General features: G+C 65.6%; 49 protein-coding genes and 2 pseudogenes (2 of these 51 cut by a window edge). 36 read left to right on the forward strand and 15 right to left on the reverse strand.

Annotated features, from left to right (window positions below):
* The 4 genes from U9R80_RS10275 to U9R80_RS10290 form a co-directional block, all read right to left on the reverse strand.
* On the reverse strand, positions 1–2294 hold the 5' portion of the coding sequence (locus U9R80_RS10275; RefSeq protein WP_301840659.1) for a TonB-dependent siderophore receptor. It extends 148 nt beyond the left edge of the window; only the first 2294 of its 2442 coding nucleotides appear in the window; the start codon lies at positions 2292–2294; its stop codon lies beyond the left edge, outside the window.
* 94 nt (positions 2295–2388) lie between these two features.
* Positions 2389–3366: a FecR domain-containing protein gene (locus U9R80_RS10280; RefSeq protein WP_301840661.1), complete on the reverse strand. Its 978-nt coding sequence runs from the start codon at positions 3364–3366 to the stop codon at positions 2389–2391.
* Positions 3363–3869, reverse strand: coding sequence for a sigma-70 family RNA polymerase sigma factor (locus tag U9R80_RS10285; protein WP_301840663.1), 507 nt, complete (start codon positions 3867–3869; stop codon positions 3363–3365). Before U9R80_RS10285 ends, U9R80_RS10280 begins: the two co-directional genes overlap by 4 nt.
* Before the next feature lie 122 nt (positions 3870–3991).
* The gene (locus U9R80_RS10290; protein WP_301840666.1) at positions 3992–5194 is read right to left on the reverse strand and encodes an NAD(P)/FAD-dependent oxidoreductase; all 1203 of its coding nucleotides are present in this window, start codon (positions 5192–5194) and stop codon (positions 3992–3994) included.
* 298 nt (positions 5195–5492) lie between these two features.
* On the opposite strand from U9R80_RS10290, the gene U9R80_RS10295 reads away from it, so the two are divergent.
* A complete protein-coding gene (locus U9R80_RS10295; protein WP_301840668.1) occupies positions 5493–6035 on the forward strand; it encodes an RrF2 family transcriptional regulator in 543 nt (180 codons plus the stop codon).
* Between the two features lie 59 nt (positions 6036–6094).
* Here U9R80_RS10295 and U9R80_RS10300 read toward each other — a convergent pair whose 3' ends face one another.
* Positions 6095–6709 (reverse strand): cell wall hydrolase, encoded by a 615-nt coding sequence (locus U9R80_RS10300; RefSeq protein ID WP_301840671.1) that lies wholly within the window; start codon positions 6707–6709, stop codon positions 6095–6097.
* A gap of 136 nt (positions 6710–6845) precedes the next feature.
* On the opposite strand from U9R80_RS10300, the gene U9R80_RS10305 reads away from it, so the two are divergent.
* Entirely contained in the window at positions 6846–7697 is an 852-nt protein-coding gene (locus tag U9R80_RS10305; RefSeq protein WP_301840673.1) for a CAP domain-containing protein, read from the forward strand.
* 5 nt (positions 7698–7702) lie between these two features.
* Here the strand turns inward: U9R80_RS10305 and U9R80_RS10310 are convergent, their stop codons facing one another.
* Positions 7703–9148: a SulP family inorganic anion transporter gene (locus tag U9R80_RS10310; protein ID WP_301840674.1), complete on the reverse strand. Its 1446-nt coding sequence runs from the start codon at positions 9146–9148 to the stop codon at positions 7703–7705.
* A gap of 103 nt (positions 9149–9251) precedes the next feature.
* Here U9R80_RS10310 and U9R80_RS10315 point away from each other — a divergent pair, with 103 nt between their 5' ends.
* Complete coding sequence (locus tag U9R80_RS10315; RefSeq protein WP_301840676.1) at positions 9252–9599, forward strand: SH3 domain-containing protein; 348 nt, start codon at positions 9252–9254, stop codon at positions 9597–9599.
* 319 nt (positions 9600–9918) lie between these two features.
* Here U9R80_RS10315 and argC read toward each other — a convergent pair whose 3' ends face one another.
* Positions 9919–10845, reverse strand: coding sequence for an N-acetyl-gamma-glutamyl-phosphate reductase (gene argC / locus U9R80_RS10320; RefSeq protein WP_301840678.1), 927 nt, complete (start codon positions 10843–10845; stop codon positions 9919–9921).
* A gap of 112 nt (positions 10846–10957) precedes the next feature.
* Between argC and U9R80_RS10325 the strand changes: the two genes are divergently transcribed.
* Positions 10958–11845: a LysR family transcriptional regulator gene (locus tag U9R80_RS10325; RefSeq protein ID WP_301840680.1), complete on the forward strand. Its 888-nt coding sequence runs from the start codon at positions 10958–10960 to the stop codon at positions 11843–11845.
* Here U9R80_RS10325 and U9R80_RS10330 read toward each other — a convergent pair.
* On the reverse strand, positions 11842–12561 hold the full coding sequence (locus U9R80_RS10330) for a GNAT family N-acetyltransferase (protein WP_301840683.1): 720 nt from the start codon (positions 12559–12561) through the stop codon (positions 11842–11844). The genes U9R80_RS10325 and U9R80_RS10330 overlap by 4 nt on opposite strands.
* A 182-nt stretch (positions 12562–12743) precedes the next feature.
* On the opposite strand from U9R80_RS10330, the gene U9R80_RS10335 reads away from it, so the two are divergent.
* Genes U9R80_RS10335 through U9R80_RS10350 form a run of 4 tightly spaced genes read left to right on the forward strand, consistent with a single transcriptional unit; the run spans position 12744 to position 16367 of the window.
* Complete coding sequence (locus U9R80_RS10335) at positions 12744–12941, forward strand: hypothetical protein (protein WP_301840684.1); 198 nt, start codon at positions 12744–12746, stop codon at positions 12939–12941.
* Positions 12942–12956: 15 nt separating this feature from the next.
* Positions 12957–14303 carry an iron-containing redox enzyme family protein gene (locus U9R80_RS10340; RefSeq protein ID WP_442964947.1) on the forward strand — a complete coding sequence of 449 codons (1347 nt, stop codon included), beginning with the start codon at positions 12957–12959 and terminating at the stop codon, positions 14301–14303.
* Positions 14304–14313: 10 nt separating this feature from the next.
* Positions 14314–15264: a class I SAM-dependent methyltransferase gene (locus U9R80_RS10345; RefSeq protein ID WP_301840686.1), complete on the forward strand. Its 951-nt coding sequence runs from the start codon at positions 14314–14316 to the stop codon at positions 15262–15264.
* A complete protein-coding gene (locus tag U9R80_RS10350; protein ID WP_301840688.1) occupies positions 15261–16367 on the forward strand; it encodes a carboxylate-amine ligase in 1107 nt (368 codons plus the stop codon). The genes U9R80_RS10345 and U9R80_RS10350 overlap by 4 nt, the downstream gene beginning before the upstream one ends.
* Positions 16368–16405: 38 nt before the next feature.
* Here U9R80_RS10350 and U9R80_RS10355 read toward each other — a convergent pair whose 3' ends face one another.
* Positions 16406–16588: a DUF1289 domain-containing protein gene (locus U9R80_RS10355; RefSeq protein WP_301840690.1), complete on the reverse strand. Its 183-nt coding sequence runs from the start codon at positions 16586–16588 to the stop codon at positions 16406–16408.
* A 3-nt stretch (positions 16589–16591) separates the two neighbouring features.
* Complete coding sequence (locus U9R80_RS10360) at positions 16592–16963, reverse strand: hypothetical protein (RefSeq protein WP_301840691.1); 372 nt, start codon at positions 16961–16963, stop codon at positions 16592–16594.
* A 132-nt stretch (positions 16964–17095) separates the two neighbouring features.
* Between U9R80_RS10360 and yghX the strand changes: the two genes are divergently transcribed.
* The 4 genes and pseudogenes from yghX to U9R80_RS10380 form a co-directional block, all read left to right on the forward strand.
* On the forward strand, positions 17096–17983 hold the full coding sequence (gene yghX / locus U9R80_RS10365) for a YghX family hydrolase (RefSeq protein WP_301840692.1): 888 nt from the start codon (positions 17096–17098) through the stop codon (positions 17981–17983).
* A 101-nt stretch (positions 17984–18084) separates the two neighbouring features.
* On the forward strand, positions 18085–18804 hold the full coding sequence (locus tag U9R80_RS10370; RefSeq protein ID WP_301840694.1) for an SDR family oxidoreductase: 720 nt from the start codon (positions 18085–18087) through the stop codon (positions 18802–18804).
* Positions 18805–18968: 164 nt separating this feature from the next.
* A pseudogene (locus tag U9R80_RS10375) lies at positions 18969–19220 on the forward strand (SDR family NAD(P)-dependent oxidoreductase); the annotation flags it as partial.
* A 164-nt stretch (positions 19221–19384) separates the two neighbouring features.
* Positions 19385–19636: pseudogene (locus tag U9R80_RS10380) on the forward strand (SDR family NAD(P)-dependent oxidoreductase); the annotation flags it as partial.
* A gap of 120 nt (positions 19637–19756) precedes the next feature.
* Here U9R80_RS10380 and U9R80_RS10385 read toward each other — a convergent pair.
* Together U9R80_RS10385 and U9R80_RS10390 are read right to left on the reverse strand one after the other, a co-directional pair.
* Entirely contained in the window at positions 19757–21061 is a 1305-nt protein-coding gene (locus tag U9R80_RS10385) for a spinster family MFS transporter (protein ID WP_301840696.1), read from the reverse strand.
* A 17-nt stretch (positions 21062–21078) separates the two neighbouring features.
* Positions 21079–22062, reverse strand: a complete 984-nt coding sequence (locus U9R80_RS10390; RefSeq protein WP_301840699.1) for a flavin reductase family protein — start codon at positions 22060–22062, stop codon at positions 21079–21081.
* Between the two features lie 176 nt (positions 22063–22238).
* Here U9R80_RS10390 and U9R80_RS10395 point away from each other — a divergent pair, with 176 nt between their 5' ends.
* The 5 genes from U9R80_RS10395 (at position 22239) to U9R80_RS10415 (ending at position 29655) form a co-directional block, all read left to right on the forward strand.
* Positions 22239–23675, forward strand: coding sequence for a coniferyl aldehyde dehydrogenase (locus tag U9R80_RS10395; RefSeq protein WP_301840700.1), 1437 nt, complete (start codon positions 22239–22241; stop codon positions 23673–23675).
* Between the two features lie 46 nt (positions 23676–23721).
* Entirely contained in the window at positions 23722–25305 is a 1584-nt protein-coding gene (locus U9R80_RS10400; RefSeq protein WP_301840702.1) for an amidase, read from the forward strand.
* A 149-nt stretch (positions 25306–25454) separates the two neighbouring features.
* Entirely contained in the window at positions 25455–27164 is a 1710-nt protein-coding gene (locus U9R80_RS10405) for an FAD-binding protein (RefSeq protein ID WP_301840704.1), read from the forward strand.
* Between the two features lie 8 nt (positions 27165–27172).
* Positions 27173–28900, forward strand: a complete 1728-nt coding sequence (locus tag U9R80_RS10410) for an FAD-binding protein (RefSeq protein ID WP_301840706.1) — start codon at positions 27173–27175, stop codon at positions 28898–28900.
* A complete protein-coding gene (locus U9R80_RS10415; protein WP_301840707.1) occupies positions 28897–29655 on the forward strand; it encodes an SDR family oxidoreductase in 759 nt (252 codons plus the stop codon). The genes U9R80_RS10410 and U9R80_RS10415 overlap by 4 nt, the downstream gene beginning before the upstream one ends.
* Before the next feature lie 459 nt (positions 29656–30114).
* On the opposite strand, the gene U9R80_RS10420 is transcribed toward U9R80_RS10415, so the two are convergent.
* Positions 30115–30900 (reverse strand): enoyl-CoA hydratase, encoded by a 786-nt coding sequence (locus U9R80_RS10420; protein ID WP_301839752.1) that lies wholly within the window; start codon positions 30898–30900, stop codon positions 30115–30117.
* A 133-nt stretch (positions 30901–31033) separates the two neighbouring features.
* Between U9R80_RS10420 and U9R80_RS10425 the strand changes: the two genes are divergently transcribed.
* The 11 genes from U9R80_RS10425 (at position 31034) to U9R80_RS10475 (ending at position 43714) form a co-directional block, all read left to right on the forward strand.
* Positions 31034–31819: an SDR family oxidoreductase gene (locus U9R80_RS10425; protein WP_301839751.1), complete on the forward strand. Its 786-nt coding sequence runs from the start codon at positions 31034–31036 to the stop codon at positions 31817–31819.
* Positions 31820–31875: 56 nt separating this feature from the next.
* Positions 31876–32862: a bifunctional MaoC family dehydratase N-terminal/OB-fold nucleic acid binding domain-containing protein gene (locus U9R80_RS10430; protein WP_301839749.1), complete on the forward strand. Its 987-nt coding sequence runs from the start codon at positions 31876–31878 to the stop codon at positions 32860–32862.
* Positions 32859–33992 (forward strand): acyl-CoA dehydrogenase family protein, encoded by a 1134-nt coding sequence (locus tag U9R80_RS10435; protein WP_301839748.1) that lies wholly within the window; start codon positions 32859–32861, stop codon positions 33990–33992. Before U9R80_RS10430 ends, U9R80_RS10435 begins: the two co-directional genes overlap by 4 nt.
* Positions 33964–34383, forward strand: a complete 420-nt coding sequence (locus U9R80_RS10440; protein WP_301839747.1) for a MaoC family dehydratase — start codon at positions 33964–33966, stop codon at positions 34381–34383. Before U9R80_RS10435 ends, U9R80_RS10440 begins: the two co-directional genes overlap by 29 nt.
* Positions 34384–34400: 17 nt before the next feature.
* Complete coding sequence (locus U9R80_RS10445) at positions 34401–35579, forward strand: lipid-transfer protein (RefSeq protein WP_301839746.1); 1179 nt, start codon at positions 34401–34403, stop codon at positions 35577–35579.
* 10 nt (positions 35580–35589) lie between these two features.
* Positions 35590–36759: an acyl-CoA dehydrogenase family protein gene (locus U9R80_RS10450; RefSeq protein WP_301839745.1), complete on the forward strand. Its 1170-nt coding sequence runs from the start codon at positions 35590–35592 to the stop codon at positions 36757–36759.
* Between the two features lie 102 nt (positions 36760–36861).
* Complete coding sequence (locus U9R80_RS10455) at positions 36862–38067, forward strand: acyl-CoA dehydrogenase family protein (protein ID WP_301839744.1); 1206 nt, start codon at positions 36862–36864, stop codon at positions 38065–38067.
* The gene (locus U9R80_RS10460; protein ID WP_301839743.1) at positions 38064–39218 is read left to right on the forward strand and encodes an acyl-CoA dehydrogenase family protein; all 1155 of its coding nucleotides are present in this window, start codon (positions 38064–38066) and stop codon (positions 39216–39218) included. Before U9R80_RS10455 ends, U9R80_RS10460 begins: the two co-directional genes overlap by 4 nt.
* 12 nt (positions 39219–39230) lie before the next feature.
* A complete protein-coding gene (locus tag U9R80_RS10465; protein ID WP_301839742.1) occupies positions 39231–40919 on the forward strand; it encodes a class I adenylate-forming enzyme family protein in 1689 nt (562 codons plus the stop codon).
* An 80-nt stretch (positions 40920–40999) separates the two neighbouring features.
* On the forward strand, positions 41000–42382 hold the full coding sequence (locus U9R80_RS10470; protein ID WP_301839741.1) for a DUF1329 domain-containing protein: 1383 nt from the start codon (positions 41000–41002) through the stop codon (positions 42380–42382).
* Positions 42383–43000: 618 nt separating this feature from the next.
* Positions 43001–43714 carry a TraX family protein gene (locus tag U9R80_RS10475; protein ID WP_301839740.1) on the forward strand — a complete coding sequence of 238 codons (714 nt, stop codon included), beginning with the start codon at positions 43001–43003 and terminating at the stop codon, positions 43712–43714.
* 760 nt (positions 43715–44474) lie between these two features.
* Here the strand turns inward: U9R80_RS10475 and U9R80_RS10480 are convergent.
* On the reverse strand, positions 44475–45803 hold the full coding sequence (locus U9R80_RS10480) for a spinster family MFS transporter (protein WP_301839739.1): 1329 nt from the start codon (positions 45801–45803) through the stop codon (positions 44475–44477).
* Positions 45804–46045: 242 nt separating this feature from the next.
* On the opposite strand from U9R80_RS10480, the gene U9R80_RS10485 reads away from it, so the two are divergent.
* The 6 genes from U9R80_RS10485 to U9R80_RS10510 all read left to right on the forward strand — a co-directional run bounded on the left by U9R80_RS10485 (position 46046) and on the right by U9R80_RS10510 (position 54049).
* Positions 46046–47131 carry an alkene reductase gene (locus tag U9R80_RS10485; RefSeq protein ID WP_301839738.1) on the forward strand — a complete coding sequence of 362 codons (1086 nt, stop codon included), beginning with the start codon at positions 46046–46048 and terminating at the stop codon, positions 47129–47131.
* Complete coding sequence (locus U9R80_RS10490) at positions 47128–48981, forward strand: long-chain-acyl-CoA synthetase (RefSeq protein ID WP_301839737.1); 1854 nt, start codon at positions 47128–47130, stop codon at positions 48979–48981. The genes U9R80_RS10485 and U9R80_RS10490 overlap by 4 nt, the downstream gene beginning before the upstream one ends.
* The gene (locus U9R80_RS10495) at positions 48974–50059 is read left to right on the forward strand and encodes an MBL fold metallo-hydrolase (RefSeq protein ID WP_301839736.1); all 1086 of its coding nucleotides are present in this window, start codon (positions 48974–48976) and stop codon (positions 50057–50059) included. The genes U9R80_RS10490 and U9R80_RS10495 overlap by 8 nt, the downstream gene beginning before the upstream one ends.
* Before the next feature lie 68 nt (positions 50060–50127).
* The gene (locus U9R80_RS10500; protein ID WP_301839735.1) at positions 50128–51795 is read left to right on the forward strand and encodes a DUF1302 domain-containing protein; all 1668 of its coding nucleotides are present in this window, start codon (positions 50128–50130) and stop codon (positions 51793–51795) included.
* Between the two features lie 95 nt (positions 51796–51890).
* Positions 51891–53102 (forward strand): thiolase family protein, encoded by a 1212-nt coding sequence (locus tag U9R80_RS10505; RefSeq protein WP_301839733.1) that lies wholly within the window; start codon positions 51891–51893, stop codon positions 53100–53102.
* Positions 53103–53107: 5 nt separating this feature from the next.
* Positions 53108–54049 carry a bifunctional OB-fold nucleic acid binding domain-containing protein/MaoC family dehydratase gene (locus U9R80_RS10510; RefSeq protein WP_301839732.1) on the forward strand — a complete coding sequence of 314 codons (942 nt, stop codon included), beginning with the start codon at positions 53108–53110 and terminating at the stop codon, positions 54047–54049.
* A 6-nt stretch (positions 54050–54055) separates the two neighbouring features.
* Here U9R80_RS10510 and U9R80_RS10515 read toward each other — a convergent pair whose 3' ends face one another.
* Positions 54056–54511 (reverse strand): REP-associated tyrosine transposase, encoded by a 456-nt coding sequence (locus U9R80_RS10515; protein ID WP_301839731.1) that lies wholly within the window; start codon positions 54509–54511, stop codon positions 54056–54058.
* Positions 54512–55423: 912 nt separating this feature from the next.
* Between U9R80_RS10515 and U9R80_RS10520 the strand changes: the two genes are divergently transcribed.
* Both U9R80_RS10520 and U9R80_RS10525 read left to right on the forward strand, forming a co-directional pair.
* Complete coding sequence (locus U9R80_RS10520; protein WP_301839729.1) at positions 55424–56395, forward strand: WD40/YVTN/BNR-like repeat-containing protein; 972 nt, start codon at positions 55424–55426, stop codon at positions 56393–56395.
* Positions 56396–56405: 10 nt separating this feature from the next.
* Positions 56406–57075 carry the start of an efflux RND transporter permease subunit gene (locus U9R80_RS10525; protein ID WP_301839727.1) on the forward strand. The gene runs 1748 nt beyond the window's last position, so 670 of the gene's 2418 nt are visible here — the first part of the coding sequence; it begins with the start codon at positions 56406–56408; the stop codon falls past the right edge of the window.

Consider the following 57075-nt stretch of genomic DNA (forward strand, 5'->3'; position numbering starts at 1 on the left):
AGCTGATACGCCACACGCGCATCCCACACGGCATAACCGGCTACATCGTAGGTGTGCTCGTAGCCCAGAGTGTGGGACTGCGCGCTGAAGCCCAGGCCAGCACTGACCTTGCTCCAGTCACCCGGCAGCTGGTAATCGCTCCACACCCGCAGCATGTGCTTGGGCGTCCAAGTGCTGAAGACCTTGCCTTCGCTCTCCGGGTCATCCAGGTACTTGGTGGTGTTGTAGGTGTAGCCGGCGAACAGTTGCAGGCCGGTGAGGACTTCGCCGCTGATCTCGGCCTCGATGCCCTGGCTGCGCACCTTGCCGGACGCGGTGGAGCAGTACCAGTCGTCGCAGGCAAAGCCTGACGCCAGGTCCTGGGTCGCACGGTTTTCCTGGTCAAGGCGGAACACCGCCAGCGAGGTATTGACCCGCCCATCGAACAGTTCGCCCTTGATGCCCATCTCGTAGTTGCTGCCGATGATCGGCTTGAGCACCGAGCCGCTGATGTTGCGTTCGGACTGCGGCACGAAGACGTCGGTGTAGCTGGCATACACGGCCCACTCGCGGCTCAGGTCATAGACGATGCCGACGTAAGGAGTGACCTCGCCGCTTTCGGTCATCTTGCTCTGTGGGTTGACCGAGGCGGCATGGGTGAAGGGAGCGTAGTTGGTGGAATCGTAGGTCTGGTCGAACCAGCTCACGCGCGAGCCCAGCACCAGGGTCAACGGCTCGGCCAGCTTGACCCGCCAGCTGCCATACAGGCCTTTCTGGCGAACGTCATAGGCACTGCCGGTGCCACGACCACCGGGTTTGGCCAGCAGGCTGTCGTAGTCGATGTCTGGGCGGTGGTGATCGATATCGAAGATGCTGTCGTCGCTTGCATTGAAGGTGCGCGCCATCAGGTCATCGGTGGTCAGCTTGGAGTAGTTGCCGCCCAAGGTGACTTCCTGCTCAAGGCCGAAACCTTCAAAGCGACCGACCACGTTCATGTCCACACCGACCTTGGTGGAGTCAAAGTCAGTTACCCAGTCGGCATAGGTGAGGCCGGTGCCGTCGAGCTCCAGGCCATCGCCGGTGGATTGCACGCGCTGGTGGGCCGAGGTGTTGGTCTCGCTCATGCGGACGGCGGCAACGCGAAACTTCCAGTCGTCGTTGAAGCGATGCTCCAGGTCGGCGTACAGGGTGGTGACGTCGATTTCCGAATGGTTCCAGCGCGACCCGGTGAAGGTCGAGCGCGATACATCCAGGGGGCTGCCGTCGGTGTAGCGGGGCAGGCCGCGCAGCATCGGCCGCGATTCTGCGTCGGAGCGGCTGACCGCCAGGCCCAGGGTGGTGTCTTCACGCAGGTCGAAGTCCAGGGCGCCGTAGAGCGAGTGGGTCTTGCTCCATTCGTAGTCGATGAACGAATCGCTCTGGTCCTCATCGGCCACAAAACGCCCGCGCACGGTGCCCGCGTCGTTCAGCGGGCCGCCGGCATCCAGTTGCAGGCCGTAGTGGTCCCAGCTGCCGGCCTTGCCGGTGAGGGTCACGGTCGGCGCGTGCTGGCCGCGCTTGCGTACCAGGTTGATCGCGCCGCCCGGGCTGCCGGTTCCTTGCAGCAGGCCCGAGGCGCCGCGCAGCACTTCCATGCGGTCGAAGAAGATCAGGTCTTGCGTGGCCCAGTTACCCAGCGAGTAGGTGTTGCGCGGAATCGGCACGCCGTCGTACTGCCAGTCATCGATCTGGAAGCCGCGCGAGTAGATGATCAAACCCGGGCCCACGCCTTGCAAGCCGACTAGGCCGGTGGTCTTGTTGACGGCGTCCTTGAGGTCGACGATGTCCTGGTCGTCCATCTGCTTGCGGGTCATGACCGAGACCGACTGGGGGATTTCCTTGAGGCTGTGGCTGCCCTTGCCGATGGTGGTCGCCCGTGCCGCGTAGGAGCCCGAGCCCTCGGTGGTGGCGTCCATGCCGCTGTCGTTGATGCTGGTGGCACCCAGCTCCAGGGCATCGCCGGCATCGATGGCCGGAAACACGCTGAAGTTGCCCTGGTCGGTCACCAGCAACTGCAGGCCGCTGCCGGCCAGGGCCGTCTGCATGGCCTGGGTGGCACTCATGCGGCCGCTGACGGCAGGCGCCCGCTTGCCCTGCACCAGCGCCGGGTCGAGCGACACGATGCGCCCGCTCTGGCTGGCGATGGCGTTGAGGGTGCTGGCCAGCGAAGCGACGGGCAGGTTGAAGCTCAGGGTCTGTTCCTGGGCGTGGGCAGCGCTGGCCAGCGTGGCCAGGGCCATGGCGACAGGCAGGGCATGGGACCAAGGGTTGAGCACGGATTTCTCCCGATTGGATTGGCGTTGTCAGGAGATAGGTGCGACGAGAAATGAAAACCGGACACAAATACGAGTGATTTTCATAAATATTTCTTCAAGACGGGTCTTTCGCTCGAATCAACGTCAGCCACGGACTGTAGTGCTCGATTCGCACCGGCAAGGTTTCGGCCAGGGCGGCGAAGGCGCGTTGTGGCTCGTCCAGCGGGAACACGCCTTGCACCCGTAGCCCGCGCACCTCGGGTTCGACCCGGACAAAGCCCCGGTAGTAGGGGCGCAGCGCCTCGACCACCGCGTCGAGCGAGTCATCGAGCACATTCAGGCGCCCGTTGAGCCAGTCGGCACGATGCACCTCGTCGTTGCCCAATGCTTCAATTCGCTGGGGCAGCAGCAGGGCGGCCTGGCCTTCCTGCACGTCTTGCCCGGTGCCATCGAACAGGCTGGCGCGTACGCTGTGTTCAAGCACCACCAGCCGGGTCGCGCCGTCTTCCTGGCTGACCAGAAAGCGCGTGCCCAGGGCCCGCACGTCACCCTGGGCGGTGCGTACGCGCAATGGCCGCCGAGGGTCGCTGGCCACCTGGATCACCAGTTCGCCCTGGCGCAGGATCAGCAGCCGCTGCTGGACATCGAATTGCAGGTCGACGGCGCTGCCGGCATTGAGGCTCAGGCGGCTGCCATCGGCCAGGTTGAAGCTGCGTCGCTCGCCGCGCCCGGTGCGCAGGTCGGCCAGCAGCGCTTCGCCCATCTGGCTGCGTGCGCCCAGCCACAATCCGCCGCCCAGCACGCCGATGGCGGCAACGCTGCGCAGCAGGTCACGGCGGGTCGTGGTGGGTTGCAGTAACACCCGGCGTGCTTCTCCGGCCTGGCCCGGGGCGCGGCGGTCGAGGCTGCGCACGGTCTGGCAGGCGCCGCCCAGGCGGTCTTGCAGGCGCTTCCAGGCCTGGGCGTGGCTGGGGTCGCTGGCCAGCCATTGATCGAACTGTGCTTGCAGCGTGGCATCGGTGTTGCCGGCGCTCAAACGCACCATCCAGTCGATGGCGCCTTCGGCCGCCGGGTCCAGACGCGGCTGGTTCATGGTGCCAGCTCGCTCAGGTAGCACTGCTGCAAGGCCTGCTTCATGTAGCGGCTCACCGTGCGCTCGGAGAGTTCGAGCTTGCGCGCGATGTCCACATAGCTCAGGCCGTCGAGCTGGCTGTAGAGGAAGGTGGCCTTGACGATGGTCGGCAAGCCGTCGAGCACCTGGTCGATGGTCACCAGCGCTTCGATCAGCAGCAGTTGCTCTTCCGGGGAAGGTGACAGCGGCTCCGGCAGTGCCGACAAGCGCTCAAGGTAGGCCAGCTCCAGTTGCCGGCGACGGTGGCGGTCGAAGATCAGGCGCCGGGCGATGGTCGAGAGGTAGGCACGCGGCTGCTGGATGCTCTCCGGGTCGACCCGGGCAGCGAGCATCTGGCAAAAGGTTTCGGCGGCGGTGTCTTCGGCGTCGGCGCGATTGCGCAGGCGTTTATGGATGTGCTGCAGGAGCCACCGGTGATGGTCGCTGAAGAAAAAGCCCAGCTTGCGGGTCGACGGGGTATGCACCGGTTGGTTGTCCAGACGTTAGTGTGAATCGTTCTCAATGCTACCTGTCTCTGGTCTGACAGCGCAATTACTCGATTCTCACAAAGACGAAGGGCCGCATCAGCGGCCCCTCGGGATGTACATCAGGCAATCGGGATCAGCGGGTCGGCGGCAGCCAGGGCGGCGCTGCGGTCGGCGGCGGGCGGGTAGATCCAGGTGGTGTTGATCTGGGTCTTGAGTTCCTTGGCCTCTTTCTGCAGCAACTTGACCTGGCGGTCCCAGCCTTCGGTGTACACCGCGCCCCAGGCGCCCAGGTCCAGGCAGGTGACGTACTTGGGTTGGCGGTACGGGGTCGGGTCGACACCGATCAGGTCGGCGGCCACGTTATTGCCGCTGTGGCGGCCCAGGACAATGGCGTGCTGGCACGACATCACGGCGAAATTGCCCAGGTCGTCGGTGGCGGCGTACGCCACGTCACCGGTGGCATAGACATGCTCCTGGCCCTTGACCTTGAGGTTGCGGTCCACATGCAGGCGGCCCTGGGGGTCGCGTTCGGCCGGCACCTGTGCGGTCAGGGCGCTGGCGCGCACACCCACCGTCCAGATCACGGTGTTGGCGTCGATGCGCTGGCCGTCGGCGAGGGTGACGCCGTTGGCATCCACCGACGCCACCGAGGCATTGACCCGCCACTCTACGCCCAGGGCCTCACAGGCTTCGATGATCGCCGGGCTGATGCCTTCACCCAGTGCCGCGCCGATCTTCGCGCCACGGTCGACGATGATCACCCGCACAGCGGCGTCGGCGCCGAGGATGGCGCGCAGGCGGCCAGGCATCTCGGTGGCGGTTTCAATCCCGGTGAACCCGCCACCGGCGACCACCACCGTGTTGCGTGCCGGCGAGTCGGGCAGGCTGGCCAGGGACTTGAGGTGCTGCTCAAGGCGCGCCGCCGACTCGATCTGGTCGACGTCGAAGGCATGCTCGTGGATGCCATCAAGGTCAGGGCGGAACACACCGCTGCCCGCCGCCATCACCAGGCGGTCGTAACTGAGGGTGCTGCGCTGGCCGTTGGCGTCGGTGTAGCTGACGCGCTTGCCGGCCACGTCGATTTCATCGGCGGCGCCCTGGATGAAGTTGACCCCCACCGCGTTGAACAGGTCGGTCAGCGGGGCTTTCATCTGGTGCACACCCGGCTCGTAGAAGCGTGGGCGAATGCGCAGTTCCGCTTGCGGCGCCAGGACGCTGATGGCGACATCGCTGCGGCCATGTTGATCCAGCAGGCGGGCCGCGCTCAAGGCGCTCCAGACACCACCAAAACCTGCGCCGACAATCAGAATGTGCTGGTTCATTTGCTGCTCCACATAAAAGAGATTGTTGTTTGCGGCCTTGAAGGAAGGGTTCCATCAGCGCCGAACAACTACGACTGTATTGATCGTAGTTTGATTGTGCAAGGAATTTTTCCTGTCGATCCACCGAGTGATCCGGGTAACCTTGCCTGCGGACCGCTCTGTTTCTGGTATCTGGCGCAGAATGTAGCGCTTGTGGGCGGGGTGGGAAGCCGATGAACGGCCGTTCCGGCAGACAGCTGGAGCCCGTGAAGGCGCTAAACGCTGTTAGCATATGCGACAAAGTTAGTCGGAGATTGTCATGTCACTGTACAGCGCCGGGGTGGAGTACGGCATCCACTGCCTGGCCTTTTTGGTCGATGAACGCGGCGACAGCCGGGAAGCCAGCGTGCGTGACCTGGCCGAACTGCAAGGCGTACCCCAGGAGTACCTGGCCAAGGTCTTCACCAAACTGGCCAAGGCCGGGCTGGTGGCTGCCACCGAAGGGGTGCGTGGCGGCTTCAGGCTCGCCCGGCCTGCCGACGAAATCACCGTGCTGGACATCGTCACCGCCATCGACGGGCGCAAGATGATTTTCGAGTGCCGGGATGTGCGTGATCGTTGTGCGTTGTTCGAGGGTTCGCCACCGAGCTGGGCGCAGGAGGGGACCTGCTCCATTCATGCGGTGATGCTCACGGCGCAGAAACGGATGGAAGAGGCGCTTGCCCAGCAGACCATCCTCGACATCGCGCGGCGCGTAGGCCGCAAGGCGCCGGCGGCGTTTACCGAGCAACTGGCGAACTGGATGAGCGACCGGCGTGCAGGCAAGGCCGGGGATATTGCAGTCGTTGATATTTCCGATTGATCGCGGGGCAAGCCCGCTCCTACGGTAGGAGCGGGCTTGCCCCGCGATGAAACTGAACGCTACCGCGCCGTCCCGTTTCGCGGCTTGTAAAACAGAAACTCCCCCGTCTCGGTCGTCTTCACATACGCCCGCGCCCAATCCGGCTTGACGTTGCGGTCATGAAAATACAGCGCCCCGTGGGTGCGATCGTCCAACTGCCGGTTCAGCGCCTTGCGCGCAATTTCCTTGGCAATGGCGTAGCGCGCCTCCTCCTGGACCGCGTCGGAGCGCCCGTCACACCACCAGGAAAACTGGCAGTTGCCGGTTTCCTTACCCTGCTTGACCACCCCACAAACGGTGTCCGGGAACCCCTCATGGCCCAGGCGGTTCATCACCACACTGGCCACCGCTTCCATGTCCCGTGCCTGACCGCCCTTGGATTCCCAATAGATGCTGCGCGCCATGCAGGTGATCGCGTCGTCCAGTGCCGCCTGGCCTGCCGGGTCCACGGCCTGGACTTCGGTCTGGGTAATGGCCTTGCCCTTGGGCGCCGGCGCTGCATCGGGCTGGTCGGCCGCCTTGTGCTCCAGCACTTCGGCTTTTTCTTCGGCCACCTGGGCCTTGGGTTCGGCGGCGAGCGCCGAGGGCCCTGCGAGGGTCAGGAAAAGGCAGGTTACAATCGTTAGCAGGCGCATGGTCGGGCCCTTGGGTGGCGGGGACGGAGATGACTTCCCGTTACAAGGTCGACCGCACGGCGCTCAAAACATTCCAGCTGTTCGACGACGGGCGACATCGCGCATCATGGGCGCCGTCCGTTCAAGGGAGATTTGCATGCGCGTCCTGTCATCCGTTCTGCGTCTATCCAGCCTGACCCTGGCCCTGGCGATCGCCACGGCGGCCCAGGCCAGCGAGCCGTCGCAATTGATCGACTCGATCAACAGTTACCGCAGCCAGGCCCAGCGCTGCGGCGGCCAGGCCTCGCTGGAGTTGCCGCCGCTGGCCAGCGACCCGCGCCTGGTGCTGCCGGCCACCGGCACGGTGGATTTGCGCGAGGCGCTGGCCCAGGCCACGTACCCGATGGTCAACGTCCAGGCCATTACCCTCAACGGCCCCCGGGATGCCCAGGCGGCGATGAAGGCCGTGCAGGAAAGCTTCTGCCAGGTGGTGCTCGATCCGCAGTTCGTCGATATCGGCGTCAGCCAGCAAGACCGCGACTGGCGCATTGTCCTGGCGCGGCCGTTGCTGGCCGGGCGCTTGGGTGACTGGCAGGCCGAAGGCCAGGTGCTCCTGCAGATGATCAACGCCGCCCGCGGCCAACAGCGCCAGTGCGGCACCCAGGCGTTTGCCGCCACCGCGCCGCTGGCCTGGAACGCGACCCTGGCCGGTGCCGCCGAATCCCATACCCGGGCCATGGCCAACCAGAACTTCCTCGACCATATCGACCGTGATGGCCGCACCCCGGGCGACCGGGCCGAGCTGGCCGGCTACGCCGGGCAGCAGACCGGCGAAAACATCGCTGCCGGCCAGGACACCCCGCGCAAGGTGGTCGATGGTTGGCTGGCCAGCCCCGGCCACTGCGCCAACCTCATGAACCCGCAGTACAGCGAGCTGGGCGCCGCCTATGCGGTCGATCCCAAAAGCGATGCCGGGATCTACTGGACCGCGATGTTCGGCGCGCCGTAACGGCCTTAGCTGTAGTGCAGGTCGGTGCGCTTGAGCAGCTGCTTGCAGCGGTCAGACAGGTGCACCACGCGCAGGTGCTTGCCGTTGTTGCTGTAGCGCTCGCGCAATGTCTTGAGCGCTGCAATGGCTGAATAGTCGACAAAATTCAGGTGCTGGCAGTCCAGGGTGACCTGGGCCGGGTCGTTGGCCGGGTCGAACTGGTTGAGAAACGGCGTGGTCGAGGCAAAGAACAGCGTGCCGTGGACCCGGTACAGCTTGCTGCCGTCGCTCTCCAGGTGGCTGTCGGCGTACAGCTCGCGGGCTTGTTGCCAGGCAAAGTTGATCGCGGCGATGACAATGCCGATCAGCACCGCCGTGGCCAGGTCCGTGAACACCGTCACCACCGTCACCGCGATGATCGCCAGCATGTCGTGGGTCGGCACCTTGTGCAGCACCCGCAGCGAGGCCCAGGAGAAGGTCTGTTGCGACACCACGAACATCACCCCCACCAGTGCCGCCAGGGGAATGCGCTCGATCAGCGGCGAGAGGAACAGCACGAACAACAGAATCATCACACCCGCAACCACGCCCGAGAGCCGGCCACGTCCGCCGGAGCTGAGGTTGATGGCCGTCTGGCCGATCATCGCGCAACCGCCCATGCCACCGAACATGCCGGAGGTCATGTTGGCCACGCCCAGGGCCACGCACTCGCGGTTGGGGTAGCCGCGGGTCTCGGTGATTTCATCGGTGAGGTTGAGGGTCAGCAGGGTTTCCAGCAGCCCCACCAGGGCCATGAGCAGTGCGTAGGGGGCGATGATGCGTAGGGTGTCGAGGTTCCACGGGATGTCTGGCCAGCTCAGCTGCGGCAGGCCACCGGCGATATGGGCCAGGTCCCCCAGGGTGCGGGTGGGCAGGTCGAGCAGGTAGACCCCGGCGCCGACCGCCAGGATCGCCACCAGCGCGGGCGGCACACTGCGGGTCAGGCGCGGCAGCAGATAGACCACCGCCATGGTCAGTGCCACCAGGCCGGCCATCATGTACAACGGCGAGCCACTGAGCCAGGCGCCGTCGTGCTTGAAGTGCTCGAGCTGGGCCAGGGCAATGATGATCGCCAGGCCATTGACGAACCCCAGCATCACCGAATACGGCACCATGCGCACCAGCTTGCCCAGGCGCAGCACGCCGAAGGCGACCATGATCAGGCCGCCGAGCAACACCGTGGCCAGCAGGTACTGCACCCCGTGCTGCACCACCAGCGCGACGATGACCACCGCCATCGACCCCGCCGCCCCGGAAATCATCCCCGGCCGCCCGCCGAGCAAGGCGGTGAGGGTGCAGATGATGAACGCGCCATACAGCCCCATCAACGGATTGAGATGCGCCACCAGGGCAAAGGCGATGCACTCGGGCACCAGGGCGAACGAGGTGGTGAGACCTGCCAGGACATCGGCGTGTATGGGGCGTGTTTTCATGGGGTACCTGAAGAGCGGACCGGCAAGGGGCAGCCGGCGAAAAAAGGGTAGGATGCTACGTAAATTCACGGACGCAAACCAGCGCAAATGGAGGTGCAAACCGATGAAATACATCGTGGTCGAACCGCATCGCAGCGAATATCCCGAGCCCATCAGCTTTGCCAAAGGTGCTGCGTTGACCATTGGCGAGCGCTACGAGGGAGCGGAGGGGTGGGACAACTGGTACTTCTGCACGACACCGGGTCACGCGGGCGGCTGGGTGCCCGGGCAAGTGATAGAGCGGTTGCAGGGAGAGCGCGGCAGGGCGCTTGAAGATTATTGCGCCCGGGAGCTGGATGTCGACCCGGGCGAGCGGTTGGAGGGTGGGCGGCAATTGAACGGCTGGGTGTGGTGCAGCAAGGGTGATCAGGCGGGGTGGGTGCCGTTGGCGGTGGTGCGGTTGCAGGGATGACAGGATGGCGACTGCCTGCGATCGGCTCAAAAAGGGTAGGAGCGGGCTTGCCCCGCGAGAGGCCGGTGCAGCCAGCACAAAGGGTGTTGTCTGAACGATTGATCGCGGGGCAAGCCCGCGCCTACCGGTCCGATTGGCGGCAGCACCGAGCTCAAGCTGCTGCCCGGCGTGACAGGATGGCGACTGCTATGCAGTCGATCGCAGCCTCGTTCCTCGGCAGCGGCTACAACAAGGCTCTGTAGCCGCTGGCGACAGCCTGCGATCGGCCGCGCAGCGGTCGTATTTCACCTGCCAGGCACTTGCCGCGATCGCCCCCCGTTCAACCCATCGCCGCCAGCATCAACTCCAGATTCTGCACCGCCGCCCCCGAAGCCCCTTTGCCAAGGTTGTCGAACACGGCGGTCAACAGCACCTGCCCCTGGTTGGCGAACAGTGCCAGGCGCAGGTCGTTGCTGTCGTTGAGCGCTTGCGGATCAAGCTGGGTGGTACTGCCACCTTGCTCCAGCGCCGCCACCTGCACGTGACGGGCACCGTGGTAGTGCTGCTCAATGCACGCCTGCAGCTGTTCGGCTGTCACGCCGCCAGGCAGCACGCGCTCTTGCAGGGCGATGGTCAGGACGATGCCCTGGCGGTAGCTGCCATAGCTGGGCACGAATACCGGCCGCTGGGTCAAACCGGCATGCTGCTGAATCTCCGGCACATGCTTGTGATCAAGGTTGAGCCCATACACCAGCAGGCTGTGCGCCGCTTGCGCCCCGGCGGCTTCATGGCGGTCCACCGCTGCGCGCCCACCACCGGAGTAACCCGACACCGCGTTGATGGTCAGTGGGTAGTCGGCAGGCACCAGCCCCGCACGCACCAGGGGGTTCAGCAAGGCAATGGCGCCGGTGGGGTAGCAGCCCGGGTTGCTGACGCGCTTGGCCTGGGCAATGCGCTCGGCCTGTTCTTCGTTCAGCTCCGGCAGGCCGTACACCCAGCCCGCCGTGGTGCGGTGGGCGGAGCTTGCGTCGATCACCCGCACGTTCGGGTTGACGATGGCCGCGACCGCTTCGCGCGCCGCGTCGTCGGGCAGGCAGAGGATGGCCACGTCGGCACTGTTGATCGCCTCGGCGCGGCGCTGCGGGTCCTTGCGCTCGGCCGCCGGCAGGGTGAGCAGGCGCAAGTCGCTGCGATCCTTCAAGCGGGCATGAATCTGCAGGCCGGTGGTGCCTTGGTCGCCATCGATAAAAACAACAGGCTGGTGCATGGGGCTCTCAATGAATCAGGTCAGGGGAGTGCTTATCCTCGCGCCGATCTGGACGAAAGAAAATTTGAATATCATGATGCTGACATTCATCAATTCTGAATGAACAACCGCCATGCGTGAAATCAGCCTCGATCGCCTGCGGACCCTGGTAGTGATCGCCGACCTGGGCTCGTTTGCCCAGGCAGCCCGGGTCCTCAACCTGGCCCCGCCCACGGTAAGCCTGCACATTGCCGACCTTGAGGCACGCATCGGTGCGCCGCTGCTGTCGCGCAAGCGCGGGCAGATCCATCCAACGGCCATCGGCGAAACCTTGCTCGAACGTGCCCGGCGCTTGCTGGCCGACGCCGAGCAGGCGCTCGATGAGGTGCAGCGCCAGGTCCAGGGCCTGAGCGGTCGGGTGCGCCTGGGGGCATCGACCGGGGCCATTGCCCATTTGCTGCCGCAAGCGCTGGACATCGTCGGCGTGCGGCATCCGGGTATCGACGTGCAGGTGCAGGTACTGACCTCGCGTGAATCCCTGGCCCGCCTGCAGGATGGCACCCTCGACCTGGGCCTGGTGGCCTTGCCGCAAGCGGCGGCCAAAGGCGTGCAGATCCGGCCGTGGCGCCGCGATCCGATCATGGCGTTCATCCCCACGAGTTGGCAGCCGCCTGCGCGGATCACCCCGGCCTGGCTGGCCAGCCGCGCGCTGATTCTCAACGACAGCACCACCCAGCTGTCCCGGGTGACCGGCGAATGGTTCGCCACCGCCGGCCTGCAACCCCAGGCGCGTATCCAGCTCAATTACAACGATGCAATCAAGAGCCTGGTGGCGGCCGGTTACGGTGCTACCTTGCTGCCCCACGAAGCCAGCTCGCCCGAGCCCGACCCGCGCCTGTGCATGCGCCCGCTGCGGCCGGGGTTGTGGCGTCACCTGGGGATTGCCAGCCGTGAAGGCCAGGTGGAGCAAAGCACCCGCCATGTGCTGCAGGTGCTGGTGGAGCTGGCAGGGCAGGCCTAGACCAGGTGTACCCGGGTGCCCGGTTGCATGGCCGCCGGGGCAAGATGCTCCAGCACGAACGCCTCGGTTTTGCGCTGCAACTGGTCCAGGTGGCGATCCCGCTGTTTCTCGGCATCGACCATGGCCCGCTTGCCGTGTTGCTGCAGCAGGTAGGTATGAATCTGCCGCACCTCCAGGGTGCGATAGATCGGCGCCACATCCAGCATCGCCACCTGGCCGTCGCTGGCGTGATCGCGGGTGTTCATCAGCACCTGGGGCCCGCGCACGCCGATCACCTGAAAGCCCAGTGCCTCGAAACACGCCACCTTGCCCACCGCGCACGCCAGTTCGGCGTGGGGATAGCGTGCGGTCATCTGTTGCAGCATGGCTCGGGCGATGCCCTGGCGGCGGTAGTCCTGGTCCACGGCGAGATAAGCCAGGGTGCAGGCTTCGGGGTCACCTTGCACCGGCAGGTAGAGGGCAAAGCCGGTGACCGTCTGTGGGTCGTCCAGGTCGGTGGCGACGATCAGCTCGACCTTCAGTTCGCCGGCGTTCTTCATTGCCTCCAGGTACAGGTGAACCTCAAAGCCGATACCGTACTGGTACAGGTTGTACAGCGGGTTGCTCGCCGTGATGCCGATGGCGCTGATGTCGGTCAGGTTATCGACCACCAACTGCAAGACCTGGCTTTTGGTCGCTTCCTCGGGCGGGGCGACAACGTGGTGGGTGACAGGCATCGGGACACACTCCAAACAGTAAAAGGCCGGTGACTTGGCGCGGGGTGCAAGTCTACAGGTCTGCGCGGGCGCCTGCTTGTGACCTTCCATCCTGCGCCGGGGCAATTGCGCTGAACTTCAGCTCACCGCCGTCCTCATCTGCTTAACAGGGCACCTTCGCCCGGCAACCCGAGACGGCCGTCATGAAATCACGTTACCTGCCTGGGCTGCTGTGCAGCCTGTTCCTCCTCCACGGCTGCTTTGACCGCCCCGACCACGCGGCGGCCGATGCGGACCAGAGCAAGCCTTCGCTGCAAATGCAGAAATCCGACATACCGGCCCCGGACCCACAGCCCGGTCCCGAGCCAAAGCCAGCACCCAATCCCGAACAGGACAACTGACGGCAGGAGTTCGCCATGACCGCGTTGACTGCCTCGCCCGAGCACCCTTCGATCACCTTCACTGCCCGTTCGCCCATGGAAGCGCGTTACCACACCTTGCTCCACGGGCGCCCCGGCGAGGGGCTGGAGTGGCTGCAAGAGCAACTGCTGCTGGCCGACGCGCTGCCTGATGACCTGCCCGGCGATCCTGCCCAGTTGGGCCCGTGGTCCAGCTACCGTGCCGGCGAAGTGGCCCGTGCTTATGCCGCCTACCTGGCCGGGCGCAAGGCCGGCGCGTGCCGGCGCTACTTCAGCAACCGTGCCCATGCCCTGTATTTTCTTCAGCAGGTGGCGCCGACCAAGGCGGTGGACGGTGCCTGGTTGGCCGGAACCTTGCGCCACTGGCCCGACCCGCGCTTTCACGGCCTGATCCGCACCTACCTCGAAGAGCTCGGTGACGGCGACCCGGCGTGCAACCACGTACTGATCTTCCAGCGCCTGCTCAGCGAGCTGGGCTGTCACGAGCCACTGCCCCTGAGTCCCGACCGCTACCTGCAAGGCTGCGTGCAACTGGCCCTGGGCTTGAATACCGACGCGCTGTTGCCCGAGGTGATCGGCTACAACCTGGGCTACGAGCAACCGCCGCTGCACTTGCTGATCACCGCCTTCGAGCTCGATGAACTGGGAATCGACCCACAGTATTTTCGCCTGCATGTGACCATCGACAACGCCAGCAGCGGCCATGCCTGCAAAGCCCTGCACGCGCTGCAGCAGGTGTGGCCCGAGCACGGCAGCACACCGTTCTACCAGCGCGTATCGCGCGGTTACCGGCTCAACGACCTGGGGCCCGGGGCGCTGGCGATCATCGACAGTTTCGACCTTGAAACCGAACTGCTCGCGGCCCTTGAGCGCAAGCGCAGCTTTGGCCAGCACTTGCACTCGGACTACTGCCGTTTTGAAGGGCGCACCGTCAACCAATGGCTGGCTGAGCCCGATCTGTTGTCGGGTTTTCTCGCGGTGTTGCAGCGCAAAGGCTGGATCAAGCGCCATCAGGACCCGGCGCACAGCCGCTTCTGGCACCTGATTGACGGGCCGGCTGCGGCCATGTTCGGTGTGTTCAGTCCCTATGAGAAACAGCTGCTGCATGACTGGATTGCCGGTAACTGGACGCCGGCTACCGGCCAGCGCCAGGCGCCTGCGGCCAAGGCCGAGCCCGTGGGCGACGACGCGCAGGGCCAGGCGCTGGAGGCCGTGCTGCAGACCCTGCCGCCCGAGGCCCGCGTCGAGCTCCTGATCGAGGAAATGGCCGGCAATCGCCATGCCTTGCCCCGCGGCCTGTGGGCAACACGGCGATTCGCACGGATGACCGGCCTCAGCCGCTAAGGAGTACCGGATGCAATTGAGCCAAGCACAACGCCAGGCCGATCAGGCCTTGTTGCAACTGGGGCAGCGGTTGCACGCCGACGGGTATCGGTTCACCTGCGTCACGCCGCTGACCCAGGCGCGCAACAACGCCCGCGAGGGCGACGAACAGGCGCGCACCCTGCGCGATATCTTCGGCTGGAACCGCCCCTTCGATGCCTCGCTGTTGTCGCCTGACGAGCTGGAACAATTGCAGTTGGCCCGGTTAGTCGAGCGCCAGGGTGAACGGTTGCGCAGCCGGGTGCGCTGGTCGAGCCTGGACGATTTGCTCTTCGTGCATTCAGGCTTCCCCACCGACAGTGTCGATGCGGTGTTCTTCGGCCCGGACAGCTATCGCTTTGCCCGGCTGATTCAAGCGCACCTGCAAGACAGCACCGCGCCCATCAACCATGCCGTGGACATCGGTTGCGGTGCCGGTGTGGGGGCGGTGCTGATCGCCAGGGCACGCCGGCACGCACAGGTCAGTGCCGTGGACATCAATGATCGGGCCCTGCGCATGACGGCCATCAATGTCGCGCTGGCCGGGCTTGCCAATGTATCGGTGGAGCACAGTGATGTGCTCCAGGGCATCACCGGGCAGTTCGACCTGATCGTGGCCAATCCACCCTACATGCTCGATGCCGGCGAACGAACCTACCGTCATGGTGGCGGGGCGCTGGGCGAGCAGCTGTCGCTGCGGATTGTCGAAGAGGCGCTGCCACGCCTGGCGCCGGGCGGCACCTTGTTGCTGTACACCGGTGTGGCGATGGTCGAAGGCCGTGACCCGTTCCTGACGGCCCTGCACACGGCCCTCGCCGACAGCCGCTGGGCCTGGCGTTACCAGGAACTTGACCCGGATGTGTTCGGCGAGCAGCTATTGGAACCGCAATACCGCCAGGTCGAACGGATTGCCGCGGTGGCGTTGAGCGTCAGCCGCCGATGAACAGCACCTGCACGTTCGGCATCGAGGAGGAGTACCTGCTGGTCAGCCTGGACAGTGGTCAGGTGCTGGCCCGGCCCTCATCGGCCGTCATCGACCTGTGCCGCCAGGTACTCGGCGCCCACTTCGCCCAGGAAATGTTCCAGAGCCAGATAGAAGTCGCTTCGCCTGTGTTCAGCAGCCTGGCCCAGGCGGGTGAGTTCCTGCGTCAGAGTCGGCAGCGGTTGTCGCAGGTGCTGGCGGGAGAGGGGGTGGGGGTGATTGCGGTGGGCAGCCACCCGATGGGAGGCTGGCGCCAGCAGTTGCCGGCCGACGAGGCGCATTTTCGTCAATTGTTCGAGGACTACCAGCACGTGGCCCGGCGCAGTCTGCTGTGTGGCCTGCATGTGCATGTCGGGGTAGCGCCGGGGCACGACCGGATCAAACTGATCAACCAACTGCTGCCGTGGGTTGCGCTGCTGTTGATGTTGAGTGCCTCGTCACCCTTCTGGGAAGGCCAGCCCACCGGATACCAGAGCTACCGCCAGGTGGCGTGTGGTGAATGGCCGCACATGGGCCTGCCGCAACGGCTGGGTGACTGGCAGGCCTACGAGCGTTACCTGGCGCTGCTCAAACGCACCGGCTCGTTGCGCGAGGGCAACGATTGCTGGTGGGTGATCCGGCCATCGCGGCATTACCCGACCGTGGAGCTGCGCATCGCCGATGCCTGCCCGCGGCTGGAGGATGGCCTGTGCATTGCCGGACTGTTCCGCTGCATGGTCGAACATTGCCTGCGTCATCCGCAGAGCACACCGCTGACCCGGGAGCAGTACTGGATCGCCGAGCAGAATTACTGGCGGGCCATGCGCTATGGGCGCCATGGGCAGTACATCTGCCAGGGCCATCAGGGGCAGGGCAGCGCCCTGCAATGGCTGGCCCAGGCGCGGGACTTGTTCGAGGTTGCACCCTGTGACAGCGAACGCAGCTTTGCGCGGGCTGAAGTGATCTTGCGCGACGGCACCAGTGCGGATCGGCAACTGGCGGATTATGCGCGGCTGCGGCAGCAGCCGGAGCAGGCGTTGCTGGCGGTGGTGCAGGGGGTGTTGGGGGGGATGACCGGTTCGTGATGTCATCGCGGGGCAAGCCCGCTCCTACGGGGGCGGGGTCAGGGCTTTTTCTTTTGCAGGCTTTTCATGCGCAATCGGGCCCGTTGCACCGCCGCCATTTTTTCTGGGCGCTTCATGCGTTTCCACTGGCGGATGTCGTCTTTGCTGCGCCCGCAACTCAGGCACAGGTCGCCGCTTAGCTGGCACACGGCAATGCAGGGGTTTTCGATGTCCTTGGCCATGGCTCAACCTCGCCAGGCGTACACGCGCGCCAGGCGCTGGGGCCAATTGCCGGCGTTGGCGCGCTGGCACTGTTGCTCGGAATCAAAGTGCACCCGTGCGGCCACCGGCGCCAGGGTCAGGCCACAGGCCTGCAAGGCCGTGGCTGTCAGCTCGATCATGTAACGGTCCTGGCCGTCGGCCAGGGCGCGATCCTGGTCAGCCTGGGTGTCGAACACCCAGATCACCTTGAGGCTGGCGGGGAAGCGTGCATAGTCGACCACGTGCGTCAGCCAGGAAAACCCGATGACCTGTGCCTTGGCTGTCTCGCAGGCCTCGGTCAGGGTCGCTGCCAGGCATCGCTCAAGCTGTGCCTGTTCGCGTTTGCTCATCTGCATGGGGGGCCTTCAAACGTTCGTGGGGCAGGGGGCGCGCATCATACGCGATCGCGGCGCCCGGGGCAGGGTGCGCCTGGCCTGCTTTAATGAACCTGGCTTGTTTCCCCGTCTCATCCGACAGAGTGCGCATCCATGGAACGTCTGACTGCCAAAGACTTTGCCCCTGAACTGCTCGAACTCTATGACTACTATGCCCATGGCCGGATCGACCGCCGCGAGTTTCTCGACCGGGCGGCGGCGTTCGCCTTCGCCGGGATGACCGCCGGGGCCTTGCTGGCGTCCCTGAGCCCCAACTATGCATTGGCCGAGCAGGTGTCCTTTACCGATCCGGACATCGTCGCCGACTACGTCCTGTATCCCTCGCCCAAAGGCCATGGCCAGGTCCGCGGGTACCTGGTGCGTCCGGCCAAGGCCCAGGGCAAGGTGCCCGGGGTCGTGGTGGTGCATGAGAACCGAGGCCTGAACCCCTACATCGAGGATGTCGCCCGGCGCCTGGCCAAGGCCGGGTTCGTAGCCCTGGCACCCGATGGCCTGACGTCGGTGGGCGGCTACCCCGGCAATGACGACAAGGGCCGCGCGCTGCAAGAGAAGGTCAATCCGGAAAAACTCATGAATGACTTTTTCGCCTCCATCGAGTGGCTGATGAAGCAGGACATCACCACCGGCAAAGTCGGCATCACCGGTTTCTGCTATGGCGGCGGGGTCGCCAATGCCGCTGCCGTGGCGTATCCGGAACTGGGCGCGGCGGTCCCGTTCTATGGGCGCCAGGCCGACGCCAAGGATGTACCCAAGATCAAGGCCCCCTTGCTGTTGCACTACGGCGAGCTGGACACCCGCATCAACGAAGGTTGGCCCGCCTATGAGCAGGCGCTCAAGGCTGCAGGCAAGACTTACGAGGCCTATTTCTACCCCGACGCCAACCACGGTTTTCACAACGACTCCACCCCGCGCTACGACGAAGCTGCGGCGAACCTGGCCTGGGAGCGGACCCTGGCGTGGTTCCGGCGTTACCTGGCCTAGCCTGAGCAAGCACACATCCTGATACAAGCTCCGGTTTGCCAAGCCCTCAATGCCCTGATTGCATGCCAGATCTTTCAGCAAGCCACGTAAGGAAACAGGCGATGAAGATCATGGTGGTGGGTGCCAGCAAAGGATTGGGCAGGGCATTGGTCGAGGGCTTGGGCACCGGGGGCGATACCGTGATTGGCGTGTCGCGCAGCCAGCCTGAGGGGCTGGAGCCGCAAGCCGGGGTACAGGTGCAGTGGGTCGAGGCCGACCTGGCCCATCCACGCGACGCCGCGCAGCGCCTGGAACAGGCCGTGGCCGGGCAGGGCCTGGACACGCTGATCTACAACCTGGGCATCTGGGAAGAACACGCCTTCTCGCCGGCGTATGACTTCCAGGGCGATGACGACGGGCAGATCGAGGCCATTGTCGGCTGCAACATCACCGCCCCCCTGGTACTGATCAAGCGCTTGTTGCCGACCCTGCTGCAAAGTGCCCGTCCGCGCATCATCCTGACCGGTTCAACCTCGGGCCTGAGCCAGAGCGGCCGGCCCGAGGTCACCTTCGGCGCCTCCAAGTTCGCCCTGCGCGGCATGGCCGACGCCTTGCGCGAAGGTTATCGCCAGCAGCAACTGGGGGTGACCTGCCTGAACCTGGGGTATCTGAACACCGACGACACGCTGGCGGTACCGCGCGAGCAGGCCGAGCAGCGTGGCGAAGGGCAGTTGATCCCGGTGCACGATGTGGTCCAGGTCGTGCGCATGGCCCTGAGCCTGTCGGCGGCCAGCTTCGTCAAGGAACTGACCCTGCCGGCCATCGGGGATGAGCGGTTCTAGCCCCAACGCCATCCCTGTAGCCGCTGCCGCAGGCTGCGATCGGCCGCAAAGCGGTCGTAAACCCTCCGGCGCCTGCTGCGCAGTCGATCGCAGCCTGGCGGCAGCGGCTACACCGCCGTTTCACAACCCCCGCCCGTACCCATGCTTGCCCGCATGCCCTGCCGTTGCGCGGCATGGCCGATGCCTTGCGCGAAGGTTATCGCCAGCAGCAGCTGGGGGTGACCTGCCTGAACCTGGGGTATCTGAACACCGACGACGCGCTGGCGGTACCGCGCGAGCAGGCCGAGCAGCGTGGCGAAGGGCAGTTGATCCCGGTGCACGATGTGGTCCAGGTCGTGCGCATGGCCCTGAGCCTGTCGGCGGCCAGCTTCGTCAAGGAACTGACCCTGCCGGCCATCGGGGATGAGCGGTTCTAGCCCCAACGCCATCCCTGTAGCCGCTGCCGCAGGCTGCGATCGGCCGCAAAGCGGTCGTAAACCCTCCGGCGCCTGCTGCGCAGTCGATCGCAGCCTGGCGGCAGCGGCTACACCGCCGTTTCACAACCCCCGCCCGTACCCATGCTTGCCCGCATGCCCTGCCGTTGCGCGGCATGGCCGATGCCTTGCGCGAAGGTTATCGCCAGCAGCAGCTGGGGGTGACCTGCCTGAACCTGGGGTATCTGAACACCGACGACGCGCTGGCGGTACCGCGCGAGCAGGCCGAGCAGCGTGGCGAAGGGCAGTTGATCCCGGTGCACGATGTGGTCCAGGTCGTGCGCATGGCCCTGAGCCTGTCGGCGGCCAGCTTCGTCAAGGAACTGACCCTGCCGGCCATCGGGGATGAGCGGTTCTAGCCCCAACGCCATCCCTGTAGCCGCTGCCGCAGGCTGCGATCGGCCGCAAAGCGGTCGTAAACCCTCCGGCGCCTGCTGCGCAGTCGATCGCAGCCTGGCGGCAGCGGCTACACCGCCGTTTCACAATCCCCGCCCGTACCCATGCTTGCGCGCATGCACTGCCGTGCGCGCCAACAGGGCCACCGACCCCAGCAACGGCAAACTCACCAGGACCAGTGCATAGCGCAACGACTGTTCGGCAAACTGCGTCACCAGCAGATCACTGAACAGCCCCGTCACCAGTGGCCCGATCCCGACGCCGAGCAAGGTGCTGACTATGGTCTGCAAGGCCATCGCGGTACCGCGGCGGCTGGCGGGTACCAGTTGGGTCACCAGGTTGTACGAAGGCGCCACCCACCACACCACAAAGAAGCTGTACAACGCGCACCAGAGCATGGCGACCGGGATGGGCACGCCCGCAAAGTGGGTCAGTACGCCCGCCGGCCACAGCAGGTAGATGATCAACGCCGTCAGGGCGATCAGGTTTCCCAGCACCGGGATGAGGATTTGCCAATGGGGGCTGCGGTGGCTCAGGCGGTCGTTGAGCCAGCCGGCAAACAGGCCGCCGATGCCGGCCGCGACGCCGCAGATCACACCCGCCAGCATGCCGGCATGCTGCAACGACAGGTCGTGGGAGCGGATCAGGAAACTGGTGTTCCACATGCCGATGGCATAAGAACTCAAGGTGGTCAGGCCACCGGCCAGGATCAGGCAGCGGTAGGCGGGCAGGGCCCAGAGCGTGCGCGCCTCGCGGCCCAGGCCCAGTGCCGGCGTGGCCGGGGCGTTGCTGGTCAGGTCCCAGCGACCGCGCAAGGGCTCACGCACCAGCGCCAGCAGCACACAGAACAGCAGCGCCGGCACGCCCAGGGCAATGAATGCGCTGCGCCAGCCATAGTGCTCCACCACCCAGGCGCCGATGCTCAGGCCGATGATCGAGGAAAAGGTCGGCGCCGCGGTAAAGCAACTGATGGCGAACGAGCGCCGATGCGGCGGGTACAGGTCGGCGATCAGCGAAAGCGAAGCCGAGGTGGTGGGCGATTCGCTCACCGCCACCAGCATGCGGGCAATCGCCAGCACCAAGAAGCTGCCGGCCAGGCCGCAGGCCATCGTCGCCAGTGCCCACAGCAGGCACGACACGGCCAGCAGGCGGGTACGCGGCAAGCGGTCGACCAGGCGCCCGGCCGGCAGGCCGAGCACCGCGTACACGGCGGCAAACGCCAGGCCCGAGATCAGCCCCATGGCGGTATCGCCGACACCGAACTCGGCCTTGATCGGGTCGATCATCACCGCCAGGATCTGCCGCCCGACAAAGTTGTCGGCAAACACCATCGCCAACAACAGCAACAGGCCGTGGCCGCGCCAGCCGACAGCGGCGGCCGTCGGCATGCCCCGCGCGTCGGCGGTCAACGCGGTGCCCACAAATCCGGCAAGCCGGGGTCGCTGACCACGATCAGGCGCTTGAGCAGCACCTTCAGTGCCTGGGCATCGGCCGGCCCGAGCTTGGCCGCCAGTTCTTCTTCCACCACCTTGGCCAAGGCCAGTTGCTGCAACGACGCCTCGCGGCCGTTGGCGGTGAGCACGAAGCGCAATTGCCCCACCTCGCCCTCGATGGCCACCAGGTTCTGGCGCTCCAGAAAACGCATGCTCGCCAGCGTCACTTCGTGGCCGGTGTAATTGACGAAGGTGTTGATCTCGTCAAGGGTGAGGTTGTCGCGGATGCACAGCACCGAGAGGATGAAAAACGCCTGTTCGTCCAATTGCTGGTTGTTGAGCAGCAAACGCAGGGCATTGAGCAACTGGTAATGCGCGCGTCCCAGCAAGTAGCCGAGCAGGTCCTCGGTATAGCTGCACTCCGGTGGGGGCGGGGTGGTGGCCAGGCGCAATTCGCTGCGCGGCTTGCGCGTGGCCAGGGCGTACTGGCCGCTCTGGAAGGCCAGGGGCGCGCGTTCGCTGTGATCGAACGCCAGCACTTCGCCGACAAAGATCACATGGTCGCCGCCTTCATACTGGAACGCGGTGCGGCACTGAAAGCGCGCGGTGCAGTCCTGCAACAGGGGCGCTTCGCTGATGCCGTTGTCGAACTGGATCTCGGCGAACTTGTCTTCGCCCTGGGTGGCGAAACGTCCGGACAGTTGCTCCTGTTCGGTCGACAGCACATGCACGTTCCAGTGCTTGCCGTTGCTGAAAATCGGCAGGCTGCGGGCCTTTTTCGACAGGCTCCAGAGCACCAGCGGCGGGTTGAGCGACACCGAGTTGAAGCTGTTGGCGGTGATGCCCACTGGCGAGCCGTCTTCGGCCTGGGTGGTGATGATAGTGACCCCGGTGGTGAAGGTGCCGAGCGCGGTGCGAAAGGCCTGGGGGTCGAAACCGATGTTTGGCGTTGCCATGACTGACCTCATGGGGTGGATTTTCGTGTTGCCAGTATTGGTCGCAGGCCTTGTGTACACATCGTCTTAACGGACTAACGCAATTGCCGGGTTCTCGTCCGATCGGACGAGGCGCGCAGCCCTTGTGCACCGCTAGTGTGGCGCCAGCCGCCACCCACGTGAGCAAGGGGAACTCGATGACTTCAATACACCCATCCGTAGACCAACTGAGCCGCCTGCTGGCGCGCCAGAAAGACGCCTTCAATACCGCCGGTGCCGTAAGCGCCGCCACTCGCCGCCAGCGCCTGCAGCAGGTGATCGAGCTTCTGGTACGCCACCACGGTGAACTGACCGAGGCCATCGACCTGGACTTTGGCGGCCGGCCTGCCGGCTTCTCGCTGATGAACGATGTGATCGGTTCCCTGTCTTCGCTCAAGCACGCCCGCGATCACCTCGAGCACTGGATGCAGGACGAACAGCGCCCGCCGTTTGCGCCCTACGACCAGATGGGCGCCCAGGCCTGGGTGATGCACCAGCCCAAGGGCAGCGTCGGCATCATCGGCACCTGGAATGCGCCGCTGTACACCTTGCTCAGCCCGCTGGCCTCGGCCCTGGCGGCAGGCAACCGGGCGATCCTCAAGCCTTCGGACGTGCTGCCGCGTACCGCGCAATTGCTCGAGAACCTGTTCGCCGAGTACATCGATCCGCTGGATGTGGCGGTGATCACCGGTGACTCTTCGGTGGCCAAAGTCTTTTCAGGCCAGCCGTTCGATCACCTGGTCTTTACCGGCAGCACCGAGGTGGGCCGCTCGGTCATGCGCAACGCGTCCGAGCACCTGGTGCCGGTGACCCTGGAGCTGGGCGGCAAATCGCCGGTGATCGTTTCATCCAGCGCCGACATTGCCCGCGCCGCCTTCAGCATCGCCGTGGCCAAAGCCAGCAACGGCGGGCAGATCTGCATCAACCCGGACCTGGTCTACGTGCCCGAGGCGCGTCTCGAAGACTTCCTCGCCGCGCTGCGCAGCAGCTACTGCGAACTCCACCCCACCATTGCCGGCAACCCGGACGTGGTGGCGGTGGTCAACCAGCGGCATGTGGAGCGGGTCGAACGCTATGTGCGCGAAGCGCGCGAGTCAGGCGCGCGGGTCGAATGCCTGCCTGAAACCGTGGCACTGGATGCCGAAGATCGCCGGCGTCCGTTGCAGGTGGTGGTCAACCCGCCGCAGGACAGCCTGATCATGCGCGAGGAAATCTTCGGCCCGGCGCTGGTGGTGCTGACCTATAAGGATGTCGATCAGGTGCTGGCCGAAATCAACGCGCGCCCCCGGCCGCTGGCCCTGTACTACTTCGGCACCGACCTCAACGAACAGCGACATGTGCTCGAGCACAGCCTGTCAGGCGGGGTGACCCTCAACGATGTGATGATGCACGCCGCCATGCACGATGCGCCTTTCGGCGGCGTGGGGGCGTCGGGGCTGGGGCACTATCACGGGCGCGAGGGCTTCCTTGAGTTCAGCCACATGCGTACCGTGTTCAAGGCGCCGGCCCACGACCCGCGCCGCGAATGGGGCTTGCTGCCGCCCTACGGCGAGCACTACCTGGCCGCGATGACCGCCCTGGTAACCGCCGATTGATCATCACCCCACGCACGCCTTCAGACCCGCACAGGAAGTAGCACTCATGACCGAGCACAGCACCGCCCCCACGCCTTCGACCCCTGAAGGACCCGCCACCTGGCCCCGGCGCAGCGTTCTCAAGGCCGGGGCCCTGGCCGCGGGCGTCGGCTTGCTCGGCCGCTTTGCCGATGCTCGCGCTGCGGGCCTCTCGGACCGTGAGTACCAGGGCCTGGATGCCTGGGCCATGAGCGAGGCGGTGCGCAAGGGCGAACTCAGCGGCGAAGACCTGCTCGCCGCTGCGCTCGCCCGCTGCAGTGCGGTCAATGGCAAGGTCAAGGCCGTGAACATGCTGCACGAGGACTACGCCCGCGCCTTGCTGGTCCAGCGTCGCCAGGCCGGTACACAGGCCCAGGGTGCGCTGGCCGGGGTGCCGATCCTGATCAAGGACCTGAACACCTACCTCAAGGGCACACCCACCAGCAATGGCAGCCGGCTGTTCAAGGATGCGCCGCCAGCGACCCGCACCAGCACCCTGATCACGCGCTACGAGCAGGCCGGCGCCGTGCCGTTCGGCAAGACCACATGCCCCGAATTCGGCCTGACCACCACCACCGAATCGCTGCTCTGGGGCCAGACCCGCAACCCCTGGAACCTGGAACACAGCGCCGGTGGTTCCTCCGGTGGCGCGGCCAGTGCGGTGGCCGCGGGCATCGTCCCGGTGGCCCATGCCACCGACGGTGGCGGGTCGATCCGTATTCCGGCGTCCTATTGCGGGCTGATCGGGCTCAAGCCCAGCCGCTACCGCACACCCAGCGGGCCGGCGCATTTCGAGGGCTGGTTCGGTGCCAGCGTGGGTAACGTGGTGTCGCGCAGTGTGCGCGACATGGCGTTGTTCCTGGATGCGGGGCAGGGGCACGAGGCCGGCAGTCCCTACTGGAGTGCACCGCTGGCGCGGCCGTATGTCGATGAGCTGTCCCGTGAGCCGGGCAAGCTGCGGATTGCCGTGGTGCGCCAGTCGTTGACCGGTGCGCCGCTGGAGCCGGCCATTGCGGCGACCCTGGAGCAGACCATCAAGCAGTTGACCGGCCTGGGCCATGAGCTTGAAGAACTGACCCTGGGGGTCGACCCCCGGCAGATGTTCGGGGCCCACGGCGCCGTGATCGGCACCGCCCTGACCACCCTGGTGAAGGACCGGGAACAGGCGCTGGGCCGGGCGGCCACGGCCCAGGACCTGGAGAAAGTCACCCAGGTGGTGCTTGAGCGGGCGCGGAGCACCACGGCGGACGGGCTGTATCGGGCGCGACAGTCGTTCGAGACCATTGGTGCGCTGATGGAGCGCCATTTCGAGCGCTTCGACCTGATTCTCTCGCCGGTCACCACCAACCTCACCCCGCGCATCGGCCTGCTGTCGCTCGACCAGCCGTGGGACAGCTATGCCCAGCACGCCATGGGCAGTGCCGGGTTTACCGCGCTGGCCAACGTCAGCGGCCAGCCGGCGATCTCGTTGCCGCTGGGCTGGAGCGAGGAGGGGTTGCCGGTGGGGATGATGTTCACCGCACGCCTGGGTGGCGAGGATGGCTTGCTGCGCATGGCGCGGCAGTTGGAGCAGGCGCAGCCATGGGCAGGCAAGCGTGCCGTATTGGCCTGAGCCGCTCCAATTCACGCGGGGTAGGAGCGGGCCCGCCCCGCGATCACACTCCCTATCCCACCCCCTTACGCCTAGTCCGCTTTGACGATGAGCCCGCCGCACGCTGAGTCGATCATCAGGTCTGTCTCTCAGCCAATGGCATAACAATAATGACAGCTCAAGTTCAGACTCAAAGCGCCTATGACGTGATCGTCGTCGGCTCGGGTGCCGGAGCAATGGCTTCGGCAGTGTTCCTCGCCGATCAGGGGTTCAGCGTGCTGGTCGTGGAGAAGAGCGACAAGTACGGCGGCACCTCGGCGATTTCCGGCGGCGGTATCTGGATTCCCAACAATCATTATTTTGCCCGCAAGGGCGGCAATGACAGTGTCGAGCTGGCCCTGACCTACCTCAAGGCGGCCGCGGGCGACCATGTGGACGAAGCGCGTTTGCGTGCCTACCTCGACAACGCGCCGAAGATGATCGAAACCCTCACCCGCACCAGCCGCGTGCGCTACGCGGTGGCGGAGAAATACCCCGACTACTATCCGCACCTGCCCGGCGCCTTGCCCGGTGGCCGGACCCTTGACCCCGAGCTGTTCGATACCAGCCTGCTGGGCGAGGAACTGGACAACCTGCGCAAACCTTCGCCCTCGACGCTGCTGATGGGCCGCATTGCCTGGACCGCCCGCCACGCCCACAAGGCCATGGCCCGGGGCTTTGGCTGGCAGTTGCTGATTCTGCGGCTAATGGTGCGCTACAAGCTGGACTTCAAATGGCGGCGCAAGAGCAAGTACGACCGCCGCGCCGCCCTGGGCAGTTCGCTGGTGGCGTCGCTGCGCCGTTCGTTGATGGACCGCAATGTGCCGCTGTGGCTGAACACCGATTTCTCTGGCCTGGTCAGCGAGCAGGGGCGTGTCACCGGTGTGACGGTGGTGCGCGACGGCCGCGAGGTGACGCTCACGGCGCGCCACGGGGTGATCCTCGGCTCCGGCGGTTTCGAGCAGAACCAGGCACTGCGCGAGCAGTACTTGCCGCAACCCACGCGCATGGCCTGGAGTGCCACGCCACCGGGCAACAACACCGGTGCCGCCTTGCAGGCCGGCCTGGCCCAGGGCGCGGCAACCGCGCTGATGGACTGGGCCTGGTGGGCGCCGACCATTGCTGTACCGGGGGAAGAAAAACCGCGCGGTATCTTTGCCGAGCGGGCGTTCCCCGGCGCCATCGTGGTCAACGGCCTCGGCCAGCGCTTCATCAATGAAGCCGCGCCGTACCTGGAATTTGTCGACGCCATGTACCGCGACAACGACGTCACCGGCGGCAAGAGCGTACCGGCCTGGGTGATCTTCGACGGGCACTTCCGGCACAACTACGCCATGGGCCCGCTGATGCCGGCCCAGGTCATGCCCGACAGTCGCCTGCGCAAAGAATGGCGCAACAGCCTGTACTGGAAGGCCGACTCCCTGGCCGAACTGGCGCAGCTGATCGGCGTCGACGCCGCGGGGCTGGAAAGCACCGTGGCCAAGGTCAACGACTATGCCCGCACCGGTGTCGACCCGGACTTCGGCCGTGGCGGCAATGTGTTCGACCGCTACTACGGCGACAGCAACGTCAAGCCCAATCCGTGCCTGGCACCGCTGCGCAAGGGCCCGTACTACGCCATGCGCATGGACGCCGGGGACATCGGCACCAAGGGCGGCCTGCTGACCAACGCCGATGCCCAGGTGGTGCGCGAGGACGGCCAGCCGATTGCCGGGCTGTACGCCATCGGCAACTGCTCGGCCTCGGTGATGGGCACCAGCTACCCCGGTGCCGGTGGCACGTTGGGGCCGGCGATGACCTTCGCCTACGTGGCCGCCAACCACCTCGCCAGCCAACGCTAGGAGCCGCCATGCAGACGTCCGATACGTTTTCAAGCTGCAGCACCATCCTGGCGCCGCTGCGGGTCAGCGACAGCAAGACGCTGAAGTGGGATGAACAGTGCGATGTGCTGGTCATCGGCTGGGGCGCGGCCGGTGCCTGCGCGGCCCTCGAAGCCCGCGCCAGTGGCGCCGATGTGGTGATCGCCGACCGCTTTACCGGCGGTGGCGCCAGTGCCAAGAGTGGCGGCGTGGTGTATGCCGGCGGGGGCACCCGCCAGCAGCAGGCCGCCGGTGTCGCCGACAGCCCGCAAGCGATGTTCGATTACCTCAAGCATGAAACCTGCGGCGTGGTCAGCGACACCACCTTGCGGCGCTTCTGCGACCAGAGCGTGGCCAACCTTGAATGGCTGCAAGGCCACGGCGCGCCCTATGGCCACCAGATGCCACCAGGCGGCAAGACCTCGTACCCGGCCGATGGCTATTTTCTCTACTTCTCCGGCAACGAACTGGTGCCCTCGCACACCGACACCCTGCCACCCGCACCCCGGGGCCATCGCACCGTGGGCAAGGGGCAGGGCGGTGCGGTGCTGTATGGCCACCTCCAGGCCGCGTGCCTCAAGGCAGGCGCACGCCCGTTGCTGCAAGCGGCGGCACGGCGCCTGGTGCTCGACGGTCAGGGCCGGGTGATCGGTGCCGAGTTGTGGCGCCTGTCACCGGGCAGTGAGGCGGCGAAAACCCACGCGCGCCTGGCCGCCCGCGCCGAGCGCTGGCAGAACCTGGCGCCGGGGTTCTGCGACAAGCTGCGCCAGCGCGTCAGCAGGCTTGAGCGCGAGCATGCGCAGCCCTACCGGGTGCATGCCCGCCAGGGTGTGGTGCTGAGCACCGGTGGATTCATCTTCAACCGAGAGTTGATGCGTGAGCATGCGCCGGGCTATCGGCGCAATTTCAAGGTGGGTGCCACCGGCTGTGACGGCAGCGGCCTGCGCCTGGGCCAGAGCGCCGGGGCCGCCAGTGGCGGGCTTGAGCGGGTGTCGGCCTGGCGCTTTATCAACCCGCCGCACTGCTGGCCCAAGGGCATTGTGGTCAACCGCGACGGCAAGCGTTTCTGCAACGAGGAAGTGTACGGCGCCACCCTCGGCCAGCCGCTGATGGAAGAGCAGGGGGGCCGCGCCTGGCTGGTGCTCGATGCCCGGTTGCGCGCCAAGGCCATACGCCAGGCCCTGTTCGGTGGCTATTGGTGGTTCCAGACCGTACCGGCACTGGCGCTGATGCTGTGCAAGCCGCGCAAGGGCAAGACCCCGACGCAGCTTGCCCAGGCCACCGGCATGCAGGTCGAGGCGCTGGGCCAGGCGCTGCAGCGCAACAATGCGGCGGCGCGGGGTGAGGCCGAGGATGAGTGGGGCAAATCACCGGGCAGTCGCCAGGTGCTGGATCAGGGCCCGTTCTATGCCTGCGATATTTCCGTGGGCAATCCGATTTTTCCGCTGGGTGCACTGACCCTTGGCGGCCTGAAGGTGAATGAAGACAGCGGCGCCGTGCTCGACGCCCAGGGGCAGGCGATTCCTGGCTTGTATGCCGCGGGCCGCACGGCGTTGGGTATTCCTTCGCACCTGTACATCAGCGGTCTGTCGCTGGCGGACTGCGTGTTTTCCGGGCGTCGCGCGGGGGCCGCCATCGCGGCGCAAACCCGCGCCCAACGCACCGTAGCGGCGGGCTTGCCCCGCGAAGCATCAACCACAACACGAGGTGAAATATGAGCGCACGTGTACACGGCAAAGTCGCCCTGGTCACCGGCGGCGCCAACGGCATAGGCCGCGCCTGCGCGCGCTTGCTGGCGGCAGAAGGGGCACAGGTGTTGATCAGTGATGTCGACGAAGCGTCCGGTCAGGCCCTGGCTGCCGAGATCGGCGCAGCGGCTGCGTTCATCCGCTCTGATGCCAGCAGCGAAAGTGACTGGCAGCAGGTCATGGCGTTGCTGCGCGACCGCTACGGGCGCCTGGACATCCTGTTCAACAACGCGGGCATCCTGCGCAGCGGCTCGGTGGAAGACACCACGCTGGACACCTGGCACCAGGTGCTGCGGGTCAACAGCGACAGTGTGTTCCTGGGCTGCCGTGAGGCCATCGGGCTGATGAAGGCCACCGGCGGTTCGATCATCAACATGTCGTCGATCGCGGCGCTGGGCGGGCGCGGGGACTACCTGGCCTACAGTGCCTCCAAGGGTGCGGTGGCGGCGCTGTCGCGCTCGGTGGCGGTGCATTGCCGTCAGCGCAAGTACCGGATTCGCTGCAACACCCTGCACCCGGACAGCGTGCTCACCGCCATGACCCGTGGCAGTTACCCGGCGGGGCTGGACCCGGAGCGCATGACCATCGACAGTGACCCGATGCAGCGGATGTGCCTGCCCGAGGACGTGGCGGCCAGCGTGCTGTTCCTGGCCAGTGATGAGTCGCGGGCGATCAATGGGGTGGAGTTGCGGGTGGATAGCGGGCAGTTGTTGATGAGCATCTGAGTGGTCCATCGCGGGGCAAGCCCGCTCCCACAGCACCGGTGGGAGCAACTGTCTTCACCATGCCATTCATCACCGCATTGGCGACTGCTACGCAGTCGATCGCAGCCTGGCGGCAGCGGCTACGGGCGGTGTAGCCGCTGCCGAGGTACGAGGCTGCGATCGGCCGCGCAGCGGGCGTAGATCGTTTCCCGGACTGATCGCAGTGGGAGCGGGCTTGCCCCGCGATGCGACGGAACAGGACGACCGCTATCGCGGGGCAAGCCCGCTCCTACAGATTCGCGCAGCGCCTGACATCACCGCATTGGCGACTGCTACGCAGTCGATCGCAGCCTGTCGGCAGCGGCTACGGGCGGTGTAGCCGCTGCCGAGATACGAGGCTGCGATCGGCCGCGCAGCGGGCGTAGATCGTTTCCCGGACTGATCGCTGTGGGAGCGGGCTTGCCCCGCGACCAACTGCGCTCAGTACCCCTCGAACCGCGCCGGCCGTTTTTCAATGAACGCCTGCATGCCTTCCTTCTGGTCCCGCGAGGCAAACAACAACGCATTGGCCTTGCGCTCCAGCGCCAGGCCCGCTTCCAGCGGCGCGTCCATGCCGTTGAGGATCACTTCCTTGATCTGTTCGGCCGCCAGCGCCGGCATCGCGGCAATCACACCCGCCAGCTCCAGGGCCTTGGCCTGCACCTGGTCATCGTCCACCAGGTCACTCACCAACCCCGCCACCCAGGCCTCTTCAGCGCTGATCGGTTGCCCGGTCAGGGCCATGCGCATGGCCTTGACCTTGCCCACCGCCCGCACCAGGCGCTGGGTGCCGCCGATGCCCGGCATGATGCCAATGCGGATCTCCGGCTGGCAGAAGCGTGCGCCACGGCCGGCGACAATCAAATCGGCGAGCATCGCCAGCTCACAGCCGCCGCCATAGGCATAGCCGCACACCGCGGCGATCACGGGCTTGGGGCAGTGCTGGATCGGTGCCCACACCCGTTCGGTATGGCGTTTGTAGATGTCGATGGGCCCGACCCCGGCCATGCTGTTGATGTCGCCACCGGCAGCAAACACTTTGTCGCCGCCGGTGAGTAGGATGCAGCGCACACCGGGATCCTCGGCCAGCGCCGTGAAGTGCTGTGACAGCAGCGCCTGCAGTTCAAGGCTCAGGGCATTAGTCGCCTGGGGGCGGTTCAGGCGCAGCAGGGCGACGCCGGGCAGGGGGTGTTCGAGCAGAACCGGTGGGGCGTTGGAGTCGTCCATGGGCATCCTCGTGCGCGTAAGTCGATGCCCCAGTGTCAGCACCTGCCCGGTGCAATTCATCGTCCGTTCAGACGAAGTACGGCGTCGGTGTTGTCCCTAGAGTGACCCTTGTCAAGCGAACAAGGAGCACGACATGGGTCAGCACGCGGGGTTGGATTACAGCGGCAAGGTGGTGCTCGTCACGGGCGGCACCAAGGGTATCGGCGCGGGGATCGCCAGCGAATTTCTCGCCGCCGGCGCCCAGGTGATTGTCTGTGCACGGCATGCGCCGCTGGAGGTGCCGACACATGGCAACAACCGCGCGGCGTTCATGCCGGCGGATGTGCGTGACAGCGATTCGCTGCAAGCGCTGTTCGATGCCATCGGTCACGAATACGGCCGCCTCGATGTGCTCGTCAACAATGCCGGCGGCAGCCCCCGGGCACCGGCCGCCGACGCATCGCCGCGGTTTCACGAGAGCATCATCCGTCTCAACCTGATCGCCCCCTTCAATGTCGCCCAGCACGCCAACCGGCTGATGCAGGGGCAGGCCGAAGGTGGCTGCATTCTCTTTATCGGCAGCATCAGTGCCCTGCGTTCTTCGCCGGGTACCGCCGCCTATGGCGCGGCCAAGGCCGGCGTTCTGGCGCTGGTGCAGTCGCTGGCCGTGGAGTGGGCGCCGAAGGTACGGGTGGTGGCCGTCAGCCCGGGCCTGGTACTGACCGAGCAAGCCCACCTGCATTACGGCTCCGAAGCCGGTATCGCGGCCGTAAGCGCCGGCATTCCTGCCGGGCGCATGGCTGTGGCCGAAGACATCGCCAACGCCTGCCTGTACATGGCTTCGCCGCTGGCCGCTTACGCCAGCGGCTGCAATTTGCTGCTGCACGGCGGTGGCGAGCGCCCGGCGTTTCTTGATGCGGCCCAGGTGCTGCCGACCTGATCGACCCCGGCAGCACCGGCGTGCCGGTCGCTGCCCTCACTTTGCAGGAGACGACTGTGGCAGATCCACAATTGCTGTCCAATGTGAGCGCCCTGGTGGGGCGCCAATACGGGCGGGTGTATGCCTGGGATGAGGTGAACGCACCGATGATTCGCCAGTGGTGCGAAATCATGGGCGTGGACAACCCGCTCTACACCAACCCCTGCGCAGCCCTTGAAAGCGTTCACGAAGGCCTGATCGCCCCGCCGGGGATGCTTCAGGTGTGGACCATGGAAGGCTTTCACGCCAACAACTACCCGCCAGGCTCCACCGACGAGAACCCCTACGAGGTGCTCAAGCTGTTTGAGGCCCACGGCTACAACTCGGTGGTGGCGGTGAACTCCGAACTGACCTTCAACCGGCCCGTGCGCCTGGGCGAAAAGCTCTACTACACCACCCGCCTGGAGTCGGTAGGCGAGGAAAAAACCACCGGTCTTGGCACCGGCTTTTTCGTCACCCTGGTGATGAGCCATTTTGTCGAGAAAGCCGGGGGCGACGAGCCGGTGGGCGAGTTGCTGTTTCGCGTGTTCAAGTTCCGTCCGGCGGCCCAGGCCCCTGCAGCGCCTGCACCGGCCAGCGAGGCGCCGGTGGTGGCCAAGCGGCCGTTGCCGGGCATCAGTGACGACACCCGGTTCTTCTGGGAAGGCTGCGCCAAGGGCCAGTTGCTGATCCAGCGCTGCACGGCCTGCTCGACGCTGCGTCACCCACCGGCCCCGGTGTGCATCCAGTGCCACAGCTTCGATTGGGACACCGTGCAGGCCAGTGGCCGGGCCAGCCTGTATTCCTTCGTGGTCATGCATTACCCGGTGGTGGCGCCGTTCGAGCACCCCAACCCCATCGGCCTGATCGAGCTGGAGGAGGGCGTGCGCCTGATTGCCGGCCTGGTGGGCGTGGCGCCTGGCCAGTTGCAGATCGGCCAGCGCTTGCAGGTGGAGTTCCAGGTTTTCGATGAGCAGCAGACCTTGCCATTGTTCCGGCCGGTTGCCGGGCAGGAGGCGTCATGAACTTCGAGCTGAGCGAAGACCAGCGTGCCATCGCCCAGATGGCCGACAGCCTGTTTGCCGACCACTGTGACGACGACGCCCTGCGCCAATGGGACAACAGTGGCGAAGCCATGATGGGCGACCTCTGGGGCCTGTGCGTGGAAACCGGGCTGCATGCCCTGGCGATTCCCGAGCAGGCCGGTGGCAGCGACCTGGGGCTGACCGAGCTGATGCTGGTGCTCCAGGCCCAGGGTCGCAGCCTGGGTCAGGTGCCGCTGTGGCGTCACCAACTGGCGGCGGCGACCCTGGCGCATTTTGCCCTGGGCCAGGCTGCCGACTGGGCGCAGCGGGCCGCCTCGGCCGAGGTGATCCTCAGCCTGTCCATCGACGCCCGCGCCAGTGCCTGCGGCATTGAACTCAAGGCGCAGCCTTGCGAAGGCGGCTGGTTGCTCGACGGCAGGGTATCGGCGCTCGCCTTCGGCCAGCAGGCCCAGGCCGCGCTGGTACTGGCCGAGGCCGAGGGCCAGCCACGGCTGGTGCTGCTGGACCTCGCTGCCGCGCAGGTTCGCCGCGTGCCGGGCGTGCTGACCCACGGCGAGCCGGTGGCCGAAGTCGAGGTCCGGGGTTTGCGCATCGGTGCCGAGCAACTGCTGCCCGGGCCTGCGCTGGACTGGCTGGAGCCGCGTGCCCAGGCGGCATTGGCCGCGCTGCAACTGGGCGTCAGTGCCGAGCACATCCGTCGCACCGTGGCCTACGTCAGCGAGCGCGAGCAGTTCGGCCGGCCGATCGGCAGCTTCCAGGCCGTGCAGATGAGCATGGCCGATGCCCACATCGCCCTCGAAGCCCTGCGCAGCAACCTCTGGCAGCTGTGCTACCGGCTCGATGCCGGCCTTGGCGCCAGCGCCCAGGCCCTGGCCACGGCGTACCTGGCCTGCGAGGCCGGGCACCGCATCGGCCATAACGCGCAGCACGTGCATGGCGGTATCGGCGTGGACCTTACCTACCCGATCCACCGCTTTCTCTATTGGAGCCGCGCCCTGGGCCTTGCCCTGGGGGGATCGGCGGCAAGCCTGGAACGCCTTGGCGACTGGCTGGGCGATAACGACAAGCTGGGATGGAAATATGACCTCGAAGAACACATTGCGCTTTGAAGACGTGCACCCCGGCGACGCGCTGCCGGCGCTGGTGATCCCGATCACCGTCGGCCTGATCGCAGGCGGTGCGATCGCCACCCGTGACTACTTCCCGGGGCACCACGACCTGGAAGCGGCCAAGGCACTGGGCTCGCCACACCTGTTCATGAACATCCTCACCACCAACGGCCTGGTGCAGCGCTTCGTCGAAGGCTGGGCAGGGCCACTGGCGCAGTTCGTGTCGCTGAAGATCAAGCTGGGCGCGCCCAACTACCCCGGCGACAGCATGACCTTCAACGGCAGCGTGACCAGCAAGGATGCCGACACCGGCACCGTGCAGGTGACCTTGAGCGGCAAGAATTCCATGGGCAATCACGTGACCGGTACGGTCGCGCTGATCCTGCCCTGACAGGCGGAGACACACAGATGACCGATTCATCGCTTGGCGGTCGCGCCGCCATTGTTGGCCTGGGCGCCACCGAATTTTCCAAGAACTCCGGGCGCACCGAGCTGCGCCTGGCCCTGGAAGCCACCTTGAGTGCGCTCAAGGATGCCGGTATCGACCCCTCCGAGGTCGAGGGCTTCAGCTCGTACTCGGTGGACAAGGTGCCCGAATACGAAATTGCCCGCCTGCTCGGTTGCAAGGACGTCAAGTTCTTCTCCCAGGTGCCCCACGGCGGCGGCGCTGCCTGCGGGCCGGTGATGCATGCGGCCATGGCCGTGGCCACCGGCGTTGCCAAGGTGGTGGTGGTCTACCGGGCCATGAACGAGCGTTCCTGGTACCGCTTCGGCACCGGCACCTACGGCTTTGCCTCGACGCCGATCTTCGAGAACGTCAACTACGGCTGGTACATGCCCCACGGCTTTCACACCCCGGCCGCCTGGGTGGGCATGTTCGCCCAGCGCTACATGCACACCTACGGCGCAACCTCCGAAGATTTCGGCCGGGTAGCGGTAGCGGTGCGCGACTTTGCCGCCACCAACCCGGCAGCGTTCTTCTATGAGAAGCCGATCACCCTGGAAGAGCACCAGGCCTCGCGCTGGATCTGCGAACCGCTGCACCTGCTCGACTGCTGCCAGGAGTCCGATGGCGCGGTGGCCATGGTGATCACCTCGGCCGAGCGTGCCCGCGACCTGGCGCAGAAGCCGGTAATCATCAAGGCCGGCTCCCAAGGCATCACCGATGGCCAGCAGATCATGACCTCGTTCTACCGCGACGACATCACCGGCCTGCCGGAGATGGGCGTGGTGGCCCGCGAACTGTACCGCCAGTCGAAGCTCGGCCCGGACGACTTGCAGACCGCGGTGATCTACGACCACTTCACCCCGTTCGTGCTGCCGCAACTTGAAGCGTTCGGTTTTGCCCGTCGCGGCGAGGCCAAGGAATTCATCCGTGCCGGCCACCACGCCCGTGGCGGCAAGTTGCCGATCAACACCCACGGCGGCCAGTTGGGCGAGGCCTATATCCACGGCATGAACGGCGTGGCCGAAGCGGTGCGCCAGGTGCGCGGCACGGCGGTCAACCAGGTGGACGATGTGCATAACGTGTTGGTGACCGCCGGTACCGGCGTGCCTACCAGCGGCCTGATTCTCGGCGCGGCCTAAGGAGCAGCTCATGTTCGTTGATCTCACCCCCGAACAACAGGCGCTGCGCCATAAGGTGCGCGACTACTTCCAGGCCCTCATGACCCCGCAACTGCGTGAGCAGCTGCGCGGCCAGGAAGGCGGCGAGCTGTTTCGCCAGACCGTGCGCCAGATGGGCCGCGATGGCTGGCTGGCGGTGGGCTGGCCCAAGGAACATGGCGGCCAGGGCTATGCCGCCACCGAGCAGTTGATCTTTTTCGAGGAGGCCAACATTGCTGGCGCGCCATTGCCGTTCGTGACCATCAGCACCGTAGGCCCGGCCCTCATCGCCCACGGCAGCGCGCAGCAGAAAGAGCGCTTTTTGCCCGGCATCGCCGGCGGCGAAATCATGTTCGCCATCGGTTATTCCGAGCCCGGTGCCGGCAGTGACCTGGCGGTACTCAAGACCTCGGCGCGGCTCGAAGAGGACCACTTTCTGGTCAACGGCAACAAGCTGTGGACCTCGGGCGCGGAGTCGGCCGACTACATCTGGCTGGCAGCGCGTACCGACCCCACCCAGGCGCGGCACAAGGGGGTGTCGATCCTGATCCTCGACACCCAGCTGCCGGGCTTTTCCAGCACCCTGATCCCGACCACCAGCAACCCCACCACCGCCACCTATTACGACAACGTGCGGGTGCCCAAGGACATGCTGGTGGGCGAGCTGCACGGCGGCTGGAAGCTGATCACCGCCCAGCTCAACCACGAACGCCTGGGCCTGGGCTCCTGGTCGGACAAGATCGCCGGGCTGTTCCGCCGCGTGTACCTGTGGGCCCGCAGCCGTGACGAGCAGGGCCGTCGGGCGATGGACAAGGCCTGGGTGCGCAGCTCGCTTGCCGAGTGCTATGCGCGCCTGGAGGCCATGCGCCTGACCAACTTTCGCATCGCTGCCGACCTTGAACACGATCGCGTGGATGTGGCCCTGGCCTCGACCACCAAGGTCTACGGCTCGGAGTCGGCCATCGAGATCTTGCGCAGGCTCTCGGCCATTGTCGGTGCCAACGGCTCGCTGCGCAGCGGCTCGGCGGCGGCCCTGCTGCACGGCGACCTGGAATACGAAGTGCGTGCCTCGGTGACCGTGACCTTTGGTGGCGGTACCAACGAGATCCAGCGCGAACTGATCGCCCAGTTCGGCCTGGGCATGCCCCGGCCACACAGGTAGGCGCGGGCTTGCCCCGCGATAGCGGTGTGTCAGGCACCCCGTATCGCGGGGCAAGCCCGCTCCCACAGGCCGCGTAACCCAACAACAATAAAGGTCAATCTCATGAGCACCATCGAGCAATTTCGGCACGACACCCGGGCCTGGCTTGAGGCCAACTGCCCGCCCTCCATGCGCACCGCGATGGGTGAAGGCGATGTGGTCTGGGGCGCGCAGCAACCGCAGTTTCCGAGCACCGACGCGCAGCTGTGGTTCGAGCGCATGCGCGACAAGGGCTGGTTCTGCCCCGAGTGGCCCCAGGCCTACGGCGGCGCGGGCCTGAGTGCCGAGCAACTGGCGGTGCTGGAAAGCGAAATGCGTCGCCTCAAGTGCCGCCCGCCGCAGATCAACCTGGGCGTGTGGATGCTCGGCCCGGTGCTGCTGGAGTTCGGCAGCGAGGCGCAAAAACAGACCTTGCTGCCGCCCATGGCGCGCGGCGAAGTGCGCTGGTGCCAGGGCTTCTCCGAGCCCAACGCCGGCTCCGACCTCGCCAGCCTGAAGATGAGTGCCCGCGATGCGGGTGACCACTTCGTGGTCGATGGCAGCAAGATCTGGACGTCCTATGGCGACAAGTCCGACTGGATGTACGCGCTGGTGCGCACCGACCCGGCCGCGCCCAAGCACGAGGGCATCAGCCTGATCGTGCTCGACATGCGCAGCCCTGGGGTGAACCCGGTGCCGATTGATCTGATCAGCGGCAAATCGGCGTTCTGCCAGGTGTTCTTCGACGGCGTCAAAGTGCCCAAAAGCCAGTTGATCGGCCCGCTCAACGGTGGCTGGAACCTGGCCAAGCGCCTGCTGCAACACGAGCGCAAGGCCATGTCCAAGTTCGGTGAGATCAGCCTGCCGTCCCACGTTGATCTGCTGGCCTTGCTGCGCGAGTACCTGCCGCAGCCACGCAGCCAGAGTGAGTACGTGCTGCAGGGGCGCGCGGTGGCGTGTGCCATGAACGAACGCAGCTACGACCTCACGGTGCAGCGCATGGGCCAGGCGGCGCAGGCGGGCGACGACATCAGCGGCCTGATGGCGATGATGAAGCTGGTGCACACCGAGCAGGAGCGCGACAAGTTCGAGGTGCTGCTCGACCTTATGGGCGGCTGTGCCATGGGCTGGCAGTCCGACGCCTTCAACGATGCGCAGTTGAACATTACCCGCAGCTGGCTCAACAGCTATGCCCTGACCATCTCCGGCGGCGCGTCGGAGGTGCAGCTCAACGTGATTGCCAAGCGCGTGCTTGGTCTGCCCGATGCCAAGAAAGGAGTGACGCCATGAACCTGGTCTACAGCGACGAGCAGCGTTTGCTGGCCGACAGTGCGCGGGATTTTCTCGCCGCGCGCAGCCCGGTCAGTGCCCAGCGCCGGTTGCGTGACGAGGCCGGTAGCACGGGGTTCGATCCACAGCTGTGGCGCGATGCCGTGGCGCTGGGCTGGAGCGCCATTCCGTTTCCCGAGCAACTGGGTGGCCTGGATTTCGGCTGCATGGGCCTGGGGCCGATCTTCGAGTCCATCGGCCGCAACCTGGCCGCCACGCCGTTGTTGTCCAGTGTGGTGCTGGGTGGCTCGCTGCTGCACCTGGCCGGCAGCGCCGCGCAGCTTGACCGCTGGCTGGCGCCGTTGATCGCCGGCGACCTGCGCCTGGCCCTGGCCCTGGACGAGCAGGCCCGTCATGCGCCGCAAGGCACCGTGCTTGAAGCCCGCGCCGAGGGCGACGGCTATTGCCTTGAAGGCGACAAGTACTGGGTGCTCGATGGCCTGGGCGCCGATGCCTACCTGGTGGCAGCACGGGTGGCGGGGCTTGCCGGGGACGAGCAGGGCATCAGCCTGTTCCTGCTGCCGGCCAACACGCCGGGGTTGCAGTGCAGCGCTTTGCCGCTGATCGATGCGCGCAATTGCGCCCGCTTGCGCCTTGAGCAGGTGCGGGTCGGGCGCGATGCGCTGTTGGGTGAACCGGGGCAGGGCTGGGCCAGCCTGGACCTGGCCCTGGATCGCGGCCGGGCATGCCTGGCGGCCGAACTGCTGGGCGCTGCCGAGCAGCTGTTTGAAACCACCCTGGACTACCTCAAGACACGGGTGCAGTTCGACACGCCGATTGGCAGCTTCCAGGCCCTGCAGCACCGCGCCGCCCAGCTCTACGTCGACCTGGCCCTGAGCCGCAGCGCGGTCATGGCCGCCTTGTCGGCACTCGATGACCACAGCCTGAGCGCCGCCGCCCGCGGCCGCCTGGTGAGCCTGGCGAAGTGGAAGGCCGGCGATACCGCGCTCAAGGTCAGCAATGAGGCGGTGCAGATGCACGGCGGCATCGGCGTCACCGACGAGCTGGATGTGGGCCTTTACCTGAAGCGGGTGCGGGTGGCCCAGGCCTGCCTGGGTGATCGCGACTTTCATTGCGAGCGCTACGCGGCCCTGGCCACGGCGAGCGCCTGAGCGGAGAACACTATGATCGAGCAACGCTGGCAGAGCGCCTGGGAGCAACTGATTGCACCGGGCTCGCCGTTTGAAGTGGTGACCCCGGCCGACGGTGGCCCGCGCTATTTTCGCCACGCCGCCTGCGACCTGCTGCAACTCATCGACGCTGCGCGGGTGCATGGCAACCGCGAGTTCGTGGTGTGGCAGGAGCAGCGGCTGACATTCGACCAGTACTTTGACCAGGTCGATCGACTGGCCGGGCAACTGATCGACAGCTTCAACGTGAAACCCGGCGAGCGCGTGGCCATCGCCATGCGCAACCAGCCGGCCTGGCTGGTGGTCTTTGCCGCCATCCAGCGCTGCGGCGCCGTGTGTGTGCCGCTCAACAGCTGGGGCCTGCGCGACGAGTTGCTGCACGGTGTGCAGGACAGCGGCGCCTGCCTGCTGCTGTGCGATGACGCCCGCTTGCAGGTGGTCGCCCAGGACCTGGCCGCGATCAACCTGCCCACCATCGTGGTCGGCGCCACGCCGGGGCTGGCACTGCCGGCTCACTGTCGCCGCTACGAGTACCTGCTGGCGGCACCACCGTTGCCGGTGCCGGCCCTGCAGCCGGACCCGGATGCGCCGGCGCTGATCCTCTATACCTCGGGTACCACCAGCCGCGCCAAAGGGGTGTTGTCCAGCCACCGGGCGATCTGCCAGGCGCTGACGGCACTGGAATTCCAGGGTGCGCACTGCGCCATGAGTTCGCCCGAGCGCATTGGTGCGGTGATCGACAGCGGCTTTGCCCCGACCAGCCTGATCGCCGTGCCGCTGTTTCATGTCAGTGGCCTGCATGCGCAGTTCTTGTTGGCCCTGCGCACCGGCCGGCGCCTGGTGCTGATGTACAAGTGGGATGTGGAGCGCGCGCTGGACCTGATTCGCGACGAGCACTGCACCCAGTTCAACGGCGCGCCGGTGATGATGCAGCAGTTGCTGGACTCGCCGCGCTTTGGCGGCGAGCACACCGCCAGCCTGTTCGGCCTTGGCCTGGGCGGCGGCGCCTCGACCACGGGATTGCTCGCCAGCATGATCGAGCGCAAACCCGATGCCATTGGCGGCAGCGGCTATGGCCTGACCGAAAGCAATGGCATCGGCGCGGCGGTGGGGGGCGACCAGTTCGTCTACAAGCCGTCCAGCTGTGGCTGGCCCTTGCCGATCGTCGATGTGCGTATCGGCAATGACCCGCAGCAGCCATTGCCGGTCGGCAGCAGCGGCCTGATCTGGCTGCGCGCGCCGACCCTGATGCAGGGCTACTGGAACCTGCCGCAGGAAAGCGCCGCCACCTTGCGCGATGGCTGGCTCGATACCGGCGACACCGGCTACCTCGATGAAGAAGGCTTTCTGTGCATCAGCGGGCGAATCAAGGACCTGATCAACCGGGGCGGCGAGAAGATCTCGGCGGCCGAGATCGAGGCCTGCATCGGTGACATGCCGGGGGTGGAGGAGGCAGCTGCGTTTGCCATACCGCATCCGCAACTGGGCGAGGCGGTGGCACTGGCTGTGCGCGCCGTGCAGCACCTCGATGCCCAGGCCATCTGTGCCTATATCGGTGAACGCCTGGCGGCCTACAAGGTGCCGGCGCGGGTGTTCCTGCACGCAGGGCCGCTGCCGCGCAATGCCACCGGCAAAGTGATCAAGAGCGAGCTGCAAAAAACTGCCGCGCTGGCTGATTTTTAGTCTTTCCGGACGATGAATGCTGCGCCAGAACGCGAAGAATGAGCTGTACCCGAAAGCCTTATCAGCGAAGGAGGCAATACATGAAAATAACAACAACAGGTGTCGTGCTCGCGACCGCGATGGTGGTCAACACCGGTCTGATCGGTAGCGCACTGGCCCAGGTGTCGCCCCAGGAAGCAGAAAAATTGGGCAAGGAGCTGACCTGTGTCGGCGCCGAGCAGGCCGGCAACGCCGCTGGCACCATCCCGCCTTACACCGGCAAATACCTGGGTGAAGTACCGGGCTGGAACCATGTGAAATTCTCCGGCGACCAGCCGGTGGACCCGTATGCCGACGAGAAGCCGATCCTGGTGATCACCGCGCAGAACATGGCCCAGTACGAGGCGAACCTGACCGACGGCCAGAAAGCCCTGCTCAAGAAATACCCCACCAGCTACAAGATGAATATCTACCCGGGCCATCGGGACTTCCGTTACCCCGACTACGTCTGCAACCGCGCCAAGTACAACGCCCTGAACGCCAAGCTGGTCAACGACGGGCTGGGTATCGAAGGCCTGGGCCAGGTACCGTTCCCGATTCCCAAGAACGGCATGGAAGTGCTGTGGAACCACCAACTGCCAGCCCGTGCCTACACCGAAGAGAAGATCAGCGACCTGGCGTCGGTATTGCCCAATGGCAGCATCGGCTGGGGCCGCGCCCACGCGCGTAACCTGTCACAGGCCAACTCGCCGACGGTCGAGCCCAAGACCGAAGACCGGATCCAGGCCATGAGCTACAACACCACGCTCAAGCCTGCCCGTGACAACGGCGTGATCAGCATCTCCCATGAACCCTACAACTTCGCCGTCGATGCGCGTCAGGCGTGGAACTACAGCCCCTCCACCCGCCGCGTGCGCCAGTTGCCGGGCTACGGCTACGACCAGCCGATGATCGGCACCAACGGCACCATGATTGTCGACGAAGACCGCCTGTTCAACGGCGGGCCGGAGCGTTACAACTGGAAGCTGATCGGCAAGCGCGAGATCTACGCCCCGGCCAACGCCTTCAAGGCCAACGCGGCCAACGTCAAGTACGCTGAACTGCTGACGCCCAATCATCCCAACCCTGAGTACATGCGTTATGAGCTGCGCCGGGTGTGGGTGGTGGAGGCCGACCTGAAGGAAGGCTATCGCCATGTGTATGGCAAGCGTGTGCTGTTTATCGACGAGGACACCTGGAACGCGGTGATGGCCGATAACTTCGATGTCCGTGGGCAGTTGTGGAAGCACGCGATGATCAACTACTACTACCACCCGGACATGAGTGGCTGGCAGGCGGGGTCGCAGTTTTTCATGGACCTGAACTCGGGGCAGTACACCGGGTATGGGATGACCAACGAGGCGAAGAAGGGGCCGATTCTCAACGAGTCGAAGTTTACCCCGGATATGTATACGGCGGATGCGGCGCGGGCTATCGGGCGCTGATCCAGTCATATGCCTGCTCCCACCACGGTGTTGTGGTGGGGGTGGGTTTTTTGCGATTTGCGCCCTTGTGGCGCATTTTTTTTGGGGCTTTGAGTCCTGTTGGTGTTGCGGCTGTAGGCTTATCCATTTCATGCGGTGACGCTGCCGGCCCCTTCCGCCTTTACGGCGGCCTACTTTTTTCTTGAAAATCGCCTGCCCCACCAGGGGCCCTACGCTGCGCTTCGGGTCCCCTCACTGGTTAACTGGGCAGAAGATCAAGATCAAAAGCACAATTCGCTGCGCTCTTGCTGGCCTGCGCTGGCTGTAGGAGCGGGTTTGCTGTGGGAGCGGGCTTGCCCCGCGATAGGCCCCTGAGTCATGCACATCCAGGCGCAACGGCGAAGCGGGATCACCGGCAGGAATGGATTTGTCGGCCGGATTCTAGATCCATCGCGGGGCAAGCCCGCTCCCACAGCAGGCCCGCACCCACCGGCAATTTTTTGGTAGCCGCTGCCGAGGAACGAGGCTGCGATCGGCCGCAAGGCGGCCGTAATCCGGAGCACTCCAGATTCACGCACTTGCGCTGGCCGAGGGTTTTCGATTTGCTGTGGGTTCCACGGTGATCGCTCAAAGGTATTCATGCCCCCCTTCAACCAACGCTCGGCAGGCCTCGATCTGGTCAAGTGGTTGGCCATGGTCACGATGGTGGCCGATCATCTGCGGTTTATCTGGCCGTCGGCCGAATGGCTGTTCGTTGTCGGCCGTCTCGCGTTCCCGCTGTTCTGCCTGGCCATTGCCGCCAACGTCGCACGTTCGGCGGTGGGGCAGGTATTCACGTCGGCCAATGGCCGTTACCTGGGCTGGATGCTGGTGTTCTCGGTGCTTTCGGAGTGGCCCTATCACGTGCTGGATGTCGGTACCCGCACGTTCAGCATCATGCCGACCCTGACCCTGGGGTTGCTGCTGGCCTGGGGTGTCCATCACGCCACCCGGCCCATGAGGCTGCTTGCCCTGGGTACGCTATTGGTGGCGCTGCTGGCGTCGGACGTGCTGATGTACGGCTGGCCCGGGGTGGTGTTGCCGTCGGCATTTTTATTGGCGCTTCGGGGCGGTCGGGGCACCTGGCTGGTGCCCGGGTTTGTGGCAGTGATGGCCAACCTGAGCAACGACTGGCTGCGGGCCAATCTGCTCGAGCCGATTACGCTGATGACCGTCATGGCGGCGCTGGTGTCGGCCCCGTTGGGGATAGGGATACTGCGCGCGCAGTATTCACTGCAGGTCTGGCGGGTAGGGCGCTGGGGGTATTGGTTTTACCCCCTGCACTTGTCGCTGATCAAACTGTGGACCCTGTAGGCGCGGGCTTGCCCCGCGAGGCGATGTGACTGACCAATCGCTAGCGTGGGGCAAGCTTGCCCCGCGATGGCCCCTGAGTCGTACACATCCGGTAGGACCATCACTGGCCCCGCTTTGGGGTGTTGGTATGGGTGGTCTTATCCATTGGCTACGCGCCCAATCGCAGCCTGGCGGCAGCGGCTACGGGGTGTGGCCGCTGCCGAGGCATGAGGCTGCGATCGGCTGCGTAGCAGCCGCAAGAGGGTCGATACACAATCAAATGCCGTGGCCGCTACGCGCCCAATCGCAGCCTGTCGGCAGCGGCTACGGGTGTAGCCGCTGCCGAGGCACGAGGCTGCGATCGGCTGCGCAGCAGCCGCAAGAGGGTCGATACACAATCCAATGCCATGGCCGCTATGGTGACGCTGATTCACCTTTGCGCCCTTACGGCGCCTTACTTTGGCAGTCGCCCCAAAGTAAGCAAAGGGCTTGCCCCACCAGGGGCCCTGCGCTGCGCTTCGGGTCCCCTCACTGCGGTGTCGCTACGGGGCATTGCGAGCTACGCGTTGCAAGCAACGCTACGCTTCGCATCTTCGGCATTCGCCGAAGGCGCTTCGCGCTAGCCCCTCCGCGACACCTCCGTTCGGCCCTTCTGGAACGGGGCCGGTGGATCAAAAGCCAGATCAAGATCAAAAGCACAATTCGCTGCGCTCTTGCTGGCCAGCGCTGTTCTTTCAAACTGCACCAAACCACTGTAGGAGCGGGCTCCTACAGTGAATGCTCACGCGGTGGCGGCGACGGGTGCGGCTTCGATGACCGGGGCTTTGAGTTGCCGACGATACCCCGGCAACGCCAACGCCAGGAAGATCGCCGCCAACGCCAGCATCGACACCGACGCCGCCAGCGCATAACGCAGCGATTCAGCCCCCAGGGTCGGCAGGAAGAAGTCGCTGAGCATGCCGATCAACAAGGGGCCAACCCCCACGCCGAGCAAGGTCATCGACATCACGAAGATCGCGGTCGCCTGGGCCAGGCGGGTGGCCGGGAACAGGTGGGTGATGGCGCCCAGGCACGGTGTTGCCCACCACACGCCAAAGAAGCCGAACACGCTGTAGAACAGGAAGGCCGTCGGTACGTCGATGCTGCCGATTTGGAAGGCCGTGCCCTGGGGCCAGAGGAAGTAGGCCAGGGCAAACGGGATGCTGATCAGCGTGCCCAGCAGTGGTACGCCGATCTGCCAGCCAACATCGCGACGGGCCATGCGGTCGGTGACGATGCCGCACACCAGGGTGCCCAGGGTCGAGCCGGTGCCCCCGACCACGCCGACCAGAAAGCCCGCTTGCTGGATGTTCAAGCCGTGGGAGCGAATCAGGAAGCTCGGGCTCCAGGTGCCGATGGCGTAGCCGGCAATCGCTGCGGCGCCGCCGGTCAGTACCAGCCACAGGAACGACGGCGTTTTCATCAGTTCCTGCAGGGTCTTCAACCAACCCTCATGTTGCGTGGCCACCAGGTGCGCAGGCACGGGGGCGGTCTTGGGGGTGCGCACGGTCAGCAGCAACAGCAGGCCGAGGAAGATCCCCGGCGCGCCGATCAGCAAAAACGCCAGGCGCCAGCCGTGGTGCTGGGCGATCCAGCCGCCCAGGCCCAGGCCGACAATGGCGCCCAGGCTCGAACCGAGCATCAGCACCGCAAGCGCCGTGGAGCGGCGCCGCGCCGGGTATAAATCCGACACCATGGCCACCGACGGCGCCGTGCCGCCCGCTTCACCCACCGCCACGCCAATGCGCGCCAGCACCAGCATCAGGAAGCTGCCGGCCACCCCGCAGAGCATGGTCATCAGGCTCCAGGCGATGCAGCTCAGGGCAATCACCGGCTTGCGCCCGATGCGGTCGGACAGGCGCCCCAGCGGGAAGCCGAACAGGGTGTAGAACACCGCGAAGGTCACCCCCGACAGCAGGCCGATGCCGGTGTCGGAAATGCCGAATTCGAGCTTCACCGGCTCGATCAGGATCGCCATCAACTGGCGGTCGATGTAGTTGAACACGTAGATCGCGGCGAGCACGAACAACGCATAGTGCGTGCGCCATGTAACAGGGGTCGAGGTCGTCACAGCGGGTGCTCCCGGTCTTGTTCTAGTCGGCAGATCGTCGGGGGTTGCGCAGGGCATTTCATCGTCCGTTCAGACCAGTTCCGCAGAGTTCCAGCCAGCCGGCAAATCTAGTCTCGACGGACGATGTTTCGTCTCGGCCGTAGGTCAATCATTCAGCCCATCTTCGGCGTTTCACCAATCCCTGCCGCCGTGCAGCGCGATTCTGGCACAGCCGGAAAATTCCAAGAAGTGAAGGAGCTGACATGAGCATCTTGTTCGAGCCGCTGCGCCTGGGCGACCTGCAACTGGCCAATCGCATCGTCATGGCGCCGATGACCCGCAGCCGTGCCGGCAGCGATGCGCTGCCGGGCGCCGAGATGGTCGAGTACTACCGCCAGCGTGCCAGTGCCGGGCTGATCGTGGCCGAAGGCACCGCGCCGTCGGCCAGCGGCCTGGGCTATTGCCGCACCCCGGCGATCTACAGCACTGAACAGATTGCCGCCTGGCGCCGGGTGACCGATGCCGTGCATGAGCGCGGTGGCCAGATCGTGCTGCAACTGATGCATGTGGGCCGCGCCGCCAGCCATCACAACAAGCCCCGTGGCGCGAGCACCGTGGCGCCGTCGGCGCTGCGGGCACACACCCGGCTGTTTACCGATGTCGCCGGGATGGTCGACACCGATGCGCCCCAGGCCCTGACCCTGGAAGGCATCAACACGGTGATCGGCGACTACCGACAGGCGGCGCTCAACGCCCGTGAAGCGGGTTTTGACGGTGTCGAACTGCACTGCACCAGCGGTTACCTGCCAATGCAGTTCATGGCCTCGGGCAGCAATCAGCGCGAGGACGCCTACGGCGGCAGCGCAGCCAACCGGGTAAGGTTCGTCAAGGAAGTGCTCGAGGCCATGGCCGCCGCCATCGGTGCCGGTCGGGTGGGTTACCGTCAATGCCCGGGCAACCCCTACAACGACATCAGCGATGCCAACCCGGCTGAAACCGCGACTGCCCTGTGCGCCGCCGTGGCGCCCCTGCGTCTGGCCTACCTGCACATCATGCGCTCGCCAGCGGCGGGCCTCGACGCCTTCGCCCTGGCCCGCCAGCACAGTGATTGCGGCCTGATCCTCAATGACGGGTTCGATGGGCCGTCGGCCCAGGCAGCGCTGGAGGCGGGCGAGGGGGATGCGGTGTCGTTCGGTCGTCACTTCATCGCCAACCCGGACCTGGTCGAGCGCCTTCAACAGGGCTTGCCGCTGGCCGGGTTCGACCGCCACACCCTCTACACCCCAGGTGCAAAGGGCTACTCGGATTACCCCGCGTACCAGGCCGCCACCCTGGAGGTGACGCCATGAGCCTGGCCCAACGGACGAGCCTGCCGAGCGCTGCGCCGGTGCCCCGCGAGCAGACCCAGGCGCTGCTTGATCGCCGCGCCAGCGCCAGTGGGCAGATCAAGCCACGGGACCTCTATACCCTGGCCGACCGCTTCGAGGAGCAGGTGCGCGAGTATGGCCAACGGCCCTTTCTGATCTATGCCGGCCAGCCGCTGACCTACGCGCAAGTCGATGCACAGGCCAACCAGATGGCCCATACCTTCTACGCCAAGGGCCTGCGCGCGGGGGATGTGTGCGCCTTGGCGATGGAAAACCGCCCGGCGTTCTTCTGCACCTGGTTCGGCCTGGTCAAGCTGGGGGTGGTGGTGGCGTTCATCAACACCCAAGTCACCGGCCGGGCGCTGTTGCATGCCCTGGACACCACCGGCGCCAAGGCCATGGTCGTGGGTGAGGAATGCCTGGCCAACCTGCAAGCCACCGATAACCTGCCCAACCTGGCCTACTGGCTGGTGCCCGATGCCGAGAACCCCTGGTCCGGCCTGCTGCCCAAGGGCGTGGATGGCCAGTTCGCCGCGCGCCTGCACAGCGCCCCGGCCACTACCTTCCCACGGGAGATGCGCGCCGCTATCGAGGCCCAGGCCACGACCCTGCTGATTTTTACCTCCGGCACCACCGGCTTGCCCAAGGCGGCGCGCTACAGCCACATGCGCTGGATGTCGTCGGGCGATGTGATGGAAGTGACGCTGCCGGCCACTTGCGAAGACGTGTTCTATTGCTGCCTGCCGCTGTACCACGGTGCGGCGGCCACCTCGGTGACCTCCACCGCGCTGCGTGCCGGCGCCAGCATCGTGGTGCGGCGCAAGTTCAGCGTGCGCGAATTCTGGAAGGACGTGCGCGAGCACCGCATCAGTGTGTTCCAGTACATCGGCGAGATCTGCCGCTACCTGCTCAACCAGCCGGTGAGTGCAGGTGAGCGTGAGCACAGCCTGCGCTGCATGCTCGGCGCCGGTCTGACGCCTGATTCGTGGCAGCGCTGGGTCGAACGCTTCGGGCCGCTGCAGATCTTCGAGGGCTGGGGCGCCACCGAGGCCAACGCCAACCTGATCAACGTCGACAACTACCCCGGTTCCTGCGGCCGAGTGCCGGACTGGAACCGCACCAACCTGCGCCTGGTGCGCTACGACGTCGAGAACGACTGCCACCCGCGTGACGCGCAAGGTTTCTATCAGGTGTGTGAAGTGGGCGAGGTGGGCGAGGCCATGGGCTTTATCGTCGACCACCCCGATATCGGCGGTGGACGCTTCGAGGGCTACACCTCGGCCGAGGCCAGCGAAAGCAAGATCCGTCGCAATGTCCTGCGCGAAGGCGATGCCTACTGGAGCTCGGGCGATTTGCTGCGCCAGGACGCCGATGGCTACTGCTACTTCGTCGACCGCATCGGCGACACCTTCCGCTGGAAGAGCGAGAACGTCTCGACCCAGGAAGTGGCCGATGCCCTGGGCGATTTCCCCGGCCTTGAGCTGATCAACATCTATGGCGTACAGGTGCCCGGCCATGAAGGCCGCGCCGGTATGGCGGCGGTGTTGATGCAGGCGGGGCAGGGCTTCGACCCCGAGGCGTTCTACGCCCTGACCGACAGCTGTCTGCCGCGCTATGCCGCCCCGGTGTTCGTGCGGGTCAGCGCTGCTGCCGACCTCACCAGCACCTTCAAACTGCGCAAGGTCGACCTGCAACGCCAGGGCTATTGCCCCGATGCATGCACCGACCCGCTGTTCATCCGCGACGAGCCGTCGCGCACCTATCAGCCATATTCGGCCGAGGTGCTGCAACGCGCCGGCCTTGCGCCGTTTGCAGGTGCCCATCATGGCTGACCTGGACGCCAGCGGCGCTGAACTGCGCGACGGCCTGCGCTACCCCTGGCCTCAGCCACCGGCCAGCGGCCAGGTGTGTGAGGTGGCCAGCGGGGTGTTCTGGCTGCGCATGCCACTCCCGTTTCGCCTCGACCACATCAACCTTTACCTGCTGCAGCACCAGGACGGCTGGGTGGTGGTCGATACCGGCATGAACACCGCGCAGACCCGTGAGGTCTGGGAGCAGGTGTTCAGCGAGGTGTTCCAGGGCCAGCCGGTGCAGGCGGTGATCTGCACCCACTTTCACAGTGACCACGCCGGTGTCGCGGCCTGGCTGACCGAGCGCTTCGAGTGCCCGCTCTACATGACCGCCGCGGAGTTCCAGTGGCTGCATGTTCAGGTGCCCTCGGACCAACCGCCGGCCTGGGCCTTCGTCGACTTCTACCGCAAGGCCGGGTTCAGCACCGAGCAGGCCGGCGAGTTTTTCGCGGCTGTCCAGGACAAGCACTTTCACCCCTTGCCCTGCACCGGCTTTCGCCGCCTGCGTCAGGGCAGTGAACTGCGCATCGGTGGTCGTAATTGGCAGGTGCTGATCGGTAACGGCCATTCGCCCGAGCACGCCTGCCTGTACAGCGCCGAGGACGGCCTGCTGATTTCCGGCGACCAGGTGCTGCCGCGCATCACCTCCACGGTCGGGGTGCAGGCCACCGAGCCCGAGGCCAATCCGCTGCGTGACTGGCTGGACTCGATCGAGCGGCTGCGGGCACTGCCCGACACCGTGCTGGTGCTGCCGGCCCACGAGCGTCCGTTTTTCAACCTGCACACGCGCCTGGATCAATTGGTGGCCCACCACCAGGGCCATTTGGCGCGAATGCAGGACAGCTGTGAGGCGCCGCGCGGCGCGCTCGAGCTGATGGCGGTGTTGTTTCCCAGGCTGTCAGGTCGCTTCGACGAACTGATGGCGCTGGGGGAAACCTTGGCGCATGCCAATTACCTCATGGCCGAAGGCGCCCTGGTGCGCGAGGAACACGGGGGGCTGCTGCGGTACCGGCAGGCCCCTGCGGGGGCCACGGCGCCCGACCCGCTGCGGGTGTTCTGAACAATCCGGCGTCACGGTCATGGTGAACAGTCCAGGCGGCCTTGGGGTTGCCCTTCAGGAGAGTCAGTGTGAATTACAAGAACAACAATAACTGTACTGGCCTAGGCACGCACGGTGTCCAGGCCGCCAGCCTGGCGGTGGCCGTGGCGCTGGCATCAATGCCTGCATGGTCGGGGGAAACCATCGAATTCGACAACGGCGCCACCATCGACTGGTCGGTGACCACCAGCTATGGCCTGGGCGTGCGCGTGGGCAAACCCAGCGACCGGCTGATGGGCATCAACGCCGACGACGCCAACCGCAACTTCAACCAGGGCAGCCTGACCACCAACCGCATCGGCGCGCTGGGCGAGATGATCCTGCGCAAGGACAACTACGGCGCCGTGGTGCGCGCCAGTACCTTCTACGACGATGTCTATCACCAGGGCAACGACAACGACTCGCCGCAAACCGTGAACAAGGACGGGCGCAACGACGAGTTCACCAGCCGCACCAAGTACTACAGCGGCGGCCGCACCCGCTTGCTCGACGCCTATGTGTTCGGCGGCTGGCGCTTCGAGAACGACACCATGCTCGACGCCAAGGCCGGCCGGCACATCGAGTCTTGGGGCGAGAGCCTGTACTACCCGGGCGTCAACGGCGTGCAGAACCCCTCCGATGCGGTCAAGGCGGCCCAGCCCGGGGTCGAGGTCAAGGAGATCCTCCTGCCGGTGGGGCAGTTCTCGGCGTCCTACCGGATCAACCCGCAAATCACCTTCGGCGCCTACGTGCAATACGAGTGGAAGGGCACCGAACTGCCGCCGGTGGGCAGCTATTTGTCGGGCAGCGACGTGATCGGCCCGGGCCGCGAGTTCATCCGTACCGCCAACGGCAACGTGCGCTACCAGGGCACCGACGAGCCACGCGACGATGGCCAGTGGGGCGTGCAGGTGCGCTACCGCCCGGTGCCGGCCATCGAGTTGTCGCTGTTTCACGTCAACTACCACGACAAGAACCCGGCCACCGCGCTGGTGGGCTACAACGCCGTGCCACTGGGCAATGGCCAGTTTGCCTTCGCCACCAACGGCTATCGCGTCGAGTACTTCGAGGACATCAAACTCACGGGCCTGAGCATGTCGACCAAGCTGGGCGATACCCAGATCGGTGCCGAGTGGTCGTACCGCGACGGTGCCCCGGTCATGGTCAACACCGGGCTCGGACCGGTGCCGGCCAAGGGCAAGGGCCAGCAGATTCAGCTGTCGGCCATGCGCATCCTCGGCGACCGGCCGTGGGCCAGCCAGACCACCCTGACCGCAGAAATCATTCACGTACGCGCCGACAGCGTCGACTCGGCCTCGGCCGCCCCGAACCTGCAAGGCGTCAACCTGCTGCCGTCACTGGCGCCGATGGTTGGAGAATCCGATGACTACACCTACAAGACCAGCTCAGCCTGGCGAAGCAAGGACTCCAGCGCCTACACCGTCGGTGCCTCGTTCAGTTATCCGGGGGTTTTCCAGGGCTGGGATCTGGAAGTGCCACTGCGATTCTCCAACGTGTTCAGTGGCGCATCACCCATGGCCGGCAGCATCGCCGGCGTTCAGGGCGACCGCCGCTACAGCGTCGGCACCACCTTCAAGTACCTGAGCAACCTGGAAGTGGCACTGACCATGATCGGCTACCTGGGCTCGCCAGACCCGGTCAAGCGGCCGATGGCTGACCGTGACTACGCCACCTTCTCAATGAAATACACCTTCTAACCCGGTAGGAGCGGGCTGGTCCCGCGATCGCGTTGTGTCAGGAAAAATGCGATCGCCGGGCAAGCCCGCTCCTGCCTAGACCACCCGGGGGACTTATGGGACTCAAAGGACACGCCGCGATTGTCGGCACCGCACAGTACAAACCGGAAAAATACGCCACCGCACCGCGTATGTTCCACCTCGAACAGGTCGCTGACCTGGCGGCCCAGGCCCTGCGCGATGCCGGCCTGCGCGCCGAAGATCTCGACGGGCTGGTGATCAACGGCCCGCACTTTCACGAAGCCTCGGTGTTCGTGCCGGCCATGGCCGCCGAATACCTGGGCCTGCAGCTGAACTTCGCCGAAGTGGTGGACCTGGGCGGCTGCACCGCAGCCGGCATGGTCTGGCGGGCGGCGGCGGCCATCGAGCTGGGCCTGTGCCAGGCGGTGCTCTGTGTGATGCCGGCCCGCATGGCGCCAATGGGCCCGGATGAAGACCCGAGCTGGATGGGCCGGGCCATGCGCTTTGGCGGGCACAGCACCGCCTATGGCGCGCCGGAGGCCGAATTCGACCTGCCGTATGGGCACATGGGCCAGAACACCGGCTACGCCATGATCGCCCAGCGCTACGCGGCCCAGTACGGTTACGACCCGCGGGCCATGGCCAAGATCGCCGTGGACCAGCGCACCAACGCCCAGTTCAACGACCAGGCGATGTTCTTCGGCCAGCCCCTGACCATCGAGCAGGTGCTGGCGAGCAAGAAAGTCGCCGATCCGTTGCATGTGCTGGAGATCGTCATGCCGGTGGCCGGCGGCGCGGCGTTGATCATCACCTCCCGCGAAGTGGCGGCGCGCGCCCGCAAGCGCCCGACGTACATCACAGGCTTTGGCGAGCACCTGGCGTTCAAGTCGCCGTCCTATGCCAAGGACATGGTCCACACCCCGATCGGCCCGGCCTCGCAGCGGGCCTTCGCCATGGCCGGGCTCAAGCCGCAGGACATGCACGCGGCGCAGATCTACGACTGCTACACCATCACCGCGCTGCTCACCCTGGAAGACGCAGGCTTCTGCGCCAAGGGCGAGGGCATGGCTTTTGTGCGCGAGCACGACCTGACCTGGCGCGGCGATTTCCCCATGAACACCCACGGTGGCCAGCTCAGCTTCGGCCAGGCCGGCTCGGCCGGGGGCATGTCCCAGGTGATCGAAGCGGTCACCCAGATTGCCGGCGCCGCCGGTGAACGCCAGCTATCGCGCTGCGACAACGTCTACGTCTCCGGAACCGGCGGCGTGATGAGCGAGCAGGGCGCATTGATTCTCCAGGGAGCCTGACGACCATGTCCAACAACAAACCCATGCCGCTGGCCACTGAAATTTCCGCGCCATTCTGGGAAGGGCTCAAGGCCCGCAGCGTGCTGATCCAGCAGTGCAACGCCTGCAGCCAGTGGATCTTCTACCCGCGTCGGCATTGCCCGGCCTGCCTGGCCCACGACCTGAGCTGGCGTGCCGTGAGTGGCGGCGCGACGCTGTACAGCTACACCGTGACGCGCATCGCCACCTTGCCTGACTTTGCCGACGAAATGCCGCAGAAGCTGGCGGTCGTCGAGCTGGACGAAGGGGTGCGGATCAATACCAACCTGGTGGGCCTGGAGGAAGACGAAATCCACATCGGCATGCGCCTGCAGCCGGTGTTCGCCGAAGTCGATGCCAAGGGCAACCGCCTGTTGCGCTTTACCGGCACCGACAAGAACGCGGCGGCCTTCGAGCCGTTCGCGGTGGAAGACAGCGCACCGAGTGCGGCGCCTGCGGCGGTGCGGCAGATTGCTGTGGATGATGCCGAGGGGTTGCAGGCGCTGGTCAGTGAGCAGTTCAGCGACTGGAGCAACAGCGTGCTGGTGGACCAGGCGCTGATTGACGCCTTTGCCCAGTTGTCGGGGGATGACTACTGGATTCACACCGATCCGCAGAAGGCCCGCTTGCAGAGCCCGTTTGGCGGCACCATCGCCCATGGCGCGCTGGTGCAGGTGCTGCAGTCGCGGATGAAACTGGCGCTGGGGTATGAGATCACCGGGTTCACCACCCAGATCAACTACGGTTCAGACCGGTTGCGCTTCCCGGCGCCGGTGCCGGCGGGGGCGCGCATTCATGCGCGGGCGCGGGTCAAGGCGGTGCAGGTGCAGCCTCGGGGTACGCAGTTGACCCTGGAGTTGCATACCCATGTGGTGGGGCAGGAGCGGCCTTCGGTGATCAATGATCTGGTGATTTTGTACCAGGCTTGATTGCACTCAAATCCAGGTGGCATCCCAGAGCGGATAGTCACCTGCCTTCCGAGCCAGCCCCGCCCGAATGGGGTTGGCGACGATGTAGCGGGCGATGTCCTGCACCTCTTCTGTACGAACCGCCCTGTCGTAAAATCCCTTTTGCCACATTCGCCCATGGCCGTTGGTCAATCGGTTGATGGACAGGCTACTTCTGGACTTTACCGTGCACATGACTTGGGAAAGACAGGGGGCCTGTAGCGTGAACAGCCAGTGGAAATGGTCCGGCATCACCACCCATGCCAACGAGCAGACCCATTGCTCTTCATGCGCCCGCCGCAGCTCCCTGACGAGCAAACGACCTGACGGGAACTCGCCCAGAACGGGTCGACGTCGATGGGTTACAACCGTTACCGAGTAGATCTGTCCTGGTTCCGAGTGACGTCCTGCCAACAGCCGATAACCGTTTGAATGAACAAGCATTCCATTGCCCTCAATTCACGTAATTGCACCTAATCACCGTAGGTCGCCGAATCACGCCTCGTTGCGTCGAACCGTGAGCGAGTATTTCCAAAGGAAGGGGTAGCCGCTGCCGAGGCATGAGGCTGCGATCGGCTGCGCAGCAGCCGCAAGAGGGTCGAGACACAATCAAATGCCGTGGCCGCTACGCGCCCAATCGCAGCCTGTCGGCAGCGGCTACGGGGTGTAGCCGCTGCCGAGGCACGAGGCTGCGATCGGCTGCGCAGCAGCCGCAAGAGGGTCGATACACAATCCAATGCCGTGGCCGCTACGCGCCCAATCGCAGCCTGTCGGCAGCGGCTACGGGTGTAGCCGCTGCCGAGGCACGAGGCTGCGATCGGCTGCGCAGCAGTCGTAAAAGGGTCGATACACAATCAAATGCCGTGGCCGCTACGCGCCCAATCGCAGCCTGTCGGCAGCGGCTACGGGGTGTAGCCGCTGCCGAGGCACGAGGCTGCGATCGGCTGCGCAGCAGTCGTAAAACGGTCGATACACAATCAAATGCCATGGCCGCTACGCGCCCAATCGCAGCCTGTCGGCAGCGGCTACGGGTGTAGCCGCTGCCGAGGTACGAGGCTGCGATCGGCTGCGCAGCAGCCGCAAGAGGGTCGATACACAATCAAATGCCGTGGCCGCTACGCGCCCAATCGCAGCCTGTCGGCAGCGGCTACAGGATCTGCTGGCGTAACGCTATAGGGCATTCATGCCTTTTTGTAAGCCGTTTGGACGATGTTTCCAAGCAGTCTTCCCGCGAGTATCGAGTGCAGGCAATGCCCCCTTCACGCCCCGCGCAGCCCGCACGGGAGCGGAGCAGAACAAGAGGATTGGCCGCATGAATGTCCGTGTGTTCCTGTGTCATGAAACGGAGCGACCCCTATGCGCTCGTTGATCGGTTACCTGGTGTGCCTGGTGGTCGCCGGCACTATCGCTTTCGCTTTCGCTCCCCGTACTGCCCCAGAACCGGTGGACGAACCCCTGCGCACCGACCGCGTGCAGATCAATGCCTTGCTCAAGCAGGGCGAGCATGTGCTGGCAGTCGGGGAGCGCGGCAGCATTCTGCGCAGTGTCGATCAGGGGGTGAGTTGGCAACCGGCCACCGTACAACCCCAACGCAATGCGGCGCTGACCGCCGTGGTCGATCTCGGCCAGCAGCGGTTGCTGGCGGTGGGCCACGATGGCTGGGTGCTGCGTTCAACCGACGGCGGCAGCCACTGGCAAGAGGTTCGCTACGACGACAGCCTCGGCGAGCCGCTGCTGGGCGCCTGGTCGGCCGGTGGCGAGCGGGTGCTGGCCTACGGCAGTTTCGGTAAGTTCTACCAGTCCGACGATGCCGGGCTCACCTGGCACACCCTGGCGCTGGATGTCGACAGCGCTCACCTCAATGGCATGGACGGCGGTGCCGACGGCCGGCGCATGCTGGTCGGCGAGCAGGGCCTGGTGCTGCGCAGCCGCGATGACGGCCAGCATTGGCAGACGCTGCCCGCTTTCTACAGCGGTTCGCTGTTCGGTGTGGTGCGCCTGAGCCCCGATCACTGGGTCAGCTACGGCATGCGTGGCCATGTGTTCGTCAGCCATGACTTCGGTGACAGCTGGACCCAGGTCAAGGTCGGCAATCAACTGCCGCTGTACGGCCATGTCCGTCTGCCCGACCAGGGCGGTCTGCTGATCGTCGGCGCCGGTGGTTCGCTGGTGCGGCTCGATGATCGGGGCCAGTTGGTCGGCGTCGGCCGCCTGGCCGGGCTCGGCACGTTGACCTCGGCGGTCATGCTCGGCTCGCGTTTGCTGGTAGGCGGCGAGCGTGGGGTGTTCCAGGATTCCGGTGGCAGCCTTGCCGCCCTTGGCAAGTGAGAGGCGGGCAATGAATCAAGCTAAAAGCTGGACGACGCGCAGTGTCGAGCGTATCGCCGATTATCTGATGGCATGGCGCAAGGGCCTGTTAGTGCTGTTCGTGCTGCTGACCCTGGGCCTGGGCTACAGCGCCACCCATACCCACCTGGACCCGGGCTTCAGCAAGCAGATTCCGGTGCGCCATGAGTTCATGGTCAATTTCCTGCGTTTCAGCCAGTACTTCACCGGCGCCAACCGCTTCCTGGTCAGCGTGCACTGGAAAGGCGAGGGCGACATCTATAACGCGCAGTTCCTCGATACCCTGCGCAAGGTCAGCGACGAGGTGTTCTTCATCTCCGGGGTCAACCGCGCCAGTGTCACCTCGTTGTTCACGGCCAACGTGCGCTACATCGAAATCACCGAAGAGGGCTTTTTCGGTGACGTGGTGGTACCGCCGCGTTTCGACGGCTCGCCCCGCGACCTTGCCCAGGTGCGCAGCAACGCCGCAGCCTCCGGGCAGATCGGCCGGCTGGTGGCCAACGACCTGAAATCGGCCATGGTCCGCGCCGACCTGCAAGACCTCGACCCGCAAACCGGCAAGCCGGTGGACTACGCCCTGGTCGCCCAGCGCCTGGAAGACATCCGCGCCAAGTACGGCAACGACCAGATCGAGATCAATATCGTCGGCTTCGCCAAGCTGG

Origin of the sequence: Pseudomonas sp. JQ170C (genome assembly GCF_035581345.1) — a bacterium.
Classification (GTDB): domain Bacteria; phylum Pseudomonadota; class Gammaproteobacteria; order Pseudomonadales; family Pseudomonadaceae; genus Aquipseudomonas.

Excerpts from the sequence above, each read along its gene's own strand:
- U9R80_RS10280 (WP_301840661.1), bottom strand. The coding sequence starts at position 3,366 with ATGAACCAGCCGCGTCTGGACCCGGCGGCCGAAGGCGCCATCGACTGG.
- U9R80_RS10290 (WP_301840666.1), bottom strand. The coding sequence starts at position 5,194 with ATGAACCAGCACATTCTGATTGTCGGCGCAGGTTTTGGTGGTGTCTGG.
- U9R80_RS10295 (WP_301840668.1), top strand. The coding sequence starts at position 5,493 with ATGTCACTGTACAGCGCCGGGGTGGAGTACGGCATCCACTGCCTGGCC.
- U9R80_RS10300 (WP_301840671.1), bottom strand. The coding sequence starts at position 6,709 with ATGCGCCTGCTAACGATTGTAACCTGCCTTTTCCTGACCCTCGCAGGG.
- U9R80_RS10305 (WP_301840673.1), top strand. The coding sequence starts at position 6,846 with ATGCGCGTCCTGTCATCCGTTCTGCGTCTATCCAGCCTGACCCTGGCC.
- U9R80_RS10310 (WP_301840674.1), bottom strand. The coding sequence starts at position 9,148 with ATGAAAACACGCCCCATACACGCCGATGTCCTGGCAGGTCTCACCACC.
- U9R80_RS10315 (WP_301840676.1), top strand. The coding sequence starts at position 9,252 with ATGAAATACATCGTGGTCGAACCGCATCGCAGCGAATATCCCGAGCCC.
- argC (WP_301840678.1), bottom strand. The coding sequence starts at position 10,845 with ATGCACCAGCCTGTTGTTTTTATCGATGGCGACCAAGGCACCACCGGC.
- U9R80_RS10325 (WP_301840680.1), top strand. The coding sequence starts at position 10,958 with ATGCGTGAAATCAGCCTCGATCGCCTGCGGACCCTGGTAGTGATCGCC.
- U9R80_RS10330 (WP_301840683.1), bottom strand. The coding sequence starts at position 12,561 with ATGCCTGTCACCCACCACGTTGTCGCCCCGCCCGAGGAAGCGACCAAA.
- U9R80_RS10335 (WP_301840684.1), top strand. The coding sequence starts at position 12,744 with ATGAAATCACGTTACCTGCCTGGGCTGCTGTGCAGCCTGTTCCTCCTC.
- U9R80_RS10340 (WP_442964947.1), top strand. The coding sequence starts at position 12,957 with ATGACCGCGTTGACTGCCTCGCCCGAGCACCCTTCGATCACCTTCACT.
- U9R80_RS10345 (WP_301840686.1), top strand. The coding sequence starts at position 14,314 with ATGCAATTGAGCCAAGCACAACGCCAGGCCGATCAGGCCTTGTTGCAA.
- U9R80_RS10350 (WP_301840688.1), top strand. The coding sequence starts at position 15,261 with ATGAACAGCACCTGCACGTTCGGCATCGAGGAGGAGTACCTGCTGGTC.
- U9R80_RS10355 (WP_301840690.1), bottom strand. The coding sequence starts at position 16,588 with ATGGCCAAGGACATCGAAAACCCCTGCATTGCCGTGTGCCAGCTAAGC.
- U9R80_RS10360 (WP_301840691.1), bottom strand. The coding sequence starts at position 16,963 with ATGCAGATGAGCAAACGCGAACAGGCACAGCTTGAGCGATGCCTGGCA.
- yghX (WP_301840692.1), top strand. The coding sequence starts at position 17,096 with ATGGAACGTCTGACTGCCAAAGACTTTGCCCCTGAACTGCTCGAACTC.
- U9R80_RS10370 (WP_301840694.1), top strand. The coding sequence starts at position 18,085 with ATGAAGATCATGGTGGTGGGTGCCAGCAAAGGATTGGGCAGGGCATTG.
- U9R80_RS10385 (WP_301840696.1), bottom strand. The coding sequence starts at position 21,061 with ATGCCGACGGCCGCCGCTGTCGGCTGGCGCGGCCACGGCCTGTTGCTG.
- U9R80_RS10390 (WP_301840699.1), bottom strand. The coding sequence starts at position 22,062 with ATGGCAACGCCAAACATCGGTTTCGACCCCCAGGCCTTTCGCACCGCG.
- U9R80_RS10395 (WP_301840700.1), top strand. The coding sequence starts at position 22,239 with ATGACTTCAATACACCCATCCGTAGACCAACTGAGCCGCCTGCTGGCG.
- U9R80_RS10400 (WP_301840702.1), top strand. The coding sequence starts at position 23,722 with ATGACCGAGCACAGCACCGCCCCCACGCCTTCGACCCCTGAAGGACCC.
- U9R80_RS10405 (WP_301840704.1), top strand. The coding sequence starts at position 25,455 with ATGACAGCTCAAGTTCAGACTCAAAGCGCCTATGACGTGATCGTCGTC.
- U9R80_RS10410 (WP_301840706.1), top strand. The coding sequence starts at position 27,173 with ATGCAGACGTCCGATACGTTTTCAAGCTGCAGCACCATCCTGGCGCCG.
- U9R80_RS10415 (WP_301840707.1), top strand. The coding sequence starts at position 28,897 with ATGAGCGCACGTGTACACGGCAAAGTCGCCCTGGTCACCGGCGGCGCC.
- U9R80_RS10420 (WP_301839752.1), bottom strand. The coding sequence starts at position 30,900 with ATGGACGACTCCAACGCCCCACCGGTTCTGCTCGAACACCCCCTGCCC.
- U9R80_RS10425 (WP_301839751.1), top strand. The coding sequence starts at position 31,034 with ATGGGTCAGCACGCGGGGTTGGATTACAGCGGCAAGGTGGTGCTCGTC.
- U9R80_RS10435 (WP_301839748.1), top strand. The coding sequence starts at position 32,859 with ATGAACTTCGAGCTGAGCGAAGACCAGCGTGCCATCGCCCAGATGGCC.
- U9R80_RS10440 (WP_301839747.1), top strand. The coding sequence starts at position 33,964 with ATGACCTCGAAGAACACATTGCGCTTTGAAGACGTGCACCCCGGCGAC.
- U9R80_RS10445 (WP_301839746.1), top strand. The coding sequence starts at position 34,401 with ATGACCGATTCATCGCTTGGCGGTCGCGCCGCCATTGTTGGCCTGGGC.
- U9R80_RS10450 (WP_301839745.1), top strand. The coding sequence starts at position 35,590 with ATGTTCGTTGATCTCACCCCCGAACAACAGGCGCTGCGCCATAAGGTG.
- U9R80_RS10455 (WP_301839744.1), top strand. The coding sequence starts at position 36,862 with ATGAGCACCATCGAGCAATTTCGGCACGACACCCGGGCCTGGCTTGAG.
- U9R80_RS10460 (WP_301839743.1), top strand. The coding sequence starts at position 38,064 with ATGAACCTGGTCTACAGCGACGAGCAGCGTTTGCTGGCCGACAGTGCG.
- U9R80_RS10465 (WP_301839742.1), top strand. The coding sequence starts at position 39,231 with ATGATCGAGCAACGCTGGCAGAGCGCCTGGGAGCAACTGATTGCACCG.
- U9R80_RS10470 (WP_301839741.1), top strand. The coding sequence starts at position 41,000 with ATGAAAATAACAACAACAGGTGTCGTGCTCGCGACCGCGATGGTGGTC.
- U9R80_RS10475 (WP_301839740.1), top strand. The coding sequence starts at position 43,001 with ATGCCCCCCTTCAACCAACGCTCGGCAGGCCTCGATCTGGTCAAGTGG.
- U9R80_RS10485 (WP_301839738.1), top strand. The coding sequence starts at position 46,046 with ATGAGCATCTTGTTCGAGCCGCTGCGCCTGGGCGACCTGCAACTGGCC.
- U9R80_RS10490 (WP_301839737.1), top strand. The coding sequence starts at position 47,128 with ATGAGCCTGGCCCAACGGACGAGCCTGCCGAGCGCTGCGCCGGTGCCC.
- U9R80_RS10495 (WP_301839736.1), top strand. The coding sequence starts at position 48,974 with ATGGCTGACCTGGACGCCAGCGGCGCTGAACTGCGCGACGGCCTGCGC.
- U9R80_RS10505 (WP_301839733.1), top strand. The coding sequence starts at position 51,891 with ATGGGACTCAAAGGACACGCCGCGATTGTCGGCACCGCACAGTACAAA.
- U9R80_RS10510 (WP_301839732.1), top strand. The coding sequence starts at position 53,108 with ATGTCCAACAACAAACCCATGCCGCTGGCCACTGAAATTTCCGCGCCA.
- U9R80_RS10515 (WP_301839731.1), bottom strand. The coding sequence starts at position 54,511 with ATGCTTGTTCATTCAAACGGTTATCGGCTGTTGGCAGGACGTCACTCG.
- U9R80_RS10520 (WP_301839729.1), top strand. The coding sequence starts at position 55,424 with ATGCGCTCGTTGATCGGTTACCTGGTGTGCCTGGTGGTCGCCGGCACT.